Annotated in this window: 49 protein-coding genes and 2 pseudogenes; 31 read left to right on the forward strand and 20 right to left on the reverse strand. The window is 66.9% G+C overall.

Annotated elements, in window-relative coordinates; all coding sequences use genetic code 11:
• Positions 1 to 299: 299 nt before the first annotated feature.
• The 5 genes from J8I33_RS31605 to J8I33_RS31625 all read right to left on the reverse strand — a co-directional run bounded on the left by J8I33_RS31605 (position 300) and on the right by J8I33_RS31625 (position 4507).
• Positions 300 to 764 carry a GNAT family N-acetyltransferase gene (locus tag J8I33_RS31605; protein ID WP_209939778.1) on the reverse strand — a complete coding sequence of 155 codons (465 nt, stop codon included), beginning with the start codon at positions 762 to 764 and terminating at the stop codon, positions 300 to 302.
• 119 nt (positions 765 to 883) lie between these two features.
• Positions 884 to 1282: a nuclear transport factor 2 family protein gene (locus J8I33_RS31610; RefSeq protein WP_124594573.1), complete on the reverse strand. Its 399-nt coding sequence runs from the start codon at positions 1280 to 1282 to the stop codon at positions 884 to 886.
• A 54-nt stretch (positions 1283 to 1336) separates the two neighbouring features.
• Positions 1337 to 1936, reverse strand: coding sequence for a hypothetical protein (locus tag J8I33_RS31615; protein WP_175978263.1), 600 nt, complete (start codon positions 1934 to 1936; stop codon positions 1337 to 1339).
• A gap of 193 nt (positions 1937 to 2129) precedes the next feature.
• Positions 2130 to 3383, reverse strand: coding sequence for an SMI1/KNR4 family protein (locus tag J8I33_RS31620; protein WP_209939764.1), 1254 nt, complete (start codon positions 3381 to 3383; stop codon positions 2130 to 2132).
• 119 nt (positions 3384 to 3502) lie between these two features.
• On the reverse strand, positions 3503 to 4507 hold the full coding sequence (locus tag J8I33_RS31625; RefSeq protein ID WP_089490203.1) for an AraC family transcriptional regulator: 1005 nt from the start codon (positions 4505 to 4507) through the stop codon (positions 3503 to 3505).
• Positions 4508 to 4651: 144 nt separating this feature from the next.
• Between J8I33_RS31625 and J8I33_RS31630 the strand changes: the two genes are divergently transcribed.
• From J8I33_RS31630 to J8I33_RS31640, 3 genes are read left to right on the forward strand one after another with little or no spacing between them, the layout of a single operon-like run.
• The gene (locus tag J8I33_RS31630) at positions 4652 to 6319 is read left to right on the forward strand and encodes an acyl-CoA synthetase (RefSeq protein WP_209928752.1); all 1668 of its coding nucleotides are present in this window, start codon (positions 4652 to 4654) and stop codon (positions 6317 to 6319) included.
• Positions 6320 to 6332: 13 nt separating this feature from the next.
• Positions 6333 to 7100, forward strand: coding sequence for a 3-hydroxyacyl-CoA dehydrogenase (locus J8I33_RS31635; RefSeq protein WP_050016180.1), 768 nt, complete (start codon positions 6333 to 6335; stop codon positions 7098 to 7100).
• An 18-nt stretch (positions 7101 to 7118) separates the two neighbouring features.
• Complete coding sequence (locus J8I33_RS31640) at positions 7119 to 8309, forward strand: acetyl-CoA C-acyltransferase (protein ID WP_124557668.1); 1191 nt, start codon at positions 7119 to 7121, stop codon at positions 8307 to 8309.
• 133 nt (positions 8310 to 8442) lie between these two features.
• On the opposite strand, the gene J8I33_RS31645 is transcribed toward J8I33_RS31640, so the two are convergent.
• Complete coding sequence (locus J8I33_RS31645; protein WP_050016176.1) at positions 8443 to 9135, reverse strand: TetR/AcrR family transcriptional regulator; 693 nt, start codon at positions 9133 to 9135, stop codon at positions 8443 to 8445.
• Positions 9136 to 9455: 320 nt separating this feature from the next.
• Between J8I33_RS31645 and J8I33_RS31650 the strand changes: the two genes are divergently transcribed.
• The 8 genes from J8I33_RS31650 (at position 9456) to J8I33_RS31685 (ending at position 20002) form a co-directional block, all read left to right on the forward strand.
• Positions 9456 to 10736, forward strand: coding sequence for a Zn-dependent hydrolase (locus tag J8I33_RS31650; protein WP_209939765.1), 1281 nt, complete (start codon positions 9456 to 9458; stop codon positions 10734 to 10736).
• 129 nt (positions 10737 to 10865) lie between these two features.
• A complete protein-coding gene (locus tag J8I33_RS31655) occupies positions 10866 to 12203 on the forward strand; it encodes an NAD(P)-dependent oxidoreductase (protein ID WP_209939766.1) in 1338 nt (445 codons plus the stop codon).
• Positions 12204 to 12258: 55 nt separating this feature from the next.
• The gene (preA, locus tag J8I33_RS31660) at positions 12259 to 13575 is read left to right on the forward strand and encodes an NAD-dependent dihydropyrimidine dehydrogenase subunit PreA (RefSeq protein WP_050016169.1); all 1317 of its coding nucleotides are present in this window, start codon (positions 12259 to 12261) and stop codon (positions 13573 to 13575) included.
• Positions 13576 to 13676: 101 nt separating this feature from the next.
• Positions 13677 to 15185 carry an NCS1 family nucleobase:cation symporter-1 gene (locus tag J8I33_RS31665; protein ID WP_176017048.1) on the forward strand — a complete coding sequence of 503 codons (1509 nt, stop codon included), beginning with the start codon at positions 13677 to 13679 and terminating at the stop codon, positions 15183 to 15185.
• Positions 15186 to 15250: 65 nt separating this feature from the next.
• Entirely contained in the window at positions 15251 to 16708 is a 1458-nt protein-coding gene (hydA, locus tag J8I33_RS31670; RefSeq protein ID WP_124631973.1) for a dihydropyrimidinase, read from the forward strand.
• A gap of 248 nt (positions 16709 to 16956) precedes the next feature.
• Positions 16957 to 18231 carry a NupC/NupG family nucleoside CNT transporter gene (locus J8I33_RS31675; RefSeq protein WP_027786234.1) on the forward strand — a complete coding sequence of 425 codons (1275 nt, stop codon included), beginning with the start codon at positions 16957 to 16959 and terminating at the stop codon, positions 18229 to 18231.
• 39 nt (positions 18232 to 18270) lie between these two features.
• Positions 18271 to 19587: a thymidine phosphorylase gene (gene deoA / locus J8I33_RS31680; RefSeq protein ID WP_124557663.1), complete on the forward strand. Its 1317-nt coding sequence runs from the start codon at positions 18271 to 18273 to the stop codon at positions 19585 to 19587.
• Between the two features lie 25 nt (positions 19588 to 19612).
• Complete coding sequence (locus tag J8I33_RS31685; protein WP_050016161.1) at positions 19613 to 20002, forward strand: cytidine deaminase; 390 nt, start codon at positions 19613 to 19615, stop codon at positions 20000 to 20002.
• A 43-nt stretch (positions 20003 to 20045) separates the two neighbouring features.
• Here the strand turns inward: J8I33_RS31685 and J8I33_RS31690 are convergent, their stop codons facing one another.
• The 4 genes from J8I33_RS31690 to msrB form a co-directional block, all read right to left on the reverse strand.
• Complete coding sequence (locus J8I33_RS31690) at positions 20046 to 21161, reverse strand: aromatic ring-hydroxylating dioxygenase subunit alpha (protein ID WP_050016159.1); 1116 nt, start codon at positions 21159 to 21161, stop codon at positions 20046 to 20048.
• A 245-nt stretch (positions 21162 to 21406) separates the two neighbouring features.
• Positions 21407 to 22150 (reverse strand): peptide-methionine (S)-S-oxide reductase MsrA, encoded by a 744-nt coding sequence (msrA, locus tag J8I33_RS31695; protein WP_209928775.1) that lies wholly within the window; start codon positions 22148 to 22150, stop codon positions 21407 to 21409.
• Positions 22151 to 22210: 60 nt separating this feature from the next.
• A complete protein-coding gene (locus tag J8I33_RS31700; protein WP_209939767.1) occupies positions 22211 to 24079 on the reverse strand; it encodes a cytochrome c biogenesis protein DipZ in 1869 nt (622 codons plus the stop codon).
• Positions 24080 to 24113: 34 nt separating this feature from the next.
• Entirely contained in the window at positions 24114 to 24644 is a 531-nt protein-coding gene (msrB, locus tag J8I33_RS31705) for a peptide-methionine (R)-S-oxide reductase MsrB (RefSeq protein ID WP_050016152.1), read from the reverse strand.
• A 91-nt stretch (positions 24645 to 24735) separates the two neighbouring features.
• On the opposite strand from msrB, the gene J8I33_RS34800 reads away from it, so the two are divergent.
• Positions 24736 to 24864, forward strand: a complete 129-nt coding sequence (locus J8I33_RS34800) for a hypothetical protein (protein WP_260436430.1) — start codon at positions 24736 to 24738, stop codon at positions 24862 to 24864.
• A gap of 233 nt (positions 24865 to 25097) precedes the next feature.
• On the opposite strand, the gene J8I33_RS31710 is transcribed toward J8I33_RS34800, so the two are convergent.
• On the reverse strand, positions 25098 to 26012 hold the full coding sequence (locus J8I33_RS31710; RefSeq protein WP_124557031.1) for a helix-turn-helix transcriptional regulator: 915 nt from the start codon (positions 26010 to 26012) through the stop codon (positions 25098 to 25100).
• A gap of 326 nt (positions 26013 to 26338) precedes the next feature.
• Here J8I33_RS31710 and J8I33_RS31715 point away from each other — a divergent pair, with 326 nt between their 5' ends.
• The 6 genes from J8I33_RS31715 to J8I33_RS31740 all read left to right on the forward strand — a co-directional run bounded on the left by J8I33_RS31715 (position 26339) and on the right by J8I33_RS31740 (position 32430).
• Complete coding sequence (locus J8I33_RS31715) at positions 26339 to 27412, forward strand: porin (protein WP_050016121.1); 1074 nt, start codon at positions 26339 to 26341, stop codon at positions 27410 to 27412.
• 104 nt (positions 27413 to 27516) lie between these two features.
• Positions 27517 to 27840, forward strand: a complete 324-nt coding sequence (locus J8I33_RS31720) for a hypothetical protein (protein WP_011660795.1) — start codon at positions 27517 to 27519, stop codon at positions 27838 to 27840.
• A gap of 151 nt (positions 27841 to 27991) precedes the next feature.
• Positions 27992 to 29239 carry an MFS transporter gene (locus J8I33_RS31725; protein ID WP_050016119.1) on the forward strand — a complete coding sequence of 416 codons (1248 nt, stop codon included), beginning with the start codon at positions 27992 to 27994 and terminating at the stop codon, positions 29237 to 29239.
• Between the two features lie 38 nt (positions 29240 to 29277).
• Positions 29278 to 30144, forward strand: coding sequence for a dihydroorotate dehydrogenase electron transfer subunit (locus J8I33_RS31730; RefSeq protein WP_209928783.1), 867 nt, complete (start codon positions 29278 to 29280; stop codon positions 30142 to 30144).
• The gene (locus J8I33_RS31735) at positions 30137 to 31114 is read left to right on the forward strand and encodes a dihydroorotate dehydrogenase (protein WP_209939768.1); all 978 of its coding nucleotides are present in this window, start codon (positions 30137 to 30139) and stop codon (positions 31112 to 31114) included. The genes J8I33_RS31730 and J8I33_RS31735 overlap by 8 nt, the downstream gene beginning before the upstream one ends.
• Positions 31114 to 32430 carry a hydantoinase/carbamoylase family amidase gene (locus tag J8I33_RS31740; RefSeq protein ID WP_124557028.1) on the forward strand — a complete coding sequence of 439 codons (1317 nt, stop codon included), beginning with the start codon at positions 31114 to 31116 and terminating at the stop codon, positions 32428 to 32430. Before J8I33_RS31735 ends, J8I33_RS31740 begins: the two co-directional genes overlap by 1 nt.
• A gap of 67 nt (positions 32431 to 32497) precedes the next feature.
• Here J8I33_RS31740 and J8I33_RS31745 read toward each other — a convergent pair whose 3' ends face one another.
• Entirely contained in the window at positions 32498 to 33058 is a 561-nt protein-coding gene (locus tag J8I33_RS31745; protein ID WP_050016115.1) for a DNA-binding protein, read from the reverse strand.
• 274 nt (positions 33059 to 33332) lie between these two features.
• Here J8I33_RS31745 and J8I33_RS31750 point away from each other — a divergent pair, with 274 nt between their 5' ends.
• Genes J8I33_RS31750 through J8I33_RS31760 form a run of 3 tightly spaced genes read left to right on the forward strand, consistent with a single transcriptional unit; the run spans position 33333 to position 36947 of the window.
• Entirely contained in the window at positions 33333 to 34559 is a 1227-nt protein-coding gene (locus tag J8I33_RS31750; RefSeq protein WP_209928789.1) for an aromatic ring-hydroxylating dioxygenase subunit alpha, read from the forward strand.
• Positions 34556 to 35953: an SLC13 family permease gene (locus J8I33_RS31755; protein WP_209928791.1), complete on the forward strand. Its 1398-nt coding sequence runs from the start codon at positions 34556 to 34558 to the stop codon at positions 35951 to 35953. Before J8I33_RS31750 ends, J8I33_RS31755 begins: the two co-directional genes overlap by 4 nt.
• A gap of 22 nt (positions 35954 to 35975) precedes the next feature.
• A complete protein-coding gene (locus J8I33_RS31760; RefSeq protein WP_209939769.1) occupies positions 35976 to 36947 on the forward strand; it encodes a PDR/VanB family oxidoreductase in 972 nt (323 codons plus the stop codon).
• 53 nt (positions 36948 to 37000) lie between these two features.
• On the opposite strand, the gene J8I33_RS31765 is transcribed toward J8I33_RS31760, so the two are convergent.
• Together J8I33_RS31765 and J8I33_RS31770 are read right to left on the reverse strand one after the other, a co-directional pair.
• The gene (locus J8I33_RS31765) at positions 37001 to 37879 is read right to left on the reverse strand and encodes a LysR family transcriptional regulator (RefSeq protein WP_245172608.1); all 879 of its coding nucleotides are present in this window, start codon (positions 37877 to 37879) and stop codon (positions 37001 to 37003) included.
• Position 37880: 1 nt separating this feature from the next.
• Positions 37881 to 38054: a hypothetical protein gene (locus J8I33_RS31770; protein WP_160300523.1), complete on the reverse strand. Its 174-nt coding sequence runs from the start codon at positions 38052 to 38054 to the stop codon at positions 37881 to 37883.
• Positions 38055 to 38077: 23 nt separating this feature from the next.
• Here J8I33_RS31770 and J8I33_RS31775 point away from each other — a divergent pair, with 23 nt between their 5' ends.
• The 4 genes from J8I33_RS31775 to J8I33_RS31790 all read left to right on the forward strand — a co-directional run bounded on the left by J8I33_RS31775 (position 38078) and on the right by J8I33_RS31790 (position 42427).
• Positions 38078 to 39250: a CaiB/BaiF CoA-transferase family protein gene (locus J8I33_RS31775; RefSeq protein WP_209939771.1), complete on the forward strand. Its 1173-nt coding sequence runs from the start codon at positions 38078 to 38080 to the stop codon at positions 39248 to 39250.
• Positions 39247 to 40086, forward strand: a complete 840-nt coding sequence (locus tag J8I33_RS31780; RefSeq protein WP_050016099.1) for a MaoC family dehydratase N-terminal domain-containing protein — start codon at positions 39247 to 39249, stop codon at positions 40084 to 40086. Before J8I33_RS31775 ends, J8I33_RS31780 begins: the two co-directional genes overlap by 4 nt.
• A gap of 48 nt (positions 40087 to 40134) precedes the next feature.
• Positions 40135 to 41484: an MFS transporter gene (locus J8I33_RS31785; RefSeq protein ID WP_209939772.1), complete on the forward strand. Its 1350-nt coding sequence runs from the start codon at positions 40135 to 40137 to the stop codon at positions 41482 to 41484.
• Between the two features lie 79 nt (positions 41485 to 41563).
• Positions 41564 to 42427 (forward strand): CoA ester lyase, encoded by an 864-nt coding sequence (locus J8I33_RS31790; RefSeq protein ID WP_209939773.1) that lies wholly within the window; start codon positions 41564 to 41566, stop codon positions 42425 to 42427.
• Here J8I33_RS31790 and J8I33_RS31795 read toward each other — a convergent pair.
• On the reverse strand, positions 42385 to 42663 hold the full coding sequence (locus J8I33_RS31795) for a hypothetical protein (protein ID WP_089490227.1): 279 nt from the start codon (positions 42661 to 42663) through the stop codon (positions 42385 to 42387). The two genes, J8I33_RS31790 and J8I33_RS31795, sit on opposite strands and share 43 nt — an antisense overlap.
• Complete coding sequence (locus tag J8I33_RS34670) at positions 42657 to 43166, reverse strand: hypothetical protein (protein ID WP_245172609.1); 510 nt, start codon at positions 43164 to 43166, stop codon at positions 42657 to 42659. Before J8I33_RS34670 ends, J8I33_RS31795 begins: the two co-directional genes overlap by 7 nt.
• A 215-nt stretch (positions 43167 to 43381) precedes the next feature.
• On the opposite strand from J8I33_RS34670, the gene J8I33_RS31805 reads away from it, so the two are divergent.
• From J8I33_RS31805 to J8I33_RS31815, 3 genes are all read left to right on the forward strand, one after another.
• On the forward strand, positions 43382 to 43699 hold the full coding sequence (locus J8I33_RS31805; RefSeq protein ID WP_050016092.1) for a co-chaperone GroES: 318 nt from the start codon (positions 43382 to 43384) through the stop codon (positions 43697 to 43699).
• Between the two features lie 80 nt (positions 43700 to 43779).
• A complete protein-coding gene (gene groL / locus J8I33_RS31810) occupies positions 43780 to 45402 on the forward strand; it encodes a chaperonin GroEL (protein WP_124595165.1) in 1623 nt (540 codons plus the stop codon).
• Between the two features lie 116 nt (positions 45403 to 45518).
• Positions 45519 to 45806 carry a hypothetical protein gene (locus J8I33_RS31815; protein WP_209939774.1) on the forward strand — a complete coding sequence of 96 codons (288 nt, stop codon included), beginning with the start codon at positions 45519 to 45521 and terminating at the stop codon, positions 45804 to 45806.
• Positions 45807 to 45968: 162 nt separating this feature from the next.
• Here the strand turns inward: J8I33_RS31815 and J8I33_RS31820 are convergent, their stop codons facing one another.
• On the reverse strand, positions 45969 to 46877 hold the full coding sequence (locus J8I33_RS31820; protein WP_209939775.1) for a manganese catalase family protein: 909 nt from the start codon (positions 46875 to 46877) through the stop codon (positions 45969 to 45971).
• A 464-nt stretch (positions 46878 to 47341) separates the two neighbouring features.
• Here J8I33_RS31820 and J8I33_RS31825 point away from each other — a divergent pair, with 464 nt between their 5' ends.
• Positions 47342 to 48649 carry an Nramp family divalent metal transporter gene (locus J8I33_RS31825; protein WP_209939776.1) on the forward strand — a complete coding sequence of 436 codons (1308 nt, stop codon included), beginning with the start codon at positions 47342 to 47344 and terminating at the stop codon, positions 48647 to 48649.
• 43 nt (positions 48650 to 48692) lie between these two features.
• Here the strand turns inward: J8I33_RS31825 and J8I33_RS31830 are convergent, their stop codons facing one another.
• Positions 48693 to 48971, reverse strand: coding sequence for a hypothetical protein (locus J8I33_RS31830; RefSeq protein ID WP_050016086.1), 279 nt, complete (start codon positions 48969 to 48971; stop codon positions 48693 to 48695).
• A 482-nt stretch (positions 48972 to 49453) separates the two neighbouring features.
• Between J8I33_RS31830 and J8I33_RS31835 the strand changes: the two are divergent.
• Together J8I33_RS31835 and J8I33_RS31840 are read left to right on the forward strand one after the other, a co-directional pair.
• A pseudogene (locus J8I33_RS31835) lies at positions 49454 to 53486 on the forward strand (CheR family methyltransferase).
• A 164-nt stretch (positions 53487 to 53650) separates the two neighbouring features.
• Positions 53651 to 54655 (forward strand): annotated as a pseudogene (locus J8I33_RS31840) (chemotaxis protein CheB).
• Positions 54656 to 54688: 33 nt separating this feature from the next.
• On the opposite strand, the gene J8I33_RS31845 reads toward J8I33_RS31840, so the two are convergent.
• Positions 54689 to 55981, reverse strand: a complete 1293-nt coding sequence (locus J8I33_RS31845; RefSeq protein WP_209939777.1) for a divalent metal cation transporter — start codon at positions 55979 to 55981, stop codon at positions 54689 to 54691.
• Between the two features lie 178 nt (positions 55982 to 56159).
• The gene (locus J8I33_RS31850; protein ID WP_209928821.1) at positions 56160 to 56762 is read right to left on the reverse strand and encodes a TetR/AcrR family transcriptional regulator; all 603 of its coding nucleotides are present in this window, start codon (positions 56760 to 56762) and stop codon (positions 56160 to 56162) included.
• Between the last annotated feature and the right edge of the window lie 479 nt (positions 56763 to 57241).

A 57241-nucleotide genomic window follows, 5' to 3' on the forward strand; every position in this document is an offset into this window, starting at 1 on the left:
GAACAGGACCGTGAAACGACTCTACGCCGATGATAGTGCGGATTCCCGTGTGAAAGTAGGTAATCGTCAGGCTCCCTCAAGCCAAAAACCCCCGCCCGACAAGGCGGGGGTTTTTGCATTTCGGCGGCGGAAATGTTCGGTGTGCCTCGCGACACGAGCTGGGGCGTAAACGGCGTTATCAAGCCCGCTGGCCGGACTGATCCAACTCCGCTGTTTCCGCTGCAACCTCTGTTACCGCAGTCGGTAGCTCAATCCCATCAATTGCACGCGGTGAGCGATCTTGCCGCCATCTGCTCCTATCAGACCGTAATCCGCAAGATCGGAAAGAATCTACCCGGGATGACACCCAATTCTTTTTCGCCGATTTTTTCGGCTCCCAACGCCAGATAGAACGGTGCAGCATTGGGATCGGCTTCGATCACAAAGCGCTTAATTCCTCTCGCGGCGGCTTCGGTCCGAACTGATTCCCACAGAGCACGGGCGACGCCCTGGCCCATATGATCGGGGTGAACGAACAGCCATCCGGGTGTCGGCAGATCCGAATCCAATGATGCTCGGATCCAGAACCCGATGATCGACTCGCCTGATTCCGCGACGTAGCCAATCGCCCCTTCGATCGTCTCCGGCGAAATCGTAAGATCTTTTTGCCACAAGTCGAGCCATTCCTTTGGATAGCCCCAGTGCGCTTTCGACAGGCGCGCCAGTCGCGCGAGTTCGTCCGCGTCCGCGGCACGCGCAGAACGCACGGCAAATAGGTTGTGCATTTCGTCTCTCATCACTGCCGACACCACGTCGGCCGGCGTCTTCATCAGTGCATCGTCAGAACCGCGGCGTAGCATTGCCCGATTGATGGCCAGCATGCTCGCGGGGGCTTTGCCCGACACTATTGATCCCCGCACGGCCGGCGCAATGACATGACCTGCGATGCATGTCCGGCAACGACCCGCCATTTGGCGTCCGATCGACGCCAAAGTCGCGTATAGGCAAACGTACCGGCGAATGCCGCGCCATCGAAATGGCCTGCGAGCTTCGCTCGCGTCGTGGTCAGGATCATCTCGTCGATCGCGCATGCACGCATTTCGTGGACGTCGAGTGTGTCGAGACGCAGAAGCTTCGCGCGATGCGCGGTGAGGTCGTCCTCCTTCGAGATGATCTGGCCGGTCGGGACAGTGAATACCAGATCGTCGTCCAGTAGCGCGTCGAGCGCTTCGACATCGTTGGCCAGCATCGCTGCGCGGAGCGCGGTTTCGCAGGGTTCGATGACGGTACGGATTGCATCCATGTCAGACCTCGCATCATTTCGGAAGGGAAGCGGCACGGCGGCGACAAACGCAGCCTACCGCGCATTTGACAACGACTGACGTCGGACCAGCATCACCAGGCAGATGCCGATCGACGCGATGAGATTGACGACCGGATAGAACGCGACCGCGACACTCCACGTGCTCAATGCCAGCAACGCCAGTGCGTACTTGAGCACGCACAGCGCGAAATAGGCGAGGCTCTCGCTCCACGGATCGCGGATCGTCTTGCGCACGGTCGGGCCAAGGCCGGCAAGCTCGATCAGCGTGACCAGACAGATCGACACCGTCGGATCGTCGGTCAGCATCCACAGCGGAATGGCCGACAGTGCCGCGCACAGGAACAACCAGTCGAGGCCCGTCCAGCCACGCTCGCCGCGAAACAGGCTGGCGATCAGCGTCAAAAAGCACGTGACGGCAATCGCCGCCGTGCACCACGCGGACGGCCCCGCGCCCGCGACGAACTGGCCGGCGGCCGCGATCGCCGTGACGACCGACCATACGAGCCACGTGAACAGATGCGGGCGAACGGTGCGCCGGTAGATCGCGAGCGCGTAAGGGATCGCTGCCAGCAACGACACGGCCGTTCCGATCACGCCGAAGATCGAAGCGGCGCTCCCATCGACATTCACCATCGGCGCAACCTCGTTCAGACCGGCCGACCAGTATGTGGTCTGACGGATCGGGGTGCAACGTCATACGCGCGCTGCGGTGCGGCGAGCTTCATGCAGATTCGCACCGGAACGTGGGAGAAATCCGATCCAAACAAACGGCACCCGGACGGCGATGCTGCAGGCAAACCCACGGCGCATCGGCGCCTGCTTGACGTCAGCAATCGAATGTCCGCAGGCGCTCGGCGTGTTCTTCGAGCCCGTCGAGCCCGAGATAGTGGCTGAGCTTGCCGGCGCGAACCTTGCGGATGTCGGCCTGCAGCTTGTCCAGCAGTTTCTCGCTCGCCGCGCGGTAGGCAGCTGCTGTATCGACGCCATGGGCCGACAGCGCTGCGCCGATCAGCCGTGCGCTATCGGTGCCGCCGCCCGCGACGCAACGCGCCATTGCGTCGGCATCCGGCTGCACGCCGGCGTCAAGCAGCATGCGCATCAGCGTGGCCGGTATGGCGCCGGACACGGATGCCAGCGCATCGGGCACGACCGGTGCGCCCGCTCCGAGCAACGCGGCGGCGGCGGAAAACTTCTGGCGTCGCAGCGCGTAATCCGTCGGGATCGAACTGCCGGCGAGCGCCACGCCGAGATCGGCGACGAGCGGCGCCAATCGCGCGATGAGTGCCGCATCGTCGTGATCGATCGCATGGCGCAATGCGTGACGTGCGAGCACCGGCTGCGCGCCGAGTGTGCCGTCGGCGAGCGGCGTGCGCCAGTCGATCACCGCTTGTCGATAGAACGCGATCAGCTTGTCCGCCAGCGATGCCGACAGGCCATGATCGTCGCGGCGTTCATCGACGTATTCGAGCAGCGTGACACCGGTGCCTGGTTCGCCGCCGGGCGCCAGCGGATCGACATGAAGCTGCAGCGCGCCGAATGCCGCGTACAGATCGGGGGCGATCGTCGCGACACCGTCGTCGTGCATCGCGCCGCGCCACGCGGGCGGCAACCCCTGTTTCCACGCAAGTACATGGCCATAGTCGTGGGCGCCGGGCTCCGTCACGACGTAGATGCGGTCGCAATATTCGAAGCCGCCGAACGGCAGCGCACCGATTTTGCCGTTCCACGTGCGCGCGTTCTCTTCCGCGGCTTCTTCGGCCAGTTCGAGTTCATGGTCGATCCATCCCTGCAGGTCGCGGTAACCGTCGCTGCCGTTGTAGAACAACTCGCTCCAGCTGATCGCTTCGACATTGCCGTTCATCTCCAGCGTCAGGTCGTAGTCGAGGCTGCCGCCGGCCGTGACGCGCCATAGCTCGAGCAACGGAAGCGGAATGTCGCCATGACAGCAGGCCTGCACGGCTGCGATCTGGTCGGCCGCCATCGGCGGTTGTGCGTCGAAGATCACGCGGCCGGCAAACAGCACGATACCGTGCGCGCGCAGATCGGCCAGTTCGGTGTCGGAAAAGCGGGTGGCTTGCATCGGAGCGTGAGCGGTGATGGTGGATCGGTGTTCGCCGCGGTCCGCGGACAACGGACGGCAGCCACGTGGGTGCATCGTATCAGCGGCGCGTGGCGAGACGCTCCGCGCCTGCATGCCACTCAAGACTCCGCGTTCGCCGCATGCACGTCGCGCCGAAATGCACCGGGGCTCGTGCCCGTCCATTTCCGGAACGCGCGATGAAACGCGCTCGGCTCGGTGAAGCCGAGTTCGGCCGCGATCTCCGCGACGCTGAGCGCGTGCCCGCGCAGCAGCGACTGGGCCAGCGCGCCGCGCAACTCGTCCTTGATCGCCGCGAAGCTTTGCCCTTCGCTGCGCAAACGCCGCCGCAGCGTCGCGGGCGTCGTGTCGAGGCGCGCGGCCAGCGTGTCGAAGTCGGGCCACTCGGCGGCCGGCAGCGCCTTCAGATACGCGCGCGTCTTCGCGACCCAGCCCGTGTCGTGCCGGTAGCGCACGAGGAGATTGCCAGGCGCGCCGCGCAGGAAGGTCTTCAGCGCCTGCTCCGAACGGATCGTCGGCAGCGCGAGATAGGCGGCGTTGAATGCGAGTCGGCTGTCAGGCCTGTCGAAATGCACGGGGACGCCGAAGAACTGGTGATAGTCGCTGCGCTGGCCGGGGCTCGGGCACGCGAAATCGATGCGCTGCAGCGGGATGCGCCGGCCGATCAGCCAGCACGCGACGCCGAGCAGGATCAGCCAGAACGTCCGGTACGCGAACGCCGGGTATGGCGTGCCCGATTGCGCCAGCACGATCTGCGCGTGCCCGTCGGCCACGACGAGCTCGCCGTGCGGTTCATCGAGCACGACCCGGAGGAACTGCAGCGCGCGCCGCAGCGCCTTGTCGAGCGTGCCCGCATGCAGTACTGCGTGGCACAGCAGCGTGAAACTGCCGCGCCGCATCGGGCGCGCGGCGAGGCCGAAGAATTCGTCGTCGAGCACGCCCGCGATCGCGAGCCACAGTCGGCCGTACTGCTGCGGCGTGACGGGCTCGCGCACGACGGCCGGCAGCCCGGCGGTGCGCAGCACCGGCGCCGTCGGCAGGTCGTGCCGGCGCAGGCAGGCGAGCGCATCGTCGACGAAATCCGGCGAAATCATCTGCGGCCCCATTTTCCTGCGTCCTCCCGACATGGCAAAAACGATCACGATTCTAGATTCCGTTTGTCATTGATTGCAATGTATGGGCTGTCTACTATCGATGTATCCCCGTCGCGCCCCTGGCTCGCCGGCGGCCATAACGCACAGGAGACACGCATGCCAGAAGGAGCTACCGCCCGGGCGGTGCCGGCTTACGCCGACGCCGTGGCCCGATTCAGTATCGAGACCGCCGCCGCGCAACTGAGCGGCGACCTGGAGCGCGGCCTGAACGCGTGCATCGAATGCTGCGACCGGCACGCGAAGTCGGACGCTATCGCACTCGACTGGATCGACGCCGGCGGGCAGCACCATCGCTTCACGTTCGCGCAGATGCAGGCGCTGTCGGCCCGGGTCGCGAACCTGCTCGTTGCGCAGGGCGTGAAGCCGGGCGACGTGGTGGCCGGGCTGCTGCCGCGCACGCCGGAACTCGTCGCGACGATCCTCGGCACGTGGCGCGCGGGCGCCGTGTATCAGCCGCTGTTCACCGCGTTCGGCCCGAAGGCGATCGAGCACCGATTGCGCATGAGCGATGCGCGGCTGATCGTGACCAACGTCGCGAATCGCGCGAAGCTCGACGAAATTGCCGAGTGCCCGCCAGTGGCGACGGTGCGCGAAGCAGGCGAGACGCTGTCGGCGCACGACATCGATTTCCGCGCGGCGCTCGACGCGCGGTCCGATACGTTCGAGCCCGTGCTGCGCAAGGGGTCGGACCTGTTCATGATGATGTCGACGTCGGGCACGACGGGCTTGCCGAAGGGCGTGCCGGTGCCGCTGTACGCGTTGCTCGCGTTCGGCGCGTACATGCGCGAAGCGGTCGATCTGCGCCCCACTGACCGGTTCTGGAATATCGCCGACCCGGGCTGGGCGTACGGCCTCTATTACGCGATCACCGGCCCGCTCCTCCTCGGCCATGCGACGACGCTCTACGAGGGCAGCTTCACGGTAGACAGCACGTATGACGTGATCGAACGGCTCGGCATCACGAGCCTCGCGGGTTCGCCAACCGCGTTCCGGATGCTGATGGCGGCCGGGCCGGAAGCGGCCGCGCGCATGAAGGGCCAGCTGCGCGTGGTGAGCAGCGCGGGCGAACCGCTGAATCCGGAAGTCGTGCGCTGGTTCCACGCGGCGCTCGGTGCGCCGATCCACGATCACTACGGCCAGACCGAGCTCGGAATGGTCGTAAACAACCATCACGGCCTCGCGCACGTGGTGCACGTCGGTTCAGCCGGCTTCGCGATGCCGGGCTATCGCGTCGCGGTGCTCGACGAAGCGGGCCGCGAGCTTGGCCCCGGCGAGCCCGGCAACCTCGCGATCGACATCGGGCGCTCGCCGCTGCTGTGGTTCCGCGGCTACTGGCAGCAGGACACGCCGGCGATCGCGGGCGGTTACTACCGGACCGGCGACAACGTCGAGCTGGAGCCGGACGGCGCCGTGAGCTTCATCGGCCGCGCGGACGACGTGATCACGTCGTCCGGTTACCGGATCGGCCCGTTCGACGTGGAGAGCGCGCTGATCGAGCATCCGGCCGTCAGCGAGGCCGCCGTGATCGGCGTGCCCGACCCGGAGCGCACGGAAATCGTGAAGGCGTTCGTCGTCCTGTCGAAAGGGTTCGACGGCACGCCCGAACTGGCCGAGGAATTGAGTCTGCACGTGAAGCGGCGGCTGTCCGCTCACGCTTATCCGCGCGCGATCGACTTCGTCGACGCGCTGCCGAAAACCCCGAGCGGCAAGATCCAGCGCTTCGTGTTGCGCAAGATGGAAGCCGAGAAGGCCGCTCAACCCTGAATACGGACTGCCAATGAATATCAAGGATCGCGTTTTTCTGATTACGGGCGCCGGTTCCGGCCTCGGCGCCGCGGTGGCGCGCATGGTCGTCGCGCAAGGCGGCAAGGCCGTGCTGCTGGACGTCAACGACGAGGCGGGAGCGAGTCTCGCCAACGAACTCGGCGCGGCCGCGCGCTTCGTGAAGACCGACGTGACGAGTGAAGCCGACGGTCAGGCGGCCGTCGCGGCAGCACGCGACACGTTCGGCCGCGTCGATGCGCTCGTCAATTGCGCGGGCGTCGCACCGGGCGAGAAGGTCGTCGGCCGCGACGGCCCGCATTCGCTCGACCGCTTCGCACGGGCGGTATCGATCAACCTGGTCGGCACGTTCAACATGATCCGGCTGGCCGCCGAAGCGATGTCGAAGCAGGACGCCGACGCGGAAGGCGAGCGCGGGGTGATCGTCAACACCGCGTCGGTCGCGGCGTTCGACGGGCAGATCGGACAGGCCGCGTATGCGGCGTCGAAGAGCGGCGTGGTCGGCATGACGTTGCCGATCGCACGCGAGCTCGCACGCTTCGGCATTCGCGTCGTGACGGTCGCGCCCGGCATCTTCGCGACGCCGATGATGGCCGGCATGCCGCAGGACGTGCAGGACGCGCTCGGCAAGAGCGTGCCGTTTCCGCCGCGGCTCGGCCGCCCGGAAGAATTTGCGGCGCTGGTGCGCCACATCGCCGAGAACACGATGCTGAACGGCGAAGTCATCCGTCTCGATGGCGCGTTGCGCATGGCACCGCGCTGACACTGGAGGAAGCGAATCATGACGACTCAGGATCCGATCGTAATCGTGGGCGCGGCGCGCACGCCGATGGGTGGTTTTCAGGGCGACCTGGCGGCGGCCAGCGCCAGCGACCTCGGCGCGGTGGCGATTCGCGCGGCGCTCGAGCGCGCGAACGTGCCGGCCGAACGCATCGATGAAATCGTGTTCGGCTGCGTGCTGCCGGCCGGCCAGGGCCAGGCGCCCGCGCGCCAGGCCGCGCTGAAGGCCGGGCTACCGCTCGCGGCGGGCGCGACCACGGTCAACAAGATGTGCGGTTCCGGGATGAAGGCGGCGATGTTCGCGCACGACCTGCTGCTGGCGGGTTCGGCGGGCGTGGCCGTGGCGGGCGGGATGGAGAGCATGACGAATGCGCCGTACCTGCTGCCGAAGGCGCGCGCGGGCATGCGCATGGGGCACGGGCAGGTGCTCGACCACATGTTCCTCGACGGGCTCGAGGATGCGTATGAAAAAGGCCGCCTGATGGGCACGTTCGCCGAGGATTGCGCGCAGGCTTACCAGTTCACGCGCGAAGCGCAGGATGCGTTCGCGATTGCGTCGCTGACGCGCGCGCAGCGCGCGATCGCGGAAGGGCATTTCGTGTCGGAGATCGCGCCGGTGGCCGTGAAGGCCGGCAAGACGGAAAGCGTCGTGTCGATCGACGAGCAGCCGGGCAAGGCGAAACTCGACAAGATCCCGACACTGAAGCCCGCGTTCCGCGACGGCGGCACGGTGACGGCCGCGAACGCATCGTCGATCTCGGACGGCGCGGCCGCGCTCGTGATGATGCGCCGCTCGGAAGCCGAGCGCCTCGGCCTCACGCCGAAGGCCGTGATCGTCGGGCATTCGACTCATGCGGACAAGCCCGGCCTGTTCGCGACCGCGCCGATCGGCGCGCTGCGCAAGCTGTCGGAGAAAACCGGCTGGAGCCTGCGCGACGTCGATCTGTTCGAGATCAACGAAGCGTTCGCGGTGGTGCCGATGGCCGCGATGCGCGACCTCGACCTGCCGCACGAGAAGGTGAACGTGCACGGCGGCGCGTGCGCGCTCGGGCATCCGATCGGCGCATCGGGCGCGCGCGTGATGGTGACGCTGCTGGCCGCGCTCGAAACGTACGGCCTGACGCGCGGCATCGCCTCGCTGTGCATCGGCGGCGGCGAAGCGACGGCGGTTGCGATCGAGCGGGTCGCGTAATACATCGCGTAACGCATCGCATCGCATCGCTCGCTCGCACGCTCGCACGCGGCATCACGGGCGGCGCGTATCGCACGGGACATCCCGTGTGGTGCGCGCCGCCCGTTTTTATTCGGCGGATCGTCGTGTCGCGCTACGGCTTCGCGTTCGGCGACACCGCGCCGCACGCACGAATCACGAGCTGCACGACCTGCTCGGTCTTTTCGTCGAACGCCTTCTTCGTGAACGCGCGCTTGCCGCTCAGCGCGCGAATCTGCGCATCGAAATCCGCATAGTGCTGCGTGGTCGCCCAGATCAGGTACATCAGTGCATGCGGGTCGATCGGCGCGAGCAGCCCGCGTGCGATCCAGCCTTCGATCACCTTCACGCGGGTGTCGAACCACGGCTTCACGCGTTGCGACAGGATGTCCTGCATGTGCTCCGCGCCGTGGATGATCTCGTTGGCCCACACCTTCGAGCCGAGCGGGCGTCGCTGCGACAGCGCCATCTTCGCGCGCACGTAGCCGCCGATCGCCTCGACCGGATCGTCGCCGGCCTCGAACGAGCCGGCCGCGCGATGCCAGTCCTCGAACAGGTCGTCGAGCACGCGGCGGTACAGCGCGAGCTTGGTCGGGAAGTAGTAGTGCACATTCGCCTTCGGCAGACCCGCGCGTTCCGCGATCATCGCGGTGCTGGCGCCGGCGAGCCCGCGTTCCGCGAATACGGCCTCCGCGCACGCGAGCAGATGCGCTTCGTTGGACTCGCGGATGTGCGCCTTGCGTCGCCGCAAAGGCGCCGGCGTTTCGTCCCGGTCGGTGGCTTCGATCGTCGCCTCGTCATGTCTCATCGTTACCCTCGCGCGGCGGCCATGCCGCGTTGGGCTTCATTCTAGCCGCTGATTCGCGTCGCGCGCACGCGGATGGATGCCGCCACGCCGCGGCGATGCTGCGTTGCGATGGCACGTTTCTCGCTCCGGTGCGTCGCGCAAGAAAGACGTTGCGCTGGTCATTTTGATCGTCTAAAACCTGTCCAATCGGACAGGATTTAACGCGTTTCGCGAACCGACAGGGCATGCACGGCATCCGGGCGGCGTGCCCCGAAACAGGTCTCACATGCACCGGCACAGACCGGGCCGACGACATCACCGACCCCACAGGAGCGATACGAATGAACGCGGTATCGGAAACAGTGAAGCAGGCAGCTTTCGACACGTCGATCAAGGTCGACGGCAGGCGGTTGTGGGACAGCCTGATGGAAGTCGCGAAAATCGGTGCGACCCCGAAGGGCGGTGTGTGCCGTCTCGCGCTGACCGATCTCGACAAGGCCGGCCGTGACCTGATCGTCGGCTGGGCGAAGGCCGCCGGCTGCACGGTGACGGTCGATACGATGGGCAACGTGTTCATGCGCCGCGCGGGCCGCGTGGCCGACGCGGCGCCGGTCGTCACGGGCTCGCACGCGGATTCGCAGCCCACCGGCGGGCGTTTCGACGGCATCTACGGCGTGCTCGGCGGCCTCGAGGTGATTCGCAGTCTGAACGATCACGGCATCGAGACCGAGCATCCGGTCGAGGTCGTGATCTGGACCAACGAGGAGGGTTCGCGCTTCGCGCCGGCGATGGTCGCGTCGGGCGTGTTCGCGGGCGTGTTCACGCTCGACTACGGGCTATCGCGCAAGGACGTCGACGGCAAGACGATCGGCGAGGAGCTCGCGCGCATCGGCTACGCGGGCGACGTGCCGTGCGGCGGGCGCAAGCTGCACGCGGCGTTCGAGCTGCATATCGAGCAGGGGCCGATTCTCGAAGCGGAGTGCAAGACGATCGGCGTCGTGACCGACGCGCAGGGACAGCGCTGGTACGAGATCACGTTCACTGGCCAGGAAGCGCACGCGGGACCGACGCCGATGCCGCGCCGCCGCGACGCGCTGCTCGGCGCGTCGCGGGTAGTCGATCTCGTCAACCGGATCGGCCTCGATCATGCGCCGTTCGGCTGCGCGACGGTCGGCATGATGCAGGTCCACCCGAACTCGCGCAACGTGATTCCAGGCCGCGTGTTCTTCACCGTCGATTTCCGTCATCCGGACGATGCCGTGCTCGCGAAGATGGACGCGGCGCTGCGCGACGGCGTCGCGCGCATCGCGGGCGACATCGGGCTCGACACCGAACTCGAGCAGATTTTCTACTACAAGCCGGTCGCGTTCGACCCCGCCTGCGTGGCGGCCGTGCGTGATGCGGCCGACCGCTTCGGCTACTCGCATCGCGACATCGTGTCGGGGGCGGGCCACGACGCGTGCTATCTGGCGCAGGTCGCGCCGACGTCGATGGTGTTCGTGCCATGTATCGACGGCATCAGCCACAACGAGATCGAGGACGCGACGCCCGCATGGATCGAGGCCGGCGCGAATGTGCTGCTGCACGCGATGCTGTCGCGTGCGTGCGAGCCGGCTTCATGACGGATCGGATATAGCGCGGCCAGTAGACCGCGCACAGTTCGACCATAGCATTCCTAAGCATGACCGCCCCGACTGTGCATTCGCAGCCGGCGGGGACGGCTTTGTCTCCACCCAGTCGAAGGAACGCGTATGACCACCCAGCCAACCGGCGATATCGCCGCGCATCGCCTGTCGTCCACGCAACTCTCGTGCGAATTCGCCGATATCGCGCCGCTGCTCGATCCGACCGCCGCGGCGGCTGCCGCCAGCCGCTGCCACTACTGCTACGACGCGCCGTGCGTGCACGCGTGCCCGACGCAGATCGACATCCCGAGCTTCATCCGCAAGATCGGCAACGGCAACCTGAAAGGCGCGGCGGCCGACATCCTGTCCGCGAATCCGCTCGGCGGGATGTGCGCCCGCGTGTGCCCGACCGAGATCCTGTGCGAAGGCGCTTGCGTGCGCAACCATCAGGATGCACAGCCGGTCGCGATCGGCGCGTTGCAGCGGCACGCGACCGACTGGGCGATGCAGACCGGCGCAGTTCAGTTCCGGCGCGCGCCCGAGACGGGCCGCCACGTGGCGGTGGTCGGCGCTGGGCCGGCCGGGCTCGCCTGTGCGCACCGGCTCGCGCTCGCCGGGCACCGCGTCACACTGTTCGACGCGCGGCCGAAGGCCGGCGGCCTCAACGAATACGGGATCGCCGCGTACAAGACCGTCGACGATTTCGCGCAACGCGAAGTCGAATGGCTGCTGTCGGTGGGCGGCATCACGCTGGAAACGGGTATGGCGCTCGGACGCGACGTCACGCTCGACGCATTGCGCGAACAGCATGACGCGGTATTTCTCGCGATGGGCCTCGGCGGTGTGCGCACGCTCGCGATCGACGGCGAGCAACTGGGCGGCGTGATGAACGCGGTCGATTTCATCGAGCAGGTGCGGCAGGCGGACGGGCTGGAGAACGTGCCGGTCGGGCGGCGCGTGGTCGTGATCGGCGGCGGCAACACGGCGATCGATGCGGCGGTGCAGAGCCGCAAGCTCGGCGCCGAGCGCGTGACGATGGTGTACCGGCGCGGCGTGGATGCGATGAGCGCGACGTGGGCCGAGCGCGAGTTCGCGCAGAAGAGCGGCGTCACGCTCGTCACGCACGCGAAGCCGGTGCGTATCGCAGGTACGGACGGGCAGGTCACGGGCGTCGAATTCGAGGCCGCGTCGGGGGAGCGTTTCAGCGTCGACGCGGACATGGTGCTGAAGGCGATCGGCCAGACGCTCGTGCCGGACGGCATCGCGGCGGAATTGCTGACCGCGGACGGTTCGCGTATCGCGGTCGATGCGGACGGGCGCACGGCGCTGCCGGACGTATGGGCCGGCGGCGACTGCGCGGCGACGGGCGGCATCGACCTCACGGTGCAGGCCGTGCAGGACGGCAAGCGCGCGGCCGCGTCGATCGACGCGACGCTCGCGGCGCGCGACGCGAAGGCGGCCTGAACGCGCGACGCACCGCACGCACACCGAACACGACCCCCTTCTCACGGAGCCGAACATGGCCGATCTCCGCTGCACCATCGCAGGCATTACTTCGCCGAATCCCTTCTGGCTGGCGTCCGCGCCGCCGACCGACAAGGCCTACAACGTCAATCGCGCGTTCGAGGCGGGCTGGGGCGGCGTCGTCTGGAAGACGCTCGGGCTCGATCCGCACGTCGTCAACGTCAGTTCGCGCTATGGCGCGGTGCAGTGGAACGGCCAGCGCATCGCGGGGCTGAACAACATCGAGCTGATCACCGACCGTCCGCTCGACGTGAACCTGAGAGAAATCGCGCAGGTGAAGCGCGACTGGCCGGACCGCGCGCTGATCGTGTCGCTGATGGTGCCGTGCAACGAGCGCGACTGGAAATGGATTCTGCCGCTCGTCGAGGATACCGGCGCCGACGCGGTCGAACTCAACTTCGGCTGTCCGCACGGGATGAGCGAGCGCGGGATGGGCGCGGCGGTCGGGCAGGTGCCCGAATACGTGGAGATGGTCACGCGCTGGGTGAAGGAAGGCACGAAGCTGCCGTGCCTCGTGAAGCTCACGCCGAACATCAGCGACATCCGGATGGGCTCGCGCGCCGCATACAAGGGCGGCGCGGACGGCGTGTCGCTGATCAACACGATCAACTCGATCGTCGCGGTCGATCTCGACCAGATGGCGCCGATGCCGACCGTCGACGGCAAGGGCACGCACGGCGGCTATTGCGGGCCGGCGGTCAAGCCGATCGCGCTGAACATGGTCGCGGAGATCGCGCGCGATCCGGAAACGCCGAACCTGCCGATCTCGGGCATCGGCGGCATCTCGTCGTGGCGCGACGCGGCCGAGTTCATGGTGCTCGGCGCCGGCAGCGTGCAGGTGTGCACCGCCGCGATGCATTACGGCTTCCGGATCGTGTCGGATCTCGCCGACGGCTTGTCGAACTGGATGGACGAGAAGGGCTACGCGACGCTCGACGACATCCGCGGCCGCGCGGTGCCGAACGTGACGGACTGGAAATACCTGAACCTGAAGTACGACATCAAGGCGCGCATCGACCAGGATCGCTGCATCCAGTGCGGGCTGTGCCATATCGCGTGCGAGGACACGTCGCATCAGGCGATCACGGCGACGAAGGACGGCGTGCGGCACTTCGAAGTGATCGATTCGGCGTGCGTCGGGTGCAATCTTTGCATGCATGTGTGTCCGGTCGAGCAATGCATCACGATGGAGCGCGTCGACGCGGGCGACTACGCGAACTGGACCACGCATCCGAACAATCCGGCGAGCGCGGAGGCGGGGCCGAGTGCAGGCGCCGCGGCGCCCGAGAAGCACGCGAAGCAGGCTGCCTGACCGGCGTCCGGCGATGCGGGGCATCCTGCACCGCCGCCTTTCGTTCCACCCGGGCCGGCATCGCACGATGCCGGCGTTGACGTTTTCGTGGAGTGTGTTCGATGAATCACGCAGCGATTCCCGCCGATCCCGACAGCGCCGCGGCGCACGGCGGCAGCCTGTACAACGACGACCTCGCGCCGACGACGCCGGCGCAGCGCACGTGGAAGTGGTACCACTTCGCGGCGCTGTGGGTCGGGATGGTAATGAACATCGCGTCGTACATGCTCGCGGCCGGGCTGATCCAGGAAGGCATGTCGCCGTGGCAGGCGGTGATGACGGTACTGCTCGGCAACCTGATCGTGCTCGTGCCGATGCTGCTGATCGGCCATGCGGGCGCGAAGCACGGGATTCCGTACGCGGTGCTCGTGCGCGCGTCGTTCGGCACGCAGGGCGCGAAGCTGCCGGCGTTGCTGCGCGCGATCGTCGCATGCGGCTGGTACGGGATCCAGACCTGGCTCGGCGGCAGCGCGATCTACACGCTGCTGAACATCCTGACCGGCAACGCGCTGCACGGCGCGACGCTGCCGCTCGTCGGCATCTCGTTCGGGCAACTCGCGTGCTTTCTCGTGTTCTGGGTGTTGCAGCTGTACTTCATCTGGCACGGCACCGATTCGATCCGCTGGCTCGAAAGCTGGTCCGCGCCGATCAAGGTCGTGATGTGCGTGGCGCTCGTGTGGTGGGCGACGTCGAAGGCGGGCGGGTTCGGCTCGATGCTGTCGGCGCCGTCGCAGTTCGCGGCGGGCGGCAAGAAGGCCGGGCTCTTCTGGGCGACCTTCTGGCCGGGACTGACCGCGATGGTCGGCTTCTGGGCGACGCTTGCGCTGAACATTCCTGATTTCACGCGCTTCGCGCATTCGCAGCGCGACCAGATGATCGGTCAGTCGATCGGGCTGCCGCTGCCGATGGCGCTGCTGTCGGTGGTGTCGGTCGTCGTCACGTCGGCGACCGTCGTGATCTACGGCAATGCGATCTGGGATCCGATCGACCTGACGAGCCGGATGACCGGCATCGGCGTGGGTATCGCGCTCGTGATCCTCACGCTCGACACGATGTGCTGCAACCTCGCGGCGAACCTGGTCGGTCCTGCTTACGATTTTTCGAGCCTGTGGCCGAAGGCGATCTCGTACCGCACGGGCGGGATGATCACCGCGACGATCGCGATCGTGATGATGCCGTGGAAGATCCTCGCGACGACGGACGGCTATATCTTCACCTGGCTCGTCGGCTATTCGGCGCTGCTCGGGCCGGTCGCGGGCATCCTGATGGTCGACTATTTCCTGATTCGCGGCACGCAGCTCGACACGCGCGCGCTGTTCGACGAGCGCGGCGGCTTCAGCTATGCGCGCGGCTGGAACCCGGCCGCGCTCGTCGCGCTCGCGGTCGGCGTGCTGCCGAACCTGCCGGGCTTCCTGCATACGGCGTTTCCGGCGTCGTTTCCGAACGTGCCGGCGTTCTTCAACACGCTTTACACGTACGCGTGGTTCGTCGGCCTCGTGCTGGCGTCCGGCGTGTACGGCACCTGGATGAAGTGGCGCGCCGGACCCCGCGCGCAGATCGCGAGCGCATGACGCGCGAGCCGGAGGCGACTCGCGCGCGGCATGCGGCACCCGACAGTCAACGAGGAGGCAACGACATGGCAATCCTGATTCGTGGCGGCACCGTGGTCGATGCGGACCGCTCCTATCGCGCGGACGTGCTCTGCGCGGACCCGCAGGACGGCGGCACGATCCTGCAGATTGCGGAGCGGATCGACGCGCCGGCCGGCGCAACCGTCGTCGACGCGCACGACCAGTACGTGATGCCGGGCGGCATCGATCCGCATACGCACATGGAACTGCCGTTCATGGGCACGACCGCGAGCGACGATTTCTATTCGGGCACGGCGGCCGGGCTGTCGGGCGGCACGACGAGCATCATCGACTTCGTGATTCCGAGCCCGAAGCAGCCGCTGATGGACGCGTTCCGCGCATGGCGCGGCTGGGCCGAGAAGGCGGCTTCCGATTACGGTTTTCACGTGGCCGTGACGTGGTGGGATGAGAGCGTGCACCGCGACATGGGCACGCTCGTGCGCGAGCATGGCGTCTCGAGCTTCAAGCACTTCATGGCGTACAAGAACGCGATCATGGCCGACGACGAGGTGCTCGTGAACAGCTTCACGCGTTCGCTCGAACTCGGCGCGCTGCCGACCGTGCACGCGGAGAATGGCGAGCTCGTGTTCCAGCTGCAAAAGGCGCTGCTTGCGCGCGGGATCACGGGGCCGGAGGCGCATCCGCTATCGCGGCCGCCCGAGGTGGAAGGCGAGGCCGCGAACCGCGCGATCCGCATCGCGCAGGTGCTTGGCGTGCCGGTGTATATCGTGCACGTGTCGGCGAAGGACGCGGTGGACGTGATCACGCGCGCGCGTAGCGAAGGGCTGCGCGTGTTCGGCGAAGTGCTACCGGGGCATCTGGTCATCGACGAGGCCGTCTATCGCGATCCGGACTGGACGCGCGCGGCGGCCCACGTGATGAGCCCGCCGTTCCGCTCGGCCGAGCATCGCGAGGCGCTGTGGCGCGGGCTGCAGTCGGGGCAGCTGCATACGACGGCGACCGATCACTGCGTATTCTGCGCATCGCAGAAGGCGATGGGCCGCGAGGATTTCACGAAGATCCCGAACGGCTGCGGCGGCGTCGAGGATCGCATGTCGGTGCTGTGGCATCACGGCGTGAATCACGGCCGCATCACGCCGAACGAGTTCGTGCGGATCACGTCGACCAATGCCGCGCAGATTTTCAATCTGTATCCGCGCAAGGGCGCGGTGCAGGTCGGTGCCGACGCCGATCTCGTCGTGTGGGACCCGGCCGCGACCAAGACGATCTCGGTGAAGACGCATCATCAGCAGGTCGACTTCAACGTGTTCGAGGGGATGACGGTGCAGGGCGTCGCGACGCACACGCTCACGCGCGGCGCACTCGCATGGGCCGACGGCGACTTGCGCGCGGTGCGTGGCGCGGGCCGCTATCTGAAACGTCCGCCGGCGGCTGGCTACTACGAGGCCGCGCGGATCGCGAACCGGCTGCGCGAGCCGCATCCGGTCGAGCGCGCGGGTTGAACGATGCGTGTCGCGCGGGGCGTGTCCGTTCTGACGGCACGCCCCGCGCGTGTTTTAGCGGCGTAGATAGAACAACTGATCAAGTTCTCGAAGACGAAAACAGAAACGATCGATGCCATTGATCGCGGCGATTTTGGCGACGTTGCGGGCGTGCATATCGAGCGAGTAACATCCACCCACCCGATCACGCGGGTCGCGGGCACGGGCCGCCCGCCGGACAGTTCAAATAGTGAGAAAGGAGCACAAAGGTGGATATTCTGCGCAGTCTCCTCGGTATGCTGTTTCTGTTGCTGGTCGCGTATCTGCTGTCGAACAACCGCCGCGCGGTCAGCGCGCGGACCATGATCGCCGCGCTGCTCACGCAGTTCGCGATCGGCGCGCTCGTGCTGTTCGTGCCGTCCGGCCGCGCAGCGCTGGCCGCGGCCGCGAACGGCGTCAATCGCGTGCTCGACATGGGCAATCACGGCATCGCGTTCGTGTTCGGCGGGCTCGTCGACGCGCGGATGTTCCAGTTGTTCGGCGATGGCGGGTTCGTATTCGGCCTGCGCGTGCTGCCGATGATCATCTTCGTCACCGCGCTGATCTCGGTGCTGTACTACATCGGCGTGATGAAGTGGATCGTCGCGATTCTCGGCGCGGGGCTCGCGAAAGTGCTGGGCGTGAGCCGCATCGAGGCGTGCTCGGCCGTCGCGACGATCTTCCTCGGGCAGAGCGAGATGCCCGCGCTCGTGAAGCCGTTCGTGCGCAACATGACGAGCGCCGAGATCTTCACGGTGATGGCGAGCGGGATGGCGTCGGTCGCGGGCTCGGTGCTGGTCGGCTATGCCGGCCTCGGGGTGAAGATGGAGTACCTGCTCGCCGCGTCGTTCATGGCGGTGCCGGGCGGGCTGCTGTTCGGCAAGCTGCTGTTTCCGACCGTCGAGCCGAGCCGCGTGGTGGTCGACGGCCTCGATTTCGACGACAAGCGCGCCGCCAACGTGATCGAGGCGGCCGCATCCGGCGCGTCGGTCGGCCTGCGCATCGCGATCAACGTCGGCGCGATGCTGATCGCGTTCGTCGGGCTGATCGCGCTGATGAACCTGATCGTCGGCGGCGCCGCCGCGTTCGCGGGCTTTCCGCAGGTCACGCTGGTCGGCATCATCGGCCACCTGTTCGCGCCGCTCGCGTGGATCATCGGCGTGCCGTGGCACGATGCGACGCTGGCCGGCAACTTCATCGGCGAGAAGCTGATCTTCAACGAATTCGTCGCGTACGGCGACCTGTCGCCGTACCTGAAGGGCGGCGCGCATGCGGCGGCGGCCGGCCTGCAGGTGCTCGACCCGAAGACGCTCGCGATCGTGTCGTTCGCGCTGTGCGGTTTCGCGAACTTCTCGTCGATCGCGATTCTCGCGGGCGGCTTCAGCGCGGTCGCACCGGAGCGCCGCTCGGACGTCGCGCGGCTCGGCTTGCGCGCGCTGACGGCCGCGACGCTGTCGAACCTGATGAGCGCGGCGATTGCCGGGCTGTTTTTCTCGCTGCATTGAACCGTGCAGCAGACTCCGACCGATCAAGGCGAGGCAACGATGTTTCTACCGCAGGAATTCATTCGCAGGAAGCGCGACGGGCAGCCGCTCGATCGCGACGGGATGGCCGCGTTCGTGCGCGGCGTGACCGACGGCAGCGTGACCGAGGGCCAGGTGGCCGCGTTCGCGATGGCCGTGTATTTCAACGACCTGAGCACCGACGAACGCGTCGCGCTGACGCTCGCGCAGCGCGATTCGGGCGACGTGCTCGACTGGCGCGCGCTCGATCTCGGCGGGCCGGTGATCGACAAGCATTCGACGGGCGGCGTCGGCGACGTCGTGTCGCTGATGCTCGGGCCGATGGTCGCCGCGTGCGGCGGCTACGTGCCGATGATTTCGGGGCGCGGGCTCGGACACACCGGCGGCACGCTCGACAAGCTCAGCGCGATTCCCGGTTACGACGTGATGCCCGAGACGGACGCGTTTCGCCGCACGGTGCGCGAGGTCGGCGTCGCGATCATCGGGCAGACCGCGCGGCTCGCGCCGGCCGACAAGCGCATCTATGCGATCCGCGACGTGACGGCGACCGTCGAATCGGTCGCGATGATCACCGCGTCGATCCTGTCGAAGAAACTCGCGGCAGGGCTCGACGGGCTCGTGATGGACGTCAAGGTCGGCTCCGGCGCGTTCATGCCGACCGCGGAGAAATCGGCGGAACTGGCGCGCAGCATCGTCGACGTCGGCAACGGCGCCGGCATGAAGACGACCGCGATCCTCACCGACATGAACCAGTCGCTCGCGCCGTGCGCGGGCAATGCGCTCGAAGTGGCGTGCGCGATCGACTACCTGACGGGCAAGTCGCGTCCCGCGCGTCTGCACGACGTGACGATGGCGCTGTCGGCCGAATTGCTCGTGACCGGCGGGCTGGCGCGCGATGCCACCCACGCACGCGAGAAGCTGCAGCAGGCGCTTGATTCCGGCGCGGCGGCCGAGCGTTTCGCGCGGATGGTCGTCGCGCTCGGCGGCCCGGCCGACCTGATCGACGCGCCCGCGCGGCATCTGGCGCGGGCGGCCGTGATCGTGCCGGTGGCGGCACCCGCGAGCGGCGTGGTGCAGCGCGTCGATTGCCGCGCGCTCGGGCTGGCGGTGGTCGCGCTCGGCGGCGGCCGCACGCGCGCGGAGGACGCGATCGACGTCAGCGTCGGCTTGACGGCGCTTGCAGAGATCGGGCAGCGCATCGAGGCGGGCGAGCCGCTCGGTTTCGTGCATGCCCGCGACGAAGCGGCCGCGGCCCACGCGGCGGACGCCGTGCGCCACAGCTACGTGCTCGGCGAGACCGGCGAAGCGCCGCCGACCCTTTACCAGCAGATCGGCTGACCCTGCTCCCGGAGGCATCACCACGATGGAACGAGACGAACTGATCGAACAGGCGAAGGCGGCGCGCGAACGCGCGTATGCGCCGTATTCGCGCTTCAAGGTCGGCGCGGCGCTGCTGGCGCGCGACGGCACGGTGTTCCACGGCTGCAACGTCGAGAACGCGTCGTACGGACTGTGCAATTGCGCGGAACGTACGGCGCTGTTCGCGGCGATCGCCGCCGGCCATCGGCCGGGGGATTTCGCGCGGCTCGCGGTCGTCGGCGACACGGACGGCCCGATCGCGCCGTGCGGCGCATGTCGTCAGGTGATCATCGAGATCGGCAAGCCCGATATCGAGGTGATCCTCGCGAACCTGAAAGGGGCCGTCGAGGTCACGACGGCCCGCGCATTGCTGCCGGGCGCGTTCACGCTGTAACGACACGCGCGGCGGCGAGCCGCCGCGCGTCGCATGCGTCATGTCACGCGCTGTCGCGCGCGTCGCGGATCGGGATCACGGTGCGTGCGCCGCACTGGCGCAGCAGGTCGCGCAGCTCGTTGATGACCGGAAACACCTCGTGGTTCCAGTCGGCGCCTTGGGCGTCGTGCGCTTCCTGCTCGCGCTCGACGATCCAGCGATCCTCGCGGAAGATCCGCTCGGTGAACCACACGAGCAGCGGCCACGCGAGATCGAGCGCGAACGGGATGCCGGGCTTGTGGATCGACAGCAGCCCGAACGTGCGGTTGGTGCGCTGTTCGGCGTCGAGCGGCACGTAGACGATCCACAGGTCCATCACGAGCGTGCCTTCGCTCGAGCGGATCTGCAGCGTCTGGTACGGGTAGCCGGTGCGCACCGTCATCACGCTCTTGTCGGACTGGTCGGCCGGCTTCTTGCTCGCGCCGAACACGAGCGCCTCGCCGACCGGCTGCTTGCCCTCCATCCGCGCGAACGTGTAGTCGACCTCGACCCAGTCGTCGCCGCGGCGGCGGCCCACGGAGCGCGCGCGCATCTGCCCCATCTGCTTGCGATGCAGGAACTGATGGTTCATGTCCATCAGGTTCTCGTGCATGAACGAGTAGTGGCACTTGACCTCGCGGCCGAAGCGGCGCGTCTTGTACGCGGGATTGTCCGCGGATTCGAGCGCGGGGAACGGCCGTTCGTCGGCGAGCGTCGCGTCGCCCGGAAACACGAAGATCAGCCCGTGTGCCTCGCGGCACGGATACGCGCGCACGCCGTTGGGCAAGCGCTCGCGGCCGAGGTAGGGCACGTCGACGCAGCGGCCGCTGTCGCACGCGTAGGTCCAGCCGTGATAGCAGCAGCGCAGCGTTTCGCCGCTCACGACGCCCGCGTGCAGCGGCACCTGGCGGTGCGCGCAACGATCTTCGAGCGCATACACGGCGCCCGATTCGGTGCGCACGAGCACGATCGGATCGCCGGCGAAGCGCACGCCGAGCGTCTTGCCGCGCTTGAGCTCGCGCGACCACGCGAGCGGGTACCAGTGATCCGGGTGAATGGGCACGCGGCGCAGGTCGCGCACGACCGCGCCGGTGGACGGTTCTTCGAGGGTGTTGCTGTCAGGCAAAGGCACTGCGCGCATGCGTGACGCCTCCTGGCGGGACTGAATGTCGAACGCCGCAAGAAGCGGCGGGAATCAGGAGAGTCTACGCGAAGTTGCCGATCGCGGCGGATGCGATGCGGGTTTGCCCCGGCATCGCGTCCGCCGGTTCGTTGATCCGGCGCAAACGGGACGCCGCTGGTGCGTGGTGCCGGCGGCTCTGCCGGGCGACGGGCGGCAGCCCCGTCATGCCGCGAGCAGACGGTCGCAAGCGATTCATGAACGAATCATAAGCGGGCTTCGCGCCATAGCACCGGGTCGGCGCGGTACAGCGCCGGGAAGCGCTGCTTCAGCCCGGCGACCTTCGGCAGGTCGTTGAACGCGATATACGGCGCGTCGGGGTGCAGTTCGAGGTAGTTCTGATGATAGGCCTCGGCCGGATAGAAGCCCTTGTAGGCTTCGACGCGCGTGACGACGGGCGCCGCAAACACATGCGCGCCGCCGAGCTGCGCGATGTACGCGGTCGCGACCGTGCGTTGCTGCGCGGTGGTCGGGAAGATCGCGGAGCGGTACTGCGACCCTTCGTCGGGGCCCTGCCGATTCAGCTCCGTCGGATCGTGCGCGACCGAGAAGAACACCTGCAGCAGCCGGCCGTACGTGACCTGGGTCGGGTCGTAGACGATGCGTACCGATTCCGCGTGCCCCGTGAGCCCCGAGCCGACGAGCGCGTAGTGCGCGGTTTCGGACGCGCCGCCCGCGTAGCCGGCGGTCACCTGCTTCACGCCCTTCACGTGCTCGAACACGCCCTGCACGCCCCAGAAGCAGCCGCCGGCGAACACGGCCGTCTCGTCGTGCGACGCGCCGGGCGTTTCGTCGAGCGTCGGCGCGGGCACGGTGCGCATCGGCTCGGCGGAATTGACGATGCGCTGGTAGCCGAACACGGCGGCCGCCGCGACGGCGATGGCGCCGATGCGGCGCAGCATGGCGGCGCGCCGGCGTCCGGCGGCATCGCGGATAGGGATCGGGTTCATGTTTTGCTCCTTCGGAATGCGTTGGGAAAAGCGGCGCCGGGATGGCGGTAGCGCGCGCGATCAGCCGAAAGTGAATGCGTACGCATCGACCCCCGGATCGAGAAACTCGATCGCGAACGTGCGGTCGGCGATCGTGCCGGTCTGCCGGACGAGCTGGTACAGGCGCTGGCCGGTGACGGTGCCGTAGCCCTGCGCGTCGACATCCGTGCCATGCGCGGCGCCGGGCGCGGCGCCGTCGAGCGTCACGCGAAAGCGCACGGGCCGGCCGCTCGTGCCCGGGCCGAGCACCAGGTGCAGGTCGCGTGCATGGAAGCGGTAGACGATCCGGCCATCCGGCGCGGCCAGCGACGCGCGCTCGGCGCCGACGTTCCACGTGCCCGCGAGGCCCCAGCCGTTCAGATCCGGGCCGGCCGGCGCGTCGTAGCGGTGCGCCGCATCGCGCACGACGCCGCCCGGCGACGCGAAGCTTTCCGCGCGTGCATAGCCGACATAGGTTTCGGGCGAGCGGACGTTCGCGCTGTCGGCCGCCGCGAGCGCACCCTTCGCGGGCGCGCCGGCGAGGCCGAGCGGCACGTTCAGCGCGTCCGGGTGGCCGGCTTCGGCGAGCAGCGACTGGATCGCGCGTTCCGACTGCGCGTATTCGCCTTCGCCGAAGTGGTGATGGCGGATCCGCCCTTGCGCATCGATGAAGTAGTGCGCGGGCCAGTATTCGTTGTTGAACGCGCGCCAGATCGAATAGCCGTTGTCGATCGCGACCGGGTAGTCGATGCCGAGGTCGTGCACGGCCTTCTTCACGTTGCCGATGTCGCGCTCGAACGCGAATTCCGGCGCGTGGACGCCGATCACGACGAGCCCGTACGGCGCGTACTTGCGTGCCCACGCAGTCGTGTACGGCAGCGTGCGCAGGCAGTTGATGCACGAATACGTCCAGAAATCGACCAGCACGACCTTGCCGCGCAGCCCGGCCGCCGTCAGCGGCGGCGAGTTCAGCCACTGCACCGCGCCGTCGAGCGACGGCAGCGTGCCTTCGACCGGCAGCGCGGACGCGGTGGCGCCGGCCGCGCGCATCATCGCGCTGCCGGCCATCGCACCGCCGCCGGCCGGTGCGCCATCGGCTGCGGCGGCCATCATCGCGCCGCCCGTCGCGTCGTCGGTAGCGGCGGTCGCAGCCGGTGCCGCCGGTGCCGCCGGCGCGCCGTTCGAGCGGCCGCCGAGGCGGTCGACGAGCTTCGTTTCGAGCCCGCCCGTGGTGACCGTCGACAGTTGCGCGAGGGCGCCGGTATCGAGGCCGAGCGCGATCGCGCCGACGCCGGCCAGGAGCGCCGCGCCGATCCCGCGGCGGATCCATTCGCCGGCACCGAGCGAGCGCTTCATCGCGGCGAACACCTTGCCGCCGATCACGAGCGCGACGCCGAGCGACGTCGCCGCGCCGGCCGCATATGCGACGAGCAGCAGCGTCGTGCCGACGCTCGCGCCGCGCAGCGCGGCGCCGGTCAGCACGAGGCCGAGGATCGGGCCCGCGCACGGCGCCCACAGCAGGCCCGTCGCGACGCCGAGCAGCAGCGACGACGCCGGGCCGGCCGGGCGACCGTCGCGTTGCGCGAAGCCGGTGAGCCGGTTGCCGGCGGCGACGAGCGGGCGCGTCAGGTGTTCCGCGAAACGCGGCATCAGCAGCGTCAGGCCGAACACGGCGAGCAGCACGATCGCGATCCAGCGGCCGGCCTGGTTGGCCTGCGCGACCCAGCCGCCGCCGACGGCGGCGAGCGTCGCGACGACGGCGAACGTGAGCGCCATGCCGGCGAGCAGCGGCAGGCCGGTGCGCACGAACGGCTGGTCGGCGCGCGCGAATACGAACGGCAGCACGGGCAGGATGCACGGGCTCAGGATCGTGAGCACGCCGCCGAGATAGGCAAGGACGATGAGCAGCATGAGGCGTTCTCCAGTCGGATGGGGCGGGGCCGGATCAGGCGGCAGCCGGGTGGAACGCGAGCGCGAGGCCGTTCATGCAGTAGCGCAGGCCGGTCGGCGCGGGGCCGTCGTCGAACACGTGGCCGAGATGGCCGCCGCAGCGGCGGCAGTGCACCTCGGTGCGGACCATCCCGAACGACGCGTCGGTGTCGGTGCCGACAGCATGGTCGAGCGGTTTCCAGAAGCTCGGCCAGCCCGTATGGCTGTCGAACTTGGTGGCCGACGAGAACAGCGCGAGGTCGCAGCCGGCGCACGCGAACGTGCCGTGCCGGTGCTCGTCGTTCAGCGGGCTGGTGAACGGCCGCTCGGTGCCGGCTTCGCGCAGCACCGTGTATTGGGCGGGCGTGAGCCGGCGATGCCATTCGGCGTCGCTGAGCGTGATCTCGAACGGGGCGGCCTTCGGCGAGCCGGCCGGCGGCGCGGCGAACGCGCGGCCGACCAGCGCGCGGTGGCCGGCGGACGACAGCGCCGCGAGCGCGGCGAGGCCGGTGGCGCCGGCGAACAGCAGATGTCTGCGGGTGGGCATGATGGGCTCCTGGAAGCAGGTGCTGAAAACATGCGCTCATCGTAGGCGGCGGCCGGTGTCGAAGTCCTCACGGAAAGTTAAACGAATCGTGATGATCGGGATGTTCCGTCGCGGTGCGCTGGAATTTGCCGAAGCGCCAGCTGGCAACGGCCATCGGGCGGGTGAGCGGCCGATGTTGACCGAGCATCTGTTCGAGACGCGGTTTTTATTGTCTTTTTAGTGTTCGTCGAGCCGCGTGATGAATCCGGACTTGGGCTTGCCGGTCGAATCGGATCGGGATACGAGCGTGGTTGGATCGCGGTTGCGCATCACGTCGGGCGGCCGATGCGCGTGTGGACGCGGAAGTTTGACGGTTTTTATGTAGAAACTTCAGGGGGCCAGGTCAGGAAGAACGGTGCAGGAACGCACGCGATGCGGGTCCACCGGACCGCGCATGGTCGATGCGACGCCGCACTACGCCCGGTCGAGCAGGTCGACGAGCAGCCTGGCCCCGGCGGCCCCCTTCGTGGAATCGGTCCACAGCCGGTCGATCATCTTCCGGTACATCGCGACGGCATCCGCCGACGTGGTGATCGTCGCGATGCCGGTACGGATGTTCGGCAGCTCGCCGAGCCGGAACGGCGATACCGCGATATGCGCGCTGTCGTCGTCCTCGAAGATCTGGAAGGTCTCGTTCGGCAGGTTGTCGCTGACGATGCCGATACGCACGCCTTTCGCATCGTCCTCGAGCATCCCGACGATTCGCATCACTTCCCGGCGCGCCGCCAGTTTGCGCTCGAGCTGCACGCCCGGCGGCAGCCCGAGGCGGCCGACCAGGCCGTGGTGCAGGAACTGCTCGATCTGGCGCAGCCCGATCAGGCTCGTCACGTTCAGCGGTGCGCGTCGGAACGCGGCTTTCCGGTCCGCGAGGATCGCCATCACTTTCGACAGCGTCTGCCGCCACGCGGCATCGGTCAGCGACGGCGGGATGCTTTCCTCGAGCATCTGGCGCAGCCAGCCTTCGTAATCGTCGGAGGTCAGCAGGAACGAGAACGGATCGAAATGCGCGAAGATCCGCTGCGAGCGGCTCTCGATCTGCCGCATGCGCTCGAAATAGCTGATCGCCGAATCGTGATACTCGACCTCGACGCCCATCAGGTTCGCGAGCGACACGCCGAACAGCGCGGCGAGCCGCTCGAGCGTATCGATCTTGACGATCTCGCCACGTTCGAGCTTGTAGACCGCCGCGCGCGAGATGTTCAGGCGCTCGGCGACATCCTCGCTGCGCAACTCGGCAGCCATCCGGTACGCGCGCAAGCGCTCGCCAATGCTGTCGAAGTCGAAGCGCGCGCCGCGCAGACGCGTTTTTCGGGAACCGGCGGTGGACATGAAGTACCTCTAGGTGGCGGGTGAAAAATCGACAGACACCGGTTGCGCGACCGCGCCGCCATCCTGTCGGGGGCATCGCGAAGATCGATGTTTGTCTATTTTTTTGTATCGGGTATTTTAACGTAGCCGACGACGGATGCTCGCACACCCGCGGCTTGCGCTCGTCTTGTGCGCGGTAACGGCCTGCGACGGGCCCGTGTCCGTGTGCGGGCACGCCGTCTAAATATTTGGACGAACGGCGCGCGCGCAGACGCCGTCGGCGATAGAGGCATCGCACCTTCCAGACATTCCCACGTGCCGGCCCATTGCGCCGGGAGGAGAAAAGCATGACGTTGCGCACCCCGTGCGCCCGATTTCGGGCAGGATTCCTGATGGCCGGCGCGGCAGGCGCCATTGGCATCGCGCCGCTCGCGCACGCGCAGTCGAGCGTGACGCTGTACGGCGTTGCCGACGCTTTCGTCGGTTCGGTGAAGCAACCCGGCGCTCGCACGGCGCTCGTGCAGTCGGGCGGCGGGATGACGACGTCGTTCTGGGGCCTCGGCGGCAGCGAGGATCTCGGCAACGGCAACAAGGCGTTCTTCGTGCTCGAAAGCTACTTTCAACCGCAAAGCGGCGCGTACGGCCGCTACGCCGGGGACAGCCTGTTTTCGCGCAATGCGTACGCGGGATTGCAGACGCGGTTCGGCCAGCTTCGTCTTGGCCGGATCACGACGCCGCTGTATCTCGCGACGATCCAGTTCAACCCGCTGTTCAATTCGTACACGTTCTCGCCGATGATTTTCCACACGTTCAAGGGCGTGGGCGCCGAGGGCGTGGTCGGCGATTCGGCGTGGAACAACGCGCTCGCCTATACGAGCCCGACGTTCGGCGGCTTCAATGCGGGGCTGCTGTATGCACTCGGCAATACGGCCGGCCGGAACGGCGCCAAGAAATGGAGCGTCAACGCGAACTACGCGCGCGGCGCGTTCGCGGCCGCCGTGGTCTTCCAGTACGTGAATTTCAGCGCGACGCCTGGCGATCTCGACGGCGCGCTCGCCGCGGCGCCGGGCCTGTCGAGCCAGCGCACGGTGCAGGTCGGCGCGTGGTACGACTGGCGTGTCGTGAAGCTGTTCGCGCAGTACATGAACGTCGCGAACCGCGCGCAGCGCGGCAACTTCCACGGCGATACGCTGCAGGCCGGCGTCAGCGTGCCGATCGGCGTGGGTTCGCTGCTGGCGAGCTACGCGTATACGCATTCGAGCGGGGCGCTCGCCGACGGCGCGCATCGCAGCACCGGTGCGCTCGGCTACGACTATCTGCTGTCGAAGCGCACCGACCTCTATTCGGCGATCAAGGTCGATCACGTCGGCGGGCTATCGACCGGCATCACGTACGGCGCGGGCCTGCGCACGCGTTTCTGACGCAGGCATCGCGATGCGAGGCTTCGCGGTTTACCCCGATACATCGGATGCTTGCATTCCGTTTTTGATGCGGGTAGTCTAAATATTTAGACGAGGAGGAAAGCATGAACCTTATGGACGCCACGCAGTGGCTGGCACAGGACGTCGTCGGCTTTTCCGACATTCACCGGTTCGCGACGCGCTGCCGGGACGCGGCGGCGCCGCACGGGCGGGAATCGGCGGCGCTGGTGCTGCTCGCACAGGCGGCCGCGACGTTCGCCGAACGGCAGGAGGGCGTGGCGGTCTGCACGGAGACGGTGCAGGCGTTTCTCGCCGAACTGCGCGAGCACGCGCGGCGGCTGAGCGATGCGAGCGGGCGCTCGGACGACGCGCTGCTCGCGGCGCTCAACGGCTTCGCCGCGCAGGTGTCGAAGGAACTGGTCGTCTGATGCGCGACGCCGGCGCGAATCTGCCCGGGCCGCGCCCTTAAGCTGTGCGATGCCGACGATCGGGTCGCGGTCAGTTCGTCTAGAAAAAACGACAAACGACCGCGAAACGGACCGCCGGCATCGATATTTCCTCCTCACGATACGGACAATCATGGAAGCGAACCTTCGATCCTCCGCGGCCGCGCCCGCCGGCGCACCGCCCGAACGGGTGTCGCGCTACGCGTGGAAAGTGCTGGCCGGCTCGGCCATCGGCTATGCGATGGACGGCTTCGACCTGCTGATCCTCGGCTTCATGCTGCCGGCAATTTCGGCGTCGCTGCAGCTCGGCGCGCAGCAGGCGGGGGCGCTCGTCACGTGGACGCTGGTCGGCGCGGTCGCGGGCGGCGTGATTTTCGGCACGCTCAGCGATCGCTACGGCCGCGTACGCGTGCTGACCTGGACGATCCTGCTTTTCGCGGTGTTCACCGGGCTATGCGCGTTCGCACAGGGCTTCTGGGATCTGCTCGCGTACCGGACCATCGCCGGCATCGGCCTCGGCGGCGAATTCGGCATCGGCATGGCGCTCGCGGCCGAAGCGTGGCCTGCAGCCAAGCGCGCCCGCGTGTCGTCGTACGTGGCGCTCGGCTGGCAGAGCGGCGTGCTCGCGGCGTCGCTGCTGACGCCGCTGCTGCTGCAGAGCGTCGGCTGGCGCGGCATGTTCGCGATCGGCGTGCTGCCCGCGATCGTCGCCTGGGTGCTGCGCAACAAGCTGCACGAGCCGGAAGTGTTCGTCCGGAGCCAGCAGCCGGCGCGCACGGGCGCGCGTTTCCGGCTGCTGTTCGCCGATGCGCGCACGACCCGCACGAGCATCGGCATCGTCGTGCTGTGCGCGGTGCAGAACTTCGGCTACTACGGGATCATGATCTGGATGCCGACGTTCCTGTCGAAGCAGCTCGGCTTCTCGCTGACGAAATCCGGAGTGTGGACCGCGGTGACCGTGCTCGGGATGATGGCCGGCGTCTGGCTGTTCGGACACCTGGCCGACCGGATCGGCCGCAAGCCGACGTTCCTGCTGTACCAGCTCGGCGCGGTGGCGATGGTATTCGTGTATTCGCGGCTGACGGACCCGGCCACGATGCTGTGGGCTGGCGCGCTGATGGGCATGTTCGTGAACGGCATGGTCGGCGGCTACGGCACGCTGATGTCCGAAGCGTATCCGACCGCGGTGCGGGCGACCGCGCAGAACGTGCTGTGGAACGTCGGCCGTGCGATCGGCGGGCTCGGGCCGCTCGTCGTCGGCGCGCTCGCCGCGCGCTATTCGTTTCAGATCGCGATCGCGATGCTGGCCGCGCTTTACGTGCTCGACATGATCGTCACGGTCACGCTGATTCCGGAACTGAAGGACCGCGCGCTCGACTGACGCGCGTGCCTCCGCCCAACCGTAACGAGGAGAGAACGATGGACGTGATCGACGGGGCGCGCGCCTGCGCGCAGCCGTGGGCGGCCACGGTCGCCACGCACGCGTGCGACGTGGTCGCGCATCGCGCGGTGAACCGGCGCTATCGCTATCTGCGCGTGCGCGCCGACGCGCCGCTCGCGAGCGTCACGCAGGCCGGCCAGTTCTATCAGCTCGTCTGCCCCGTCAGCGATCTGCACCGGCCATTCCTGCCGCGCCCGATGAGCGTGTACGGCGTCGGCCCCGGCGCCGGCGAAATCGAGTTCCTGTACAACGTCACCGGCGAAGGCACGCGTGCGCTCGCGCAACTCGGCGTCGGCGCGCGGCTGTCGATCGTCGGGCCGCTCGGCCGCCCGTTCACGCTCGACGCCGATGCGCGACGGCTGCTGCTCGTCGCGCGCGGCGTCGGTCTCGCGACGATGGCGCCGCTCGTGCAGCGCGCGGCGCGGGCGGACCTTGCGCTGACGGTCGTGATGTCGGCGCGCACGCCGGACGACCTGATGACCGCGGAATTCCTGCGCGGCGCGCCGGCCGACGTGCATGCGGTGTTCGACAGCGACGGCTCGTCGGCGGTCGCGAACGTGGACGCGCTGCTGCGCGCGAGAATCGCGCGCGATCGGCCGGACGCGGTCTACACGTGCGGCTCGCAACGGTTGCTCGCGCTGCTGCAGCGCGTGCTCGCCGACCATCCGTCGATGCGCGGCGAGGTCGCGCTCGAGCAGCGGATGGCATGCGGGATGGGCGTCTGTCTGTCGTGCGTGCGGATGTTCGACGACGGCGCGACCCGCGCATTCCGGCGCGTGTGCCGCGAGGGACCGGTATTCGCGATTCGCGACGTGGTGACGGAGGGGGAGGTGGAAGTTGGCTGACCTGAGCGTACGCGTGGGCGAACTGCGCCTGCGCAATCCCGTGATGCCGGCATCCGGCTGTTTCGCGATCGAGTATCGCGATGCGCTCGACCTGACCGGGCTCGGCGCGCTCGTGATCAAGAGCGTGTCGCCCGTCAGCCGCCCGGGTAACCCGACGCCGCGTGTCGCCGACGCGGGTGACGGCATGCTGAATTCGATCGGCATTCCGAGCCGCGGCATCGACGACTATCTCGAACACGTGCTGCCCGCGTACACGGGCCACGGCACGCCGGTCGTCGCGTCGGTGTCCGCCGATACGGCGGACGCGTTCGCGCGCGCGTGCGAGGCGCTGTCGCGGCCGGACGTCGCGGCGATCGAGGCGAACATCTCGTGCCCGAATCTCGAGGCGGACGGCATGGCGTTCGGGATGGACGCGGGCATGACGTGGCAGGTCGTCGACGCGATCCGCATGCGCACCGGGCATCCGCTGTGGGTGAAGCTGACGCCGAACGCGGGCAACATCGCGAAGATCGCGCAAGCGGCACAGGACGCGGGCGCCGATGCGATCGTGATGGGCAACACGGTGCTCGGCATGTCGATCGACGTGCGCACGCGCCGGCCGTCGCTCGGCAACGTGATGGGCGGCCTGTCCGGGCCGTCGATCAAGCCGATCGCGCTGCGGCTCGTCCACCAGTGCTATCGCGCCGTGTCGATTCCGGTGATCGGCTGCGGCGGCATCCGGAGCGCCGCCGACGCCATCGAGTTCCTGCTCGCCGGCGCGAGCGCGGTGCAGGTGGGCACGGCGTCGTTCCGCGATCCGGGCGTGATGCGCACGATCATCGACGGGCTCGAGCAGTTTTGCGCGGACGAGGGCGTCGGCGCGATCGCGTCGCTGACCGGGCAGGTCAGGCTCGACCCGGAGCTGAGCGAGCGCTGGCAGCGCTTTTGCGCGGCGCCGGCGCGCGCGGGCGGCACGACGGCGGGGGCGTGATGAACGCGCATACCGACAGGCCGGACGCGCCGGCGGACCTCGAAGTGCACGACGCGGCGGCGCTGCCGCTTGCCGAACTGACGGCGCTCGCCGAGCAGTGGTTCGACGAGATCCGCGTGCTGTCGGCGGACGGCGTCGGCGTCACGCGCGAGAGCTACGGCGACAGCGAAACGGCGGCCGCGCAGCGGCTGGCGGCGCACGCCGAACGCGAGGGCATCGCGGTGCGCGTGGACCGTGCGGCCAACCTGGTCTTCAGCCTGCCCGACGCGGACCCGCATGCGCGTGCGATCTGGGTCGGCTCGCATCTCGACTCGGTGCCGCATGGCGGCAACTACGACGGGCTCGCGGGCATCGTCGCGGGGCTGCTGTGCCTCGTCGCGCAACGGCGCGGCGGCCGCGCGTCGCCGCACCCGTTGAACGTGATCGCGCTGCGCGGCGAAGAGAGCGCCTGGTTCGGCAAGGCCTACATGGGATCGAGCGCGCTGTTCGGCCGGCTGACGCCGGACGATCTCGCGATGAAGCATCGCAGCACCGGCCGCCCGCTGGCCGATTGCATGGCGGCGGCGGGCGTCGACATCGACGCGGTGCGGGCGCGCAAGCCGCTGTTCGACGTGCGGCGCGCGCATGCGTATCTGGAGCTCCACATCGAGCAGGGGCCTGTGATGGTCGCGCGCGGGCTGCCGGTCGCGGTCGTGTCCGGCATTCGCGGCAACGTGCGGCACAACTCCATCAGCTGCATCGGCGAGGCCGGCCACTCCGGCGCGGTGCCGCGCGACCTGCGGCACGACGCGATCTTCGCGGTCGCCGAGCTGATCACGCGGCTCGACGAGCACTGGCGCCGGCTGCTCGAACGCAACATCGATCTCGTCGTGACGACCGGCATCGTGTCGACCGACCAGGACGAGCATTCGATTTCGCGGATTCCCGGCCAGGTGCATTTCAGCTTCGAGGCGCGCAGCGAGAGCACGGAGACGCTCGACGTCTTCCATGAGCTGCTGATCGCCGAATGCAATTCGATCGCGCGCGAGCGTGGCGTGCGATTCGATTTCGACCGACGGTTGGCGAGCGCGCCGGCGCGGATGGATGCCACCCTGCGCGCCGCGCTTGCCGACGCGTGCACGCGGCTCGACGTGCCGTATGCGACGCTGCCGAGCGGCGCGGGCCACGACGCGGCGCTGTTCGCGAACGCGGGCGTGCCGAGCGGGATGCTGTTCGTGCGCAACGATCACGGATCGCACAACCCGCACGAGGCGATGTCGATCGATGATTTCATGCTGGGCGTGCGCGTGCTCGCCGACACGATTGCGCGGCTGTGACCGGCAATACGGGAAGCGACGGGAAGCGATGGCGGCCGACGCGCCGTGGAGCCGGAACGCGTGCGGTTCACGCCGACGGAACGTGTGCGCCTGCGCCGCCCGCCGCGCGGTTCACGTGCGCGAGCACGAATGCATAGACGTCATCGAGCGCCGACACGATGCGCGTGCCGGCCGCGACGCCATCGAACGCGCTCGCGGGCCCGGTGCAGATCAACGGCTTTGCGAAGCGCGTCGCGAGGCGGATCTCGTCGAGCGTGCCCTTGCTCCCCGGTAGCGCGACGACGACGTCGCTCGTCAGCACGTTCACGTAGTTGCGGCTCAATGCGTCGTCCGGCGCGTCAGCTTCCTTGCGCGGCAGTGGCGTGACGATAGGCAGGTCGATGAACGGATTCGGATAGCCGGCGATCGGCACGAAGCCGAACAGCGGGTGCGCTTCGCTCGGCACGATGCCGATCGAGCGGCCGCGGCGCCCCGGCGTCGTCGCGTAGGCGCGCGCGACCGACAGCATCACGCCGCGGCCGGCGCCGGTCAGCAGGTCGAATCCTTGCGCGGCGATCCACGTTCCGAGCGGCGTCGCCCACTCCGGCCATTCGTTCTTGCCCGAGCCCATCACGCCAATGATCGCCATCTTGTCCTCCTGGTTGGCCGACGCGCGGCGTGTCGATCTCGGCGATCGCGCGCACCGTTCGTCTTTTTAATTATACACATCGACCGATTTCTGGTGATGCGGCGGCGATGACGGGCTGAAAATTGTGGATTTTTCCGCCTTGCATTTTTCCTTCACTTTATTTAGTCTAAAAAAATAGATTTATCGACGGACGTATCGCGACTCGAGGGTTCGCCGGTACGCAGCCGTCTCCGGGGCGATACAGCCCGCTACAACCTGAGAGAGAGGTGTATTCATGCTTGACCACGCCACCAACGAATTGCTGACCCGCGTGGGGCCCGGCACGCCGTGCGGCGAGTTGCTGCGTCGCTACTGGCATCCGGTCGGTTATTCGTCGGAGCTGGCCGAAGCCGGCCAGACGAAACGCGTGCGGATTCTCGGCGAGGATCTGGTGCTCGCGCGCACCGGCAACGGCGGCGTGCTGCTCGTGCAGGAGCGTTGCCCGCATCGCGGTGCATCGCTGCTGTACGGCTTCGTCGAGGAAGCCACGATCCGCTGCGCGTATCACGGCTGGCAGTACAACGCGGCCGGCGAATGCGTGGAGCGGCCGTTCGAATCGGCGAAGGCGAGCCGCGTCTGCAAGAAGCTGATCGACAGCTATGCGACGCACGAATGCGGCGGGCTGATCTTCGCGTACATGGGGCCGGCGGAGCACAAGCCCGCGTTTCCGAACTGGGACATCCTCGTGCGCAACGACGGCGTCCGCCATTTCGAGGTGCAGGACGATCTCGCGTGCAACTGGTTCCAGGTGCAGGAAAACGCGGTCGACGTCACGCACACCTTCTATACGCACTCGAAATACTTCGAGCGCCTCGGCATGCGCGACGCGTCCGGCTTCGGCAAGCCGTTCAAGCGGTTCGGCTTCCAGCGCTTCGACTGGGGCATCGTGAAGAGCTGGGAATACGAAGGCGAGGGCCGCGGCTGGGGCAACCTGATGGTGTTCCCGAACATGCTGCGGATCATGACCGAGATGCACTGGCGCGTGCCGGTCGACGATACGACGACGCGGATCGTCTGGGTGTCGTTCACGCCGAACGCGGACGGCGCGCAGCCGCCCGCTCACGAGGCGCCGAAGATCGTCCGGCAGCCGGCGCGCACCGACGCGGCGGGCCGCTACCTGATGGACACGTTCATGAGCCAGGATGCGATGGCGGTCGAGACGCAGGGCCCGATCTTCGATCGTTCGCGCGAGAACCTCGGCGCGTCCGATCGCGGCATCGTGATGTTCCGCCAGATGCTGCAGGAGCAGATCGACGCGGTCGCGCGCGGCGAGCGGCCGGTCGCGAACGTGTACGGCGGCGCGCCGGACGTGACCGACCTGCGCGCGTGGATGGGCGGCTATCTGCCGATGAGCTGCGCGCCGGACCCGACGTTCCGCCAGCAGCGCGAATTCGGCGACATCTTCGACGAGTCGCACGTCGAGTACGAGATCCCGGCGAACTCGCCGGTGATGCGCGCTTGAGCGGCGGTGCGCTCGGCGGGCCGGGCCGCGGCGCCGGCATGCTGACGGCCGGCCGCGTCACGGTTGCGCTGCTCGCGGCGGGGCTCGCGAGCGTCGCCGCGCTCGGCGCGCGCGGCACGGTGTCGGCCGGCGACGCACGCATCGTCGCGATCGTGTTCACCTGCATCGTGCTGTGGGCGACCGGCGCGGTCGCGAGCCTGTGGGTGTCGCTGCTGTTTTTCTTCCTCGCGGCGACCTGCACGCCGGTGCCCACCGCCGAGATCTTCTCCGGCTTCGGGTCGAGCGCGTTCTGGCTCGTGTTCAGCGGCGCGGCGATCGGCTTCGCGCTGAAGGAGAGCGGCCTGAGCGAACGGATCGGCATCGCGCTCGCGCGCCGGATCGGCGGCTCGTATCTGAAGGCGCTGCTCGCATTCGCGACGCTGAGCTTCCTGCTGTCGCTCGTGATGCCGTCGACGTTCGGGCGGATCGCGATCCTGATTCCGATCGCGATCGGCTACTGCGACGTCGTGAAGCTCGGCGCGCACGCGAACGGGCGGCGCGGCATCCTGCTGCTCGTGATCGTCGGCTCGTACGAGCTGGCTGCCGCGGTGCTGCCCGCGAACCTGCCGAACGTGATCATGGCGGGAATTCTCGAGCAGTCGCACGGGATGCATCTGCGCTTCTCCGAGTATCTGCTGCTGTTCTTTCCGGCCGGCGTGATCGTGCGCGGCGCGGTGCTGGTGTTCGCGTCCTGGTGGCTGTTCGCGGATACGGTCGGCGAAGTCGAGATACCGGCGGCGCGCGTCGCGCTCGGCCGCCGCGAATGGCACGCGATCGTGCTGCTGGCGATCACGCTCGCGTTCTGGTTCACCGACGCCGTGCATCGCATCGCGCCCGGCTGGGTCGGGCTCGGCTTCGCGCTCGTCTACTTCGGCACGTCGCCGCCCGCACAGCTCGAGCGCTTCACCGCGACGCTGAAGATGGACCTGCTGTGGTTCATCGCGGCGATCATCGGGCTGACCGCGCTCGTCAACCATCTCGACATGCGCGTGCCGGACACGCTCGCGCTCGACGCGCTGCGCGACAGCCCGATGCTCATGTACTTCGCGCTGACCGCGCTGTCGATCGTCGTCTGCTTCGCGGTCACGTCGAATGCGGAACCGGCGCTATACGTGCCGATCGTGTCGCGCCTGCTCGCGCAGGGGCTGCACCTGAAGGCCGGCCTGCTCGCGCAGGTGATGGGCTATGCGACCACGGTCCTGCCGTACCAGTCGCCGCCGATCGTGTTCGGCAACGCGCTCGCGCAGCTGGACCGGGGGGCGGTGCTCCGGTACTGCATCGCGACGGCGCTGCTGGGCGTGGTGTTCGTGATCCCGATCAATGCGTTGTGGTGGCGGCTGATCGGGCTGCTGTGAGTTTTCCTGAACGGTGAATCCAATGATCGAAAACGATCTGCTTGCCGCGCGCGTGATTGCGCGCGAGCGCGTCGCGTGCGACGTGATTTCGCTGCGGCTCGTCAGCGACGCGCCGGGTCTCCCCCTGCCCGCGTTCGAGGCCGGCGCGCATATCGACCTGCATCTGCGCGACGGGCTCACGCGCAAGTATTCGCTGTGCAACGATCCGGTCGAGCGCGGCGTGTACGAGATCGCGATCAAGCGCGAGCCGGCGTCGAGCGGCGGCTCCGCGCACGTGCACGATGCGATCCGGGTAGGCGATGTGCTGCGGATCGGCGCGCCGCTGAATTACTTCCCGCTCGCGCCGGACGACAGCCCGGCCGTGCTGCTCGCCGCCGGGATCGGCGTGACGCCGTTACTCGCGATGGCGCACAGCCTGATGCGCGCGGGGCGGCCGCTCGCGTTCCACTACTTCGTGCGTTCGGCCGACGCGGCCGCGTACGGGGCGACGCTCGCGTCGCGGCTCGCGGACGTCGCGACGGTGCACACGGGGCTGACGCCCGACGCGACCCGCGACGCGATCGCGACGATCGTCGGCGCGATGGATTCGCGCTCGCATCTGTATTTCTGCGGACCGGCACCGTTCATGGCGGCCGTCGACGCGATCGCTCGCCCGGCGCTCGGCGATGCGCGGCTTCATCACGAGTATTTTTCCGCGCCAGCCGCGGAGCCTGCCGACGGCGGGGCCGATGCGTTCCGGATCGAGCTCGCGCGCTCGCAGCGCGCGCTGCTCGTGCCGCCGGGACAGTCGATCACCGATGTGCTGTACGAGCACGGCATCGCGGTCGCCACGTCGTGCGAGGCGGGCGTGTGCGGCGCATGCCGGACGACCGTGCTCGCGGGCACGCCCGATCATCGGGACGCGTTCCTGAGCGCGGCGGAAAAGGCCCGCAACGACTGCATGATGCCGTGCGTGTCGCGATGCCGCGGCGAACGGCTGGTGCTGGATCTCTGAGCCGTCACGGAGCGCTGAGTGAGGCCGATGTACTTGTTTTATTTTTCGGCGAATCACTCCGAAGCATGGCACAGCATGTCGACCAACTTGTCTCGGTACAGGTTCTTCTCTGCCGGACTGCGCTGTACGCATACGTGCAGGTTACGCTGAGACCAAGGCTCGATCAGCGGGATGACCGCGATCTTTCCCTCATCCGATGATTCGATCGCCGTTCGCGGAACGATACCTATTCCAGCTCCCGACGATACGAGGCGAGCGATAGCCCGATAACCGGATACCTGCACGCGAATGTCGAGTCGTCCATCCAGCGCGGCGGCATGGTTCACCAGAAACGTGTGCAGCGCCGCCCCTGATTGCAGACTAATGAACGGCTGACCCAGGCACGCCTCGAAGCTGACTTCGCTCTGCGTGGCGAGCGCGTGCGTCACAGGCGCGAGCAAGACCAACTGGTCCTTCTTGTACGGTACGAATCGCAGCGCCGAATGCCCGGAATCCAAGGCCACGACACCGACATCCGCTCGACCGGCCACCACCGCGGCGACGATGTCGTGACTCAGTCGTTCTTCCAGTGTGATGCGCACGCTCGGGAACGCCGCGAAGAAACGAGCGAGGTCGTCCGGCAGATGGGAGCTGATCGCGTTGTTGTTGGCGAATACGGTGACGTGCCCGGTCATTCCCTCGGTGAAAGGCAAAAGATCCGAGCGCATTTGGTCGAGTTGAGCGAGACAACGCCGTGCGTGCTCCACGAGAACCTGGCCCGCCGCCGTCAGCGCGACGCCTCTCGGATGCCGACTCAGCAACGTCACCCCTACCGAGTCTTCAAGATTCTTCACGCGAAGGCTCGCAGACGATGGCGCAAGGTGGCAGCGTTCGGCGCCGCGCGAGACGTTGCCTTCTTCGGCGACGGCGACGAACACCTTCAGGTCAGTCAAGTCATAGCTCATCGTGTTCGAATTTGGCGAAGATGACGCCCGCTTTATAGCACAGCAGCACTCGCCAGCTTGCGGTACGCAAATTGCTGCATTGCACGATTTCGTTAATTCCGAACGATCCTTTCGTGAAATCTCGCTGTAATCGACCGCCGCGTTTTCCGATACTGGTCGCCATCAACCTAACTCGGGAAGGCAGTGATGGTCGCATCAGTGGGTGAAGCATCCTCGGCGAAGCCACTCGCCGGCGTCGTCGTCGTCTCCATCGAACAAGCGCTGGCGGCGCCTTTGTGCACAGGACGCCTAGCGGAAATGGGGGCGCGGGTCATCAAGATCGAACGCGCGGAAGGCGATTTTGCGCGTGGCTACGACGCGGCCGCGAACGGTCAATCGTCGTATTTTGTCTGGACAAATCGCGGCAAGGAATCGGTCGTGCTGGACTTCAAGGACGCCGATGACGCCGCCCTCCTGCATCGGCTTATCGCGGAGGCCGATGTCTTCATTCAAAACCTGGCGCCCGGCGCATTGGATAGAGCCGGATTCGGCAGCGAACGACTGCGTGAAATGCACACGCGTCTGATCACCTGCGATATCAGCGGCTACGGCACGAACAACGCTGCGAGCCATCTCAAGGCGTACGACCTTCTCGTGCAGTGCGAAAGCGGTCTGGCGGGTATCACCGGCGCACCGGATGCATGTGGGCGCGTTGGCGTTTCCATCTGCGACATTGGCGCGGGGATGAACGCGACCATTGCGGTGCTGTCGGCTCTCGCGCTTCGCTCGAGCACCGGCAAGGGATCGGGTGTCTCGGTTTCCTTGTTCGACGGTGCGGCGGACTGGATGACGATCCCCTACGTACACCACGTTTACGGAAATGGAGCACCTGCACGCCAGGGGCTGAAGCATCCTTCCATTGCGCCGTATGGCGCGTTCAAGACCAAGGACGGTGACGAAATCGTCATCAGCATTCAAAACGAGCGCGAGTGGCGTCAGTTCTGCTCGGCGTTCCTCCAGCAACCGGACGTGGCGGAAGACGCGCGCTTCTCGTCCAACACGAATCGCGTGCAAAACCGCGCAGCCCTCGAACGGGTGATTGCCGACGCATTCGCGAAGGTCGACTCCAGCGAAGCACTTCAACGCCTGTCAATCTCGAACACCGCGTATGGTCAGGTTCGCTCGGTTGCCCAGATGGCTGAACACCCCGCGTTGCGGACGTGGCCGATGACAGTCGACGGCGAAGCATTGCGAATGATTGCGCCGGCGGTTCGCGCGCCGTGGGACAGCCAACACTTTGATGCAGCACCTAAGTTGGGAGAACACACCGAGCGGATTCGCGCCGAGTTCGCCACGAAACAAGTGGGAGAATTCGCATGAGCGTCGTCGACATTGCCCACCTCCGCGAATGGATCGGCAAGAGCCAGTCCGACCGTGACGTCCTGTCGTCGCGTCACGCGCGACTGATGGCCGCGACCCTCGGAATGCCTCAGTCCGACTTCGTCGACGGCGCACGATTGCCCCCGCTTTGGCATTGGCTCTATTTCCTGAGTGGCGACGCACCTTCGGCGCTCGGTCGAGACGGGCACCCCGCAAGAGGCGGCTTCCTGCCTCCCGTCCCGTTGCCGAACCGCATGTGGGCCGGGGGCAAGCTCGAATTTCATGGCGACCTGCCGCTTGGCGCGGAAGTTGAAAAGCGTTCGAGCATCGCATCGGTCGAGCACAAACAAGGACGAAGCGGCGAACTCGTCTTCGTGACCGTCCTGCATGAAGTCGTGCGCGAAGGGAAGGTGCTTGTCACCGAGCACCACGACATTGTCTACAAGGAAGCGTCGAAGGGCGGCGCCACGCCTGCGCAAACGGACATGCCCCAACCGCAGCGGACGCGTCGAGTGAAACCCGATTCGACGATGCTGTTCCGCTACTCCGCGCTGACGTTCAATGGCCACCGCATTCACTACGACGCGGACTACTGCCGAGCGGTCGAGGGCTATCCGAATCTCGTGATTCACGGGCCCCTCAATGCAACGCTCCTTGCAAGCTTCGCGGAGGAAGTGAGCGGACGTCGCCTGAAGCACTTTCGTTATCGCGGCATTCAGCCGTCGGTGCTGGGCAACGAATTGGAGTTCAACGCCGCGCCAGACGGCGACCCACTCGTCGTTTGGGTGAGCCTGCCCGGCGGTGCAGTGTCCATGCGAGCCGAAGCCTCGTTCTGAACGCACACAAATTTGCCTCGACAAAATTTTTCAAGATTGGAGACATGGATGCACCCGAACGCCCCTCTCGGTCAGGCCGATGCCTCGACCCTGTCGAAAGACTCAAAGCGCATCGAGCGCCGCGCCGCAATCGCAAGTGTCATTGGCACCACGATCGAATGGTACGACTTCTTCATCTACGGCACCGCAGCCGCGCTCGTTTTCCCGAAGCTTTTCTTTGCACACGGCAGCTCGGAAGGCCTCATGGAGTCGTTCGCCACGATTTTCGTGGGCTTTCTGTCGCGCCCGTTGGGCGGAGCCATTTTCGGTTACATGGGTGACCGTGTCGGCCGCAAATCGACGCTCGTCGCCACGCTGACCTTGATGGGCGTTGCGACGTTGTTCGTGGGGTTACTGCCCACCTCGCAACAGATTGGACCCGCTGCCGGCTGGCTTCTGATCGGACTTCGGTTCCTCCAGGGAATCGGCGTGGGCGGCGAGTGGGGTGGCGCTGTCCTCCTGTCAATGGAAAGTCATCAAGGCAAGCGTCGCGGCTTCATGGCGTCGTTGCCGAATGTTGGCGTTCCTCTCGGCCTCGTTATCTCGGTGCTCGTGTGGAGCGTCTGCAGCCGCTGGAGCGGCGACTCGCTGATGGAATTTGGCTGGCGCGTTCCCTTCTATGCAAGCGGCGTGCTTTTGGTGTTCGGCCTGCTGATTCGTATGGGCGTGCCGGAGACCCGGGATTTCGTCGAGGCCAACAAGTCGATCGATCGCACCAGGAGTCCGATTCGGGAAGCCATCAGAACCGAGTGGAAGGCGATATTGCTTTCGGCGCTCGTCCGTCCCGGCGAACAGGCTGCGTTCTACATGCTCACGTCGTTTGCCATGCTGTACGGTTCGAAGAACCTTGGCCTCGGCAAGGCGTTCATCCTGAACGCGGTGTTGATTGCTGCTGTCGTCGCGTGTTTCGCGTTGCCGTACTTTGGGCATCTGGCGGACCGTATCGGCCGTCGGAAGACCTACATGTCGGCAGCCATCTGCATGATGTTGTTCGCTTTCCCGTACTTCGCCTTGCTCAATACGAAGATTCCGCTCGCCGTCATTGCAGGCACGGTCGTCATCATGGTCATTCACGCGGCGCTCTACGGGTCGCAGGCCGCTTTCATTGCCGAGTCGTTTCCTCCCGGCATTCGCTACAGCGGTGCGTCGCTTGGATACCAAGGCGCGTCGATTATTGCCGGCGGCCCCGCACCGATGATTTCGCTCTGGCTGTTTCAGATGTTCCATTCCGCCTACGCCGTTGCCGCTTTTCTCGCGGCCATGTCTGTCGTCAGCGCGTGCGCGGCGTTCTTCCTTGGCAGGCAAAAGACTGTCGAACAGAAGTCGGTATCAGAGCGTCTCGCAGAGGTCGCTCGCTAAGCTCATCACGATGCTCGCGTCGGAAGACCGATGCCTCTTGCGGCTTGCAAGACGCAAGCTCAGCCCCTGGACAAATCGTATGTATCCGAGATCCTATTTGTTCGTTCCCGGCAATCGACCGGAACGATTCGACAAAGCGTGCGCTGCGGGCGCAGACGCGGTAATCATTGACCTCGAAGACGCGGTGCCACCCACCGCAAAAGCGCAGGCTCGTGATGCCGTCATGTCGTGGCTCAGGAATGGTGGACGAGCGTATGTGAGAGCGAACGCGGTGGATACCGAGTGGTACAAGGACGATATAGCGGCTCTTCGGACGTGTCGGAGCCTCCAGGGCATCGTCGTCCCCAAGGCTGAGCGAGCCGACCTGCTGTCGAACCTTGCGAACGAGATCTCCGATGAAGCGGCACTGCTGCCGCTCATCGAGACCGCGGTTGCATTTGATGACCTCCGCTCGCTTGCGAAGGTGCCGAAAGTCGAGCGCCTTCTGTTCGGAACCTTGGACTTTCAGGTCGACACCGGTATTCAAGGTGATGGCGATGAGCTCGTGTACTTCCGCTCGCAACTGACCATAGCGTCACGGATTGCCGGCATCGCGGCGCCCGTGGACGGAGTCACTGCAGCAATCGATGATGCTCAGAGGATCCGTCGGGATACGGTTCGAGCTCGCAATCTCGGTTTCAGGGGCAAGCTGTGCATCCACCCCAAACAAATCGAGCATGTACACGCGGCTCTCCGCCCTTGCCTGGAAGAGATCGAGTGGGCGCACCGCGTCCTTTCTGCCGTTCAGGAAAGCGACGGCTCGGCCATTAGCGTCGATGGAAAAATGGTGGACGCCCCTGTCATTGCCAAAGCGAATGACATCGTAAGCAGTTCGGTCGCCGAATCGGCGACCGAGCCGCGTCATCCGGCGTCGTCCGATGGCGCGGCGGGCGCTTCGCCTTGACCGCCGCGCTCCGTCGTCGACCCATGGCTCAGGCGGGAAGCGATGTCGGCCCCGAGCGCATGGAGAATCGATCGGCCTTTCTTCGTCAGATACGCGCGTCGGCGGCCGGGGGCGCCATGTTCGAGCATGACGAGTTGCCGTTCGAGCAACGCATCGAGTTCGGCGCGATTCATGTCGAGCTGATCCGGCGCCTGGCACACCAGCATCAGCGTCGCGAATTCATGCGGGCTCAGCATGGCCGCCCCCCGTCGCGTACGGCGCCGCCCATAGCGGGCGCGATCCAGAAAAACGAAACAGGGTGCACCACGCGTCCGCGCGCGGCGATCCGACGGCGCGGCGGCTTCGGTCGGCCGATCGCGGCGGGTTGGGGCGCGCCGCGCAACGCGAACGGCTTGCGCACAGCACGTACGCGAGCGCCGGTCGGCGCGAAGCGACGCGTGCCGTTGCGCGCCGCCCGCAGGCCGACCGGCAGGCCCGTGACGACGCGGTCGGCGCGTCGCGGTCGGCGGCCAACCTCCGGCAGCCGATCGAAGATAAAGAAAGGATCGTTCATGATTCGCTCCGGGTTGAACCTCGCACGGAGGACAAACCGGACCACGCGCTCCAGTTCGTCGATCCACGAGAGGCCTCGTTGACAAACCAATCGAAACACGCAGCGCATAAGCCGCGGCTGCTTGAGCGCTACCCAAAATAGGATGGGAAGCGCGGATTTCAAGCGCCGCTTCGCGACGATTCGCATGGCTCGTCGCGAGACAACCGCCGATCATCAAACAGTCCATTCCGCGTTGAAACATTTTGTTACAAACGTCCTTTTTTCACCCTCTTGAAGCACGCTTCCCGCGCCACTATTTCGCTTTTCGCCAATCGATGGCACGCGGGCGCAGCGCAGCCCTTGCGCATGCACGCGCCAGCGGATTCCCTTTTCCAGGTGATCTCATCGCTCAGGAGATGAAAATGCAGATTCGTCCCCTCTACGACCGGGTTATCGTCAAGCGAATCGAACAGCAGCGGACGACGGCCTCCGGCATCGTGATTCCCGATTCGGCCGCCGAACGGCCCGAGCAGGGTGAAGTGATGGCGGTCGGCAGCGGCCGGCTGCTCCAGGACGGCTCGCAGCGCCCGCTGCAGCTCCAGGTCGGCGACCAGGTTCTCTTCGGCAAATATGCAGGCCAGACCGTGAAGGTGAACGGCGAGGAACTGCTCGTGATGCGCGAAGAGGACGTCATGGGCGTACTCGAACCCGAATCGCCGGCGGCCAGGAAAGCGGCCTGAATGCCGATTCGACCGCGCCGCACGGGTGATTGCCCGATGCGCGCGGCATCCCGTTCAACGACTGTATCCGGAGCAAGAAAATGACTGCAAAAGACGTGAAATTCCGCGATGGCGCGCGCCAGCAGATCGTCAAGGGCGTGAACGTGCTGGCCGACGCGGTGAAGGTGACGCTCGGCCCGAAAGGCCGCAACGTCGTGATTGAACGCGGCTTCGGCGCGCCCGTGATCACGAAGGACGGCGTGTCGGTCGCGAAAGAAATCGAGTTGAAGGACCGCTTCGAGAACATGGGCGCGCAGATCGTCAAGGAGGTCGCATCCAAGACCGCCGACGTGGCCGGCGACGGGACGACCACCGCCACCGTGCTCGCGCAGGCGATCGTGCAGGAGGGCATGAAGCACGTCGCGGCCGGCATGAATCCGATGGATCTGAAGCGCGGCATCGACAAGGCCGTCGGCGCGGTGCTCGACGAGCTGCGCAAGCTGTCCCGGCCGATTTCGACCCACAAGGAAATCGCGCAGGTCGGCGCGATTTCCGCGAACTCGGACGAGGCGATCGGCAAGATCATTGCCGACGCGATGGAGAAAGTGGGCAAGGACGGCGTGATCACCGTCGAGGACGGCAAGTCGCTGGAGAACGAACTCGACGTGGTCGAAGGCATGCAGTTCGATCGCGGCTACGTGAGCCCGTATTTCATCAACGATCCGGCGAAGCAGGCGGCCTATCTCGACGATGCGCTGATTCTGCTGCACGACAAGAAGATCTCCAGTGTCCGCGACCTGCTGCCGATCCTCGAAGCGGCGTCCAAGGCCGGCAAGCCGTTGCTGATCGTCGCCGAGGATGTCGAAGGCGAAGCGCTCGCGACACTCGTGGTGAACTCGATGCGCGGCATCCTGAAGGTCGTCGCCGTCAAGGCGCCGGGCTTCGGCGACCGACGCAAGGCCATGCTCGAGGATCTCGCGATCCTGACCGGCGCGACGGTCATCTCGGAGGAAACCGGCAAGCAGCTCGACAAGGCCACGCTCGAGGATCTTGGCAGCGCGAAGCGCGTCGAGGTGCGCAAGGACGATACGATCATCATCGACGGCGCGGGCGATGCGGCGCGCATCGACGCGCGCGTGAAGTCGATTCGCGTGCAGATCGACGAAGCGACGAGCGACTACGATCGCGAGAAGCTGCAGGAGCGTGTCGCGAAGCTCGCGGGCGGCGTGGCGGTGATCAAGGTCGGCGCGGTCACCGAGGTCGAAATGAAGGAGAAGAAGGATCGCGTCGACGATGCGCTGCATGCGACGCGCGCCGCGGTCGAGGAAGGCATCGTGCCGGGCGGCGGCGTCGCGCTGCTGCGTGCGCGCGCGGCGCTGTCGGACATGCGGGGCGCGAATGCAGACCAGGACGCCGGCATCCGGATCGTACTGCGCGCGCTGGAGGCGCCGCTGCGCGTCATCGCGGCCAATGCGGGCGACGAACCGTCGGTCGTGGTGTCGAAAGTGCTCGAAGGCACCGGGACCTTCGGCTACAACGCGGCGACCGGCGAGTACGGCGATCTGGTGGACGCGGGCGTGGTCGACCCGACCAAGGTCACGCGTACCGCGCTGCAGAACGCCGCGTCGATCGCGAGCCTGGTGCTGACGACCGATGCGACCGTCGCGCAAGCGCCGAAAGAGGACAGCGCCGAGCCGGCTCCCGCGCCCGAACTCGGCTACTGACCGGCGTCGCAGGCTTGCCTGCGATCGTCGAACGGCCGCTGGCCGGAGCGGCCTTTCCCGGCGCGCGCGACAGCGGGGGCGCGCCGCGCCGCCTTTTCATGTTTGCGAAACCGACCATGAAGCTCGAACTCTCGATCGATTCCAGGCCGCTGCACGTCGAACTCGACGACGTCATCGCCGGCCTGCTCGCGGCGCGGCTCGGCCTGCCTCCGGACGGCGACCATCGCGTCGCGATCGGCCGCTACCTCGGCGATGCGGCGGGGCCGTGGACGCTGGATGACGACCATATGCGCAAGCGCGTGATGCGCCGCCTGATTCTCGACATCGCCGATCCGACGCTGGTCATCCAGTACCTGATGGCCGACCAGACCGACCAGGCCGGGCCCGGCGAAGCAGGCGCCTGACGCACGCCGAACACGCGATGGAGCGTGCGAGAGCGCGTGCGCGTCGCGCAGCCAGTCCATCGAACGTTCGTCGCAGGCAGCGTCAGGCTGTTGTCATTTCATCATCAGTAGAACGAAGAGGCGCTCGCGGTGATGTCCGAGCGCCCGTCTTCGCGCTTCCGGTCAGGTGCCACCGTCCGGCTTGCCGGGCGCGCGGCTCTGCGGGACCGGCTGGCCTGCACCCAGTTCGGCGCCCGTCACCGGGTCGCTGTTCGGATCGGACGCGAGCCGCTGCGCCATCGCCTCGATGGCGTCCACCTGCTGCGGCTCGAGCATCCCTTCGGCAATACCGGTGCCGCCGTCGACGGCCGGCTCGGCGTCGCGGATTTCGAGACTCTCTCCATGATTCCAGGGGCCGACCAGCGGCGCCGCGTCCGGCTGCATCCGGAAGTACACGCTGTCGTACGGCGCCTTCGGCGGCAGCTTGCCCGGCGGGAAATGCGCGGTGATCGCATACAGCGCCTTCTCGAACGACTTCAGGTGCGAGACCTCGCGCGTCATCAGGAAGCCGAGCGCGTCCCGAATGCCCGGATCGTCGGTCACGTTGATGAGCCGTTCGTAAATGATCTTCGCCCGCGCTTCGGCTGCGATGTTCGAACGCAGGTCGGCGGTCGGTTCGCCGATCGTGTCGATGTACGCGGCCGACCACGGCACGCCGCCGGAATTCGTCAGTGGCGCGCCCGCGCCGTACAGCACCTGCGTCACGTGGCTGTCGTTGCCCGCCCCGTGCAGCTTGCGGTACAGCTCGGCCTGTTCGTCGACTGCTTCGGCGAGTTCGCCTTTGGCGCCGCGGTTGAGCATCGCGGCCATCGAGCCGATCACTTCGAGGTGGCTCAGCTCCTCGGTGGCGATGTCGAGCAGCATGTCCTTGCGGCCGGGATCCTCCTCGGTGATCGCCTGAGTGAAATAGCGCATCGCGGCGGCGAGTTCGCCCTGCGGGCCGCCGAACTGCTCGAGCAGCAGATTGGCGAGGCCGGGGTTCGGCGCGCCCACGCGCACCGTGTACTGAAGCCGTGTGTTGTGGATGAACATGGCATCTCCATGGAAAGGGTTGCGCGACATTCGCGGTGGCGACCCAGCACGAATCGATCCCGTGGCCACCGCCACAGCCGGGTACGCGCGGTGCTGGCTGGTGCGGGCTGTGTAGCGGCAGCGGTTTCCCGTCGACGCCGGCAGCGTTCGTTGAGTGGCGCGCGTATCGCGACGGCAGGCGACAACGGCCGGCGAGGCACGGACGCGCGCCGGATGGAGACGGCGCGACCGGGTCGCGAGGCGTCGCTTCTCGCGAACGGCGCGGACCGCTGTCGATGCACGGATGCGGCACGCGGGAAGGGTGGAGTCGACGGCAATACGAGCGCGCATCGCATGACCTGAAGCCCTCGTTGCCGGATTTTCAAGCAGTTGTCATTTCGGCGGCATGGGCCGTACCACGCCGGGCAAGGGTGCGGCGCGGCGCGTCGGCACGCACGTGATGGCGGTTTTGAAAAGGAGTGCAGATGGCGACGCTCGACAGGAACGCGGCGACGGAGCGCACCGCGATGGACATGCGCGAGGTGTTTGCCGGCCGACGGCGCGGGCCGCGGGCGGCGCTGCCGTTCGCGGGGCCGGCGATCGTCGCGTCGGTCGCCTATATGGACCCCGGCAATTTCGCGACGAACATCCGGGCCGGCGCGCAGTTCGGTTACACGCTGCTCTGGGTGGTGCTGATGGCGAACGGCATCGCGATGTTGTTCCAGTCGCTGTCCGCGAAGCTCGGCATCGTCACCGGCCGGAATCTCGCGGAGCTGTGCCGCATGCATTTCCCGCGGCCGCCGGTGTTCGCCATGTGGGTCGCGAGCGAACTCGCCGCGATGGCGACCGAGCTCGCCGAATTTCTCGGCGGTGCGATCGCGCTGTCGTTACTGTTCGACCTGCCGACCTTCGCCGGGATGTTCGTGATGGCGCTCGCCACCTACGGCATCCTGCTGGCCGACCGGAACGGGTTCCGGCCGATGGAAATCGCCGTGGGCGTATTCGTCGGCGTGACCGGTCTTTGCTATCTCGCCGAGATGTTCATCGCGCCGGTCGCGTGGGCCGACGTCGCGTGGCATGCCGTCGTGCCGGAATGGCCGCGCGGCGATGCGTTGATGGTGTCGGTCGGCATTGTCGGCGCGACGATCATGCCGCATGCGCTGTATCTGCACGCCGGGCTCACGCAGCGACGCGCGGCGGGGCTCGACCACGCGCAGCGCCGGATGATGGTGCGCTTCTCGGATCGGGAAGTGATCGTCGCGCTGTCCGTTGCGGGTGCGATCAACATGGCCATGATCGTGATGGCGAGCGCGGCGTTTCATGCCGACCATCGCGATGTCGTGGAAATCGAAGCGGCGTACCGGATGCTCACCCCGTTGCTCGGCCCGGTCGCCGCGACCTGCTTTCTCGTGTCGCTGATGAGCGCCGGCATCTCGAGTTCCGTCGTCGGCACGATGGCCGGGCAGATGATCATGCAGGGCTTCGTCGGGTTCCGGATTCCGGTCTGGCTGCGCAGGCTCGTCACGATGGCGCCCGCGTTCGTCGTCGTCGGGATGGGCGTCGATTCGATGCAGGCGCTCGTGATCAGCCAGGTCGTGCTGTCCGTCGTCCTGCCGGTGCCGATGCTGGCGCTGATTTACTTCTGCGGACGACGTGACGTCATGGGCGCCTTCGCGAGCGGACGTATCGCGCGCTGCGCCGCGCTTGGCGCGACTGCCGTCGTCGTCGGGCTGAATGCCGTGTTGCTGGCGGGGCCGATCGGCGCGATGGCGTTGCGGTTGGGCGGCGACTGAACGGCCCGAGCGTCAGCGTCCGGACGATCGCGGCAGCCCGTGTTCAGCGCGCTTTCAGCATTTCGTCGGCGAGCCGATAGGCGCTGACCGCGCGCTTCGATTCGTAGTCGGCGATCGTCGACACGTTGCGCCCGGCGTCGCGCGACAGCAAGCCCTGCAGCGCGGCGGCGGCGAAGAAATCGCGCAGGTCCGGCGTCGCGGATTTCGGCTCCGGCGGAGCGGCTTCGACGATCGGCCCCGCTTTCCAGAAAACGGGCGACGGCGTGGCTGCCTTGGAGACGGCGGCGGTTTGCTTGCTCACATCCTGGGAAAACGGCGTCATTTCTTCCCCTTCGATTCAGTATCTGTTGGCGAAGCAGCGTAACGTCCCCGACTGCGTGGGCGAGCATCGTTTCGTTTTGTTTTTGAGCGGTACTAACCACTTGATCGACGCGAATATTCGCCGGTAATACGGCATCCGTCAAAGGAAATAAATTGAATCCGACGGGCCGGCGCCCGAGCACGATTCGTTCCCGGTGGCGATCGGCGGGGGAGGCATCGCGTTGCGCCAACCGACGGAAATGGTATGTCGGCACGAATGACGTTCCGGTGACACACCCGTGTGCGGGCGTGGTGCTCCGCCGCACGAGGGTTGCAAGCCTCGCGTCAGGCGCCCGGTCGCGCTTTCCGGTGCCGTGCAATGCGCATGGAAGCCTAGGGGGAAGTATCACCAGCGGGATCGTGGGACGACCGGACGAGGGCGATGCGACCCGGCACCGATCGGCGCTCGGCACACGATGTTCCGCACACCATCAGGAGAATTCAATGGCACGGCAAGCGCCTACGCACAAGGAGCTGCCTCCATCGCCCGCGACGTTGAAGAGCGATCTGTCGTTTCCGGTAGTGGGCATCGGTGCGTCGGCAGGCGGCACGATGGCCTTGCAGACCTTTTTCGAGAGCGCGCCGACGGGCATGGACATGGCGTTCGTCGTCGTCGTCCATCTCGCGCCGGAACAGGTCAGTCATATGGACGCCGTCCTGCAGCGCACGACGGGCATGCCGGTGCATCAGGTGACGTCCACGGTACCGATCGAGAAAAACCATATCTACGTGATCGCACCGGGCATGCAGCTCGAGATGTCGGACGGTTGCCTTCGTTGCCGCAGCCGTGACCCGTCCGACGAGGTTCCGTTCACGATCGACCACTTCTTTCGGACGCTGGCGGACGCGCACGACTGGCGCGCGGTCGGCATCGTGATGTCCGGCACCGGCTCCGACGGCGCCGCGGGCTTGAGCCGCATCAAGGAGGCGGGCGGCATCACGCTCGCGCAAACGCCGGACGACGCCGAGCACGCGGAGATGCCGCAGCACGCGATTGCGATGGCGCGCGTCGATATCGTGCTGCCGGCGGCCGAGATGCCGCAACGGTTGCTCGAACTCTGGTCGAATGCGCGCCGCATCGAACAGCAAAGCCTCGAATTCGCGCAATCGCTGCACAACGTCGATCGGCCGACGGTCAACGATCCCGAACGGGCGCTCTCCGACATTCTGATGCACCTGAGGGTACGCACCGGCCACGATTTCAGGCTGTACAAGCGGGCGACCGTGCTGCGACGTATCGAGCGGCGCATGCAGGTCAACGGCCAGCGCGATCTCCTCGCGTATCGGGATTTCCTGCGGGCCACGCCGGAAGAAGCGAACGCGCTGCTGGCGGACATGCTGATCGGCGTGACCCAGTTCTTCCGCGACCGCGAAGCCTTCGATTTCCTCGAACGGGAAGTGATCGGCTCGTTGTTCGCGTCGGAGTCCGGCGAGGAGCAGGTACGCGTGTGGGTGGCCGGATGCGCGACGGGCGAAGAGGCGTACTCGATCTCGCTGCTGCTGGCGCGGGCGCGTGAGGCCGCGATGTCGAGCCAGGCCATCCAGGTCTTCGCGACCGATATCGACGAAGCGGCGATCGTCCGCGCGCGGACCGGTTCCTAGCCGCTGTCGATCGCGAGCGACGTGCCCGCCCCGCTGCTGCAGCGGTATTTCACGCGAGAAGGCGCGCACTACGTGATCGCGAAGGCGGTACGCGAACGTATCCTGTTCGCGGCGCACAGCCTGCTGCGCGATCCGCCGTTCTCGCATCTCGACCTGATCTCGTGCCGCAACGTGCTGATCTATCTCGAGCGGGCGGTGCAGCGGCAAATCCTGGAGCTGTTCCATTTCGCGTTGCGCCCCAACGGCTATCTGTTCCTCGGCACCGCGGAGTCCGCCGACGCGGCGGACGATCTGTTTGTCGTCGTGGACAAGAAACGCCGGATCTACCGCGCACGCGTCGTCACGCATCGCGCGAAGCCGGCCACGGGCTTTCCGCCGCTGTTCCAGGTCGAATCCGGCGCATCCGACGAAGGAATCGAACGTCGTTCATCTGTCGGATAACGCGGGCCGGTTCCTGCGGCACGTCGGCGGCGAGCTGTCGAGCAACATCATGACGCTGGTGTTGCCGGATCTGCGGCTCGATCTGCGCACCGCGATTTTCCGTGCGCTGCAAACGGGCACGAGCGTCGAGGCGCGCCGGGTGAAATGGGCACACGATGCCCGCGTGTCGTAGATCAACATGACGGTCAGGCCGTTTCACGACAAGGTCGCGAATGCGGAATTCCTGCTCATCGTGTTCGACGAGGTGGCCGGCCGCATGACCGAGGAGGACTAGGTCGAGACGAGCGGGCAGGATCCGGTTCTGGCCCAGCTCGAACAGGAGCTGCAGCACAGCCGCGAGCAACTCGCGACGATCATCGAGCAGTACGAAACATCCGTCGAGGAATTGAAGGCGTCGAACGAGGAGCTGCAGGCGATCAACGAAGAGTTGCGCTCCACGAGCGAGGAGCTGGAAAGCAGCAAGGAGGAACTGCAATCGGTCAACGAGGAGTTGACGACGGCCAACGCCGAAATGCAGGCAAGGATCGAAGACACCGCGAAAGCGAACGACGACCTCCACAACATCATCGCGTCGAGCGAGATCGCGACCGTGTTCGTCGACAAGGAAATCCGTGTCAAGCGGTTTACGCCCAACGCCACCGCGATTTTCAATCTGATCGATACGGACCTGGGTAGGTCGCTATTTCATATTACCCACGCACTGCGGTATCCGACGCTGGCAGACGACGTCCGGCAGTCGTTTCAGTCGCTGCGGCTGATCGAGCGCGAGATCGAGAGCGAGGCCGGCCGGTGGTATCTGATGCGCCTGCTGCCCTACCGGACGGCGGACGACCACATCGACGGCGCGGTGATCACGCTGATCGACATCACCGACCGGCATCACGCGGAAGAGGCGGCGCGGGCAGGCGAGCAGCGCCTGCGTCTGGTCGCGCAATCGACCAAGGACTACGCGATCATCATCCAGGACGGCAACGGGTCCATCGTGAGCTGGAACGCCGGAGCGGAACGCATCTTCGGCTATACGGAAGAAGAGATGATCGGCCAGGACGTGGATCTGATCTACGAGCCGAGCGACCGACAGGCGCTCGTGCCGACGCGCGAGCGCGACATCGCGACCCGCGAAGGGCGCGCGGACGACGAGCGCTGGCACCGGACCAAGGACGGACGGCGGATTTTCTGTAGCGGCGTCGTCACGCCGATTTCCGATACGTCGTTCAACGGCTTCGCGAAGATCGTGCGCGACATGACGCTGCGCAAGCAGAGCGACGACGCGAACCGCGAAGCGCTGGCGCGGGAACAGGCGGCACGCGAGCAGGCGCTCAGTTCGAGCCAGCTGAAGGACGAGTTCATTGCGGTGGTGTCCCACGAGCTGCGGCATCCGCTCAACCTGATCGGCGTCAAGTCGGAAATGCTGCCGCGCCTGCCGGAGACGCGCGACATTCCCGCCGTGCGCGACGCCGCGGATTCGATTCGGCAGGCCGTGCGCGCACAGGCGCAGATCATCGACGACCTGCTCGATCTGTCGCGCATCCAGACCGGCAAGCTCGCGCTCGAGCTGGGCCGGGTCGATCTGACGGCGATGTTGCGCAGCATCACGGATACCTGCGAGCTCGACGTGCACGCGCGCGGCCTGATCCTGCAAACGGAGCTGCCGACGGAGCCGGCCATCGCGCTTGCCGATCCGGTGCGATGCGAGCAGATCTTCTGGAACCTGATGTCCAACGCGCTCAAGTACACGCAGCCGCACGGCGAGATCGTCGTGCGGCTCGCGCATGAGGGCAAGATGCTGCGTGTCGACGTGATCGACGACGGGCAGGGGATCGACGAAGATACGCTGCCGCATGTCTTCGACATGTTCCGGCAGGCGCCGCGCGACCGGACCCGCGGCGGTCTCGGTATCGGGCTGGCGCTCGTTCGGCAACTCGTCGAAATGCACGGCGGCCGGATCGCCGCGACGTCCGACGGCCCGGGGTCCGGCACCACGATGACGGTATGGCTGCCGGCCGCACCGATCGAGCGCGCCGTGTCTGCGGGCAGCGGCGTGCCGGAGGGGAATATCGCCGGCCTGCGCGTGCTGCTGGTCGAGGACGATCAGGAGACGGCGATGTCGCTCACCGCGCTGCTGGAACTGGCGGGGGCGGTAGTCCAGACCGCGAAAAACGGAGCCGCGGCGCTGGCGATGCTGCAGGAGGCATCCGTCGATGCGATCGTGTCCGACATCGGGCTTCCCGACATGGACGGCTACGCGTTGCTTCGCCGGATCAAGGCCGATCCGCGCTGGGCCACGCTCCGGACCGTTGCGCTGACCGGCCGCAATCGCCAGGACGATGTCCGGGCCGCGGCGGAAGCCGGCTTCGACAGCCATCTGTCAAAACCGCTCGATTTCGGGATGTTGCTCGCGGCACTCGGCGACGCGCGTCGGGACACCCGATGACCGCCGACGGCCCGCGCGTGCGTCGCGGGTCGTTCGGGCGCGGCTTGCCACGGCGGCGTTTCCGGCAATCGCCATTCGACCCGCATTGCGGCGTGGGCGGCCGCCCGTCGCGGAATCCCGGTTCAGGCACCCGATTTGCGGCTATCTCCGCAAAGGGGGGGGCTATGGATCGTCGAGATATCGTCGTAATCGCATCGTCCCGAGGCGGTCTCCCGGTCCTCCGGACGCTGGTGGCCGGCGTCGCCGCGGATTTTCCGGTGCCGATTTGCATCGTGCAGCACATTGGTCGACATCGGACGATGTTGCCGGAGCTGCTGTCGCGATGGGGTACGCTGGATGCGAGCGTGGCGCTACAAGGGGAACCGCCGCAAGCGGGCAGAATTTACGTGGCGCCGCCCGACCGGCACATGATCGTGCGCGACGGAAATCTATGACTGCTCGATACCGCGGCCGAGAACTTCGCCCGACCGGCCGCCGATCCGCTGTTCCGGTCTGCCGCCCGCGAATATGGCGCCGGTGCGATCGGCGTCGTCCTCAGCGGCGATCTCGATGACGGCGCGGCCGGCCTGGCGGCGATTCGCGCACGGGGCGGCTACGGTATCGTTCAGGACCCCGACGAATGCGAAGCGCCGTCGATGCCGCGCAGCGCGCTGGCCGCGACGGGAGCCGATGCGGTCGCAAAGGCCGGGGAACTGCCGGGGACCATTCATGCAGCGGTCTACGGCGCACGTGTGAAGGAGCAGCGGAAAATGGCAGACTTGCGCGACCTGGACCATGAGAGCCGGATTGCAGAGGACGGCCTCGTCGACCCGGGACTGCTTGACGAGATCGGGACGCGTTCCGCCCTCACGTGCCCCAGTTGCAACGGCGTGCTCTGGCGCATGCGCGACGATCGTCCGTTGCGATATCGATGCCATACCGGGCATGCGTTCTCCGTGCTTTCGCTCGACGACGCCGAAGCCCGGAAAGCAGAGGATGCGATATGGGGGGCCATCCGCGCGGTTCACGAGCGCATGATCTTTGCGCGCGAGCGCCAGGAATGGGCGCGCCGCACGGGCAACGCCGAGGACGTCGCGATCGAACAGGCTCGCATCGACGAAAACCAGCGGCTCGCGGACGTACTGCGCAATGCGGTCGGCACGGCGATAAACAGGGGCGAACTGAAGTGAGCGCAGCGACCCGCGCCAACCGCGCCGCAGGCTTTATCCCGGTACGAACACGCCCAGCGCCGCGATCGCCATCGCGAGCGTCGCGATCCATCCGCCCCACGCAAGCGTGCCGCTGACGGCGAACTCCCCCATGACGCGTCTGCTTCGCGCCATCAGCATCATCACGACCATGATCGGCACGGCGCTTACCCCGTTGATGACGGCGCTCCAGTAAAGCGCGCGGATCGGGTCGAAATGCGTGAACGTGAACGCGATTCCGCCGACGATCGCCAACACGATCACCGCATAGAATTCGGGCGCGAGGCCCAGTTGCAACGCGAGACTGTTGCGCCAGCGGAACGTGCCGGCCGCCGCATACGCGGCCGATCCCGCGAGCACCGGCAGCGCCAGCAGGCCGGTGCCGACGATGCCGAGCGCGAACAGCACGTACGCGAAGTGACCGGCAACCGGCTCGAGCGCCCGCGCGGCGTCCGCGGAAGTCTTGACGTCGATGTGATGCGCGTTCAGCGTGGCCGCCGCCGTCAGCACGATGAAGAACGCAATCATGTTCGAGACGCCCATGCCGAACCACGTATCGAAGCTGATCCGACGCAACTGCGCGGGCGCCTGACGCGGCATGCGTCGCAGCGGCCGCTGGTTCGGCGCGGCGCGCAATTCCTCGACTTCCTGAGACGCCTGCCAGAAAAACAGATACGGGCTGATGGTCGTGCCGAGCACCGCGACGACCGTGGTCAGATAAGCGGCGGTCAGTTGCGCATGGGGCTGCACGATCGCGCGGCCGACCTCGGCCCAGCTGACGGGCACGATGAGGGCGACCGCGACATACGCCAGCAGCGTCAGCGCGGTCCATTTGAGCAATCGCGCGTAGCGGTCGTACGGAACGAACACCTGCAGCACGACCGACACGCCGCCGAGGCACACGATGTAGAGCTGTTGCGGGCCGGGCAGCAACAAATTGACGGCCGCGCCCATGGCCGACAGGTCGGCGGCGATGTTGATCACGTTGGCCGTGATCAGCAGCACGACCGTCCCGTACAGCAGCCATCGCGGATAGTGCGTGCGCATGTTGGACGCGAGACCCTTGCCCGTCACGCGGCCGATTCTCGCGCTGACCAGCTGGATGGCCGTCATCAGCGGGTACGTCAACAGCAGCGCCCACAGCAATTCGAAGCCGAACTGCGCACCCGCCTGCGAATACGTGCCGATGCCGGAAGGGTCGTCGTCGGCGGCGCCGGTGACGAGGCCGGGACCGAGACGCCGGACCCACGTGGCCGCATTCGGGGCGGGCTCCGTCGGCTCCGGCTGGAGAAAATCGTTGTCGTTCATGATCGCGGCCTCCCGGGAGTCCAGCAGGCGCAATCGCCGTGCCTGGTCGGGCGCGTCGCGCACTGGCGGCCCGGGCGGGCGTTACGGCCCGTTCGACTTCGCGATGTCGCCTGCGTCGACCTTGCCCGGCGCCTTCCCACCGACGGTTTGCCTGCAATACGACGGCGCGCGACCTGCGTTACGTCGGGCTAGCCGCACCGTCGGCGGCCGGAACCGTCGCGTGCATCGCCTGTTCGAGCAGGGCGTGCGCGGCTTGCCACGCGCGCGCGGCAGCAGCGGAATCGTTGAACGCCCGTGCCTCGACCGTGGCGCCATCCAGCAGCATCATGAAGACCGTTGCCAGCCGGTTGGCGGCTTCGGGCGGCACGAGCGCCTCGATCAGTTCTGCGATCCATTCGACCATTTTGCGGCGATAGCGGATCGCGACATCCGAGATCGGCGCATAAGCGGTGCCGAATTCGGCCAGCGCGCGCTCGAACAGGCAGCCGGCAAATTCAGGCGTCCTGAACCACGCCGCGTACCAGTCGAAGATGGTCTTGACGCGCTCGACCGGATCGGCGACGTGCTGCAATTGCGCGGCGATGCTGCCGACGATCAGGTCGTAGCGCTGGAGCAGCACTTCGCGGATCAGCTCGTCCTTGCTCGCAAAATGCCGGTACAGCGTCATGCGGGCGACACCGGAATCGTCGATGATCCAGTCGACGCCCACCGGATGGAATCCGTGCCTGGAGAACAGTTCGGTCGCTTTGTCTACCACTAGCTGGCGTTTGTTGGCTCGCACGAACGGCTTCCTCCTCGATGTTTCAGCAGCATAGACCGATTATTCTAGCATCATGCCGCTCGACGAAATCGGCCTCCCGGCGCGGTCGGATTGCATTGCCGCCCGGCGATCTTCGCGTGCGGCGCCGGTCATCAAGTCATCTTGACTATTGGATAGACCGATATGTATCATTTGAATCCAGAAAGCATCGATCGGTATTGCGGGGATTCAGGAGGCGGAACACGAGGCTGCGTCCCGCTTGCTGTTTTCCGCCGCATCGGTCGCTGCAACGATGTTTCAAGCTGAAAAGAGAACCTGAGAGAGCCTCGGTGTGCGAGCCCGCGGAACGTCTTCGCTGCGCGTCGCACCGCCGGGGGCATGCTCGCGGGCGAGCGCGCGAAGCAATACGGCGCCAATGAAACGTGAGGAAAGTACCCATGTATCGCCGTTTACTCGCACCGGGGCTGCTGTTGCTGCTGGCTGCGTGCGCGCAGGATCCG

The sequence above is a fragment of the Burkholderia sp. AcTa6-5 genome (assembly GCF_017815075.1).
GTDB classification, from domain to species: domain Bacteria; phylum Pseudomonadota; class Gammaproteobacteria; order Burkholderiales; family Burkholderiaceae; genus Burkholderia; species Burkholderia sola.

Excerpts from the sequence above, each read along its gene's own strand:
- J8I33_RS31645 (WP_050016176.1), bottom strand. The coding sequence starts at position 9,135 with ATGAGACATGACGAGGCGACGATCGAAGCCACCGACCGGGACGAAACG.
- J8I33_RS31630 (WP_209928752.1), top strand. The coding sequence starts at position 4,652 with ATGCCAGAAGGAGCTACCGCCCGGGCGGTGCCGGCTTACGCCGACGCC.
- J8I33_RS34670 (WP_245172609.1), bottom strand. The coding sequence starts at position 43,166 with ATGCGAATCGTCGCGAAGCGGCGCTTGAAATCCGCGCTTCCCATCCTA.
- J8I33_RS31775 (WP_209939771.1), top strand. The coding sequence starts at position 38,078 with ATGGTCGCATCAGTGGGTGAAGCATCCTCGGCGAAGCCACTCGCCGGC.
- J8I33_RS31610 (WP_124594573.1), bottom strand. The coding sequence starts at position 1,282 with ATGGATGCAATCCGTACCGTCATCGAACCCTGCGAAACCGCGCTCCGC.
- msrB (WP_050016152.1), bottom strand. The coding sequence starts at position 24,644 with ATGCCCACCCGCAGACATCTGCTGTTCGCCGGCGCCACCGGCCTCGCC.
- J8I33_RS31625 (WP_089490203.1), bottom strand. The coding sequence starts at position 4,507 with ATGGGGCCGCAGATGATTTCGCCGGATTTCGTCGACGATGCGCTCGCC.
- J8I33_RS31650 (WP_209939765.1), top strand. The coding sequence starts at position 9,456 with ATGAACGCGGTATCGGAAACAGTGAAGCAGGCAGCTTTCGACACGTCG.
- J8I33_RS34800 (WP_260436430.1), top strand. The coding sequence starts at position 24,736 with ATGATCGGGATGTTCCGTCGCGGTGCGCTGGAATTTGCCGAAGCGCCA.
- J8I33_RS31690 (WP_050016159.1), bottom strand. The coding sequence starts at position 21,161 with ATGCGCGCAGTGCCTTTGCCTGACAGCAACACCCTCGAAGAACCGTCC.
- J8I33_RS31685 (WP_050016161.1), top strand. The coding sequence starts at position 19,613 with ATGGAACGAGACGAACTGATCGAACAGGCGAAGGCGGCGCGCGAACGC.
- J8I33_RS31640 (WP_124557668.1), top strand. The coding sequence starts at position 7,119 with ATGACGACTCAGGATCCGATCGTAATCGTGGGCGCGGCGCGCACGCCG.
- J8I33_RS31615 (WP_175978263.1), bottom strand. The coding sequence starts at position 1,936 with ATGGTGAATGTCGATGGGAGCGCCGCTTCGATCTTCGGCGTGATCGGA.
- J8I33_RS31720 (WP_011660795.1), top strand. The coding sequence starts at position 27,517 with ATGAACCTTATGGACGCCACGCAGTGGCTGGCACAGGACGTCGTCGGC.
- J8I33_RS31655 (WP_209939766.1), top strand. The coding sequence starts at position 10,866 with ATGACCACCCAGCCAACCGGCGATATCGCCGCGCATCGCCTGTCGTCC.
- J8I33_RS31845 (WP_209939777.1), bottom strand. The coding sequence starts at position 55,981 with ATGAACGACAACGATTTTCTCCAGCCGGAGCCGACGGAGCCCGCCCCG.
- J8I33_RS31740 (WP_124557028.1), top strand. The coding sequence starts at position 31,114 with ATGAACGCGCATACCGACAGGCCGGACGCGCCGGCGGACCTCGAAGTG.
- groL (WP_124595165.1), top strand. The coding sequence starts at position 43,780 with ATGACTGCAAAAGACGTGAAATTCCGCGATGGCGCGCGCCAGCAGATC.
- J8I33_RS31820 (WP_209939775.1), bottom strand. The coding sequence starts at position 46,877 with ATGTTCATCCACAACACACGGCTTCAGTACACGGTGCGCGTGGGCGCG.
- J8I33_RS31780 (WP_050016099.1), top strand. The coding sequence starts at position 39,247 with ATGAGCGTCGTCGACATTGCCCACCTCCGCGAATGGATCGGCAAGAGC.
- J8I33_RS31805 (WP_050016092.1), top strand. The coding sequence starts at position 43,382 with ATGCAGATTCGTCCCCTCTACGACCGGGTTATCGTCAAGCGAATCGAA.
- J8I33_RS31815 (WP_209939774.1), top strand. The coding sequence starts at position 45,519 with ATGAAGCTCGAACTCTCGATCGATTCCAGGCCGCTGCACGTCGAACTC.
- preA (WP_050016169.1), top strand. The coding sequence starts at position 12,259 with ATGGCCGATCTCCGCTGCACCATCGCAGGCATTACTTCGCCGAATCCC.
- J8I33_RS31790 (WP_209939773.1), top strand. The coding sequence starts at position 41,564 with ATGTATCCGAGATCCTATTTGTTCGTTCCCGGCAATCGACCGGAACGA.
- J8I33_RS31830 (WP_050016086.1), bottom strand. The coding sequence starts at position 48,971 with ATGACGCCGTTTTCCCAGGATGTGAGCAAGCAAACCGCCGCCGTCTCC.
- J8I33_RS31700 (WP_209939767.1), bottom strand. The coding sequence starts at position 24,079 with ATGCTGCTCATCGTCCTTGCCTATCTCGGCGGCGTGCTCACGATCCTG.
- deoA (WP_124557663.1), top strand. The coding sequence starts at position 18,271 with ATGTTTCTACCGCAGGAATTCATTCGCAGGAAGCGCGACGGGCAGCCG.
- J8I33_RS31620 (WP_209939764.1), bottom strand. The coding sequence starts at position 3,383 with ATGCAAGCCACCCGCTTTTCCGACACCGAACTGGCCGATCTGCGCGCG.
- hydA (WP_124631973.1), top strand. The coding sequence starts at position 15,251 with ATGGCAATCCTGATTCGTGGCGGCACCGTGGTCGATGCGGACCGCTCC.
- J8I33_RS31665 (WP_176017048.1), top strand. The coding sequence starts at position 13,677 with ATGAATCACGCAGCGATTCCCGCCGATCCCGACAGCGCCGCGGCGCAC.
- J8I33_RS31825 (WP_209939776.1), top strand. The coding sequence starts at position 47,342 with ATGGCGACGCTCGACAGGAACGCGGCGACGGAGCGCACCGCGATGGAC.
- J8I33_RS31730 (WP_209928783.1), top strand. The coding sequence starts at position 29,278 with ATGGACGTGATCGACGGGGCGCGCGCCTGCGCGCAGCCGTGGGCGGCC.
- J8I33_RS31785 (WP_209939772.1), top strand. The coding sequence starts at position 40,135 with ATGCACCCGAACGCCCCTCTCGGTCAGGCCGATGCCTCGACCCTGTCG.
- msrA (WP_209928775.1), bottom strand. The coding sequence starts at position 22,150 with ATGAACCCGATCCCTATCCGCGATGCCGCCGGACGCCGGCGCGCCGCC.
- J8I33_RS31760 (WP_209939769.1), top strand. The coding sequence starts at position 35,976 with ATGATCGAAAACGATCTGCTTGCCGCGCGCGTGATTGCGCGCGAGCGC.
- J8I33_RS31770 (WP_160300523.1), bottom strand. The coding sequence starts at position 38,054 with ATGGCGACCAGTATCGGAAAACGCGGCGGTCGATTACAGCGAGATTTC.
- J8I33_RS31795 (WP_089490227.1), bottom strand. The coding sequence starts at position 42,663 with ATGCTGAGCCCGCATGAATTCGCGACGCTGATGCTGGTGTGCCAGGCG.
- J8I33_RS31715 (WP_050016121.1), top strand. The coding sequence starts at position 26,339 with ATGACGTTGCGCACCCCGTGCGCCCGATTTCGGGCAGGATTCCTGATG.
- J8I33_RS31725 (WP_050016119.1), top strand. The coding sequence starts at position 27,992 with ATGGAAGCGAACCTTCGATCCTCCGCGGCCGCGCCCGCCGGCGCACCG.
- J8I33_RS31710 (WP_124557031.1), bottom strand. The coding sequence starts at position 26,012 with ATGTCCACCGCCGGTTCCCGAAAAACGCGTCTGCGCGGCGCGCGCTTC.
- J8I33_RS31745 (WP_050016115.1), bottom strand. The coding sequence starts at position 33,058 with ATGGCGATCATTGGCGTGATGGGCTCGGGCAAGAACGAATGGCCGGAG.
- J8I33_RS31750 (WP_209928789.1), top strand. The coding sequence starts at position 33,333 with ATGCTTGACCACGCCACCAACGAATTGCTGACCCGCGTGGGGCCCGGC.
- J8I33_RS31605 (WP_209939778.1), bottom strand. The coding sequence starts at position 764 with ATGCACAACCTATTTGCCGTGCGTTCTGCGCGTGCCGCGGACGCGGAC.
- J8I33_RS31635 (WP_050016180.1), top strand. The coding sequence starts at position 6,333 with ATGAATATCAAGGATCGCGTTTTTCTGATTACGGGCGCCGGTTCCGGC.